The following is a 54,163-nucleotide window of genomic DNA, read 5'->3' as shown; positions in this document are numbered from 1 at the left end:
CGCCCTCGCGGCCGTCCTCGCGCACCAGGGTGGCGGTCAGGCCGAGCCGGCGGCGGGCCTGCAGGTCGGCGGTGAACTTGAACACCGGGGCCGGCAGCAGGTGGACCTCGTCGTAGACGACCAGGCCCCAGTTGCGGGCGTCGAAGAGCTCCAGGTGGGCGTAGACGCCCTTCCGCTTGGTGGTCATCACCTGGTAGGTGGCGATGGTGACCGGGCGGATCTCCTTCCTGGTGCCGCTGTACTCGCCGATCTCGTCCTCGGTGAGCGTGGTCCGCTTGACCAGCTCGTGCTTCCACTGGCGGGCCGAGACGGTGTTGGTGACCAGGATCAGGGTGGTCGACTTGGCGTGCGCCATCGCCGCCGCGCCGACCAGCGTCTTGCCGGCGCCGCAGGGCAGCACCACGACGCCCGAGCCGCCGTGCCAGAAGCCCTCCACCGCCTGCGCCTGGTAGGGGCGCAGGCTCCAGCCGTCCTCGGCCAGGTCGATCGGGTGCGCCTCGCCGTCCACGTAGCCGGCGAAGTCCTCGGCGGGCCAGCCGAGTTTCAGCAGCACCTGCTTGATCTGGCCGCGCTCGGAGGGGTGCACCACCACGGTGTCCGGGTCGACCCGGGCGCCCACCAGCGGCACGATCTTCCTGGACCGCAGCACCTCCTCCAGCACCGGCCGGTCGGTGGTGGTGAGCACCAGTCCGTGGGTCGGGTGCTTGAGCAGCCGCAGCCGCCCGTACCGGGCCATCGTGTCGGCCACGTCGACCAGCAGCGCGTGCGGCACCGGGTAGCGCGAGTACGTCACCAGGGCGTCCACGACCTGTTCGGCGTCGTGGCCCGCGGCCCGCGCGTTCCACAGCCCGAGCGGCGTCACCCGGTACGTGTGCACGTGCTCGGGCGCCCGCTCCAGCTCCGCGAACGGCGCGATGGCCCGGCGGCAGTCGGCGGCCTTGGGGTGGTCGATCTCCAGGAGAAGAGTTTTGTCGCTCTGGACGATGAGCGGTCCGTCGTTCACGCGGGGGTGCCCTCCACTGGCTGACAGGTCTGTCGGGTCTGCGGGTCCTTCGGGACGCCGACCCTCCAGTGTCGCCCATCCGGCCGGGTGGACGGGACCGCTCGGGGCGGCCGGGCTACTTCCACTCGTGGAAGCTGCCGGTGGACTTGCCGTCCGGGGCGACCTCGTACTCGAAGAGGCCGACGACGTGGTTGAGGCGGTCGAGCCGCGGTGAGGCGGTGTGGAAGAAGAGGGAGCCGCGCCAGCTGGTGCCGCCGCCCTCGGTGAAGTGGCCGATGCCGGTGCCGTGCCAGACGACGCTCTGGCCGTCGGCCGTCATGTCGACGCCCTGGCCCTCGCCGCGCAGGGTGCCGTCGGCCCGCAATTCGGACTCGTAGGTGCCGAAGCCGGTGACGGCGGTGCCGTAGTAGCTGCCGCTGCCCTCGAACGAGACCTCGACGACGACGTGGCCGTCCCCGGCGTCGAGGACGCGCCGGCCGGTGTCCTGGCCCTGGGTGTCGCCTATGAGATCGCCGAGCATGATGACTCCTTTCGTCACCCCCCGCATTCCGGACTAAGCCGGTGTGGGCGGGTCGTCAACTGCCGGTACGCGCGGTGCGGACGGGGTGGCGGGGGGTGACCGGGGGAGGGCCGGCTCGTTGGGCAGGGCATGAACAAGTCGAAGCGCGTCCTCACCGCCCTCGCCCTCGCCGGTACGGCCTTCGCCGCGACCGCCACCACCGCCACCTCCGCGCACGCGATCGCGGGCATCGGGGAGGGACCGGGCGGGCTGCTGGCGTCGCCCGGGTTCCTGCTCGCCGACCTGGCCGGGGCCAACAGTGTGATGCCGGTCGGGCAGGGCGACCTCGCCGCCATGGCGGATAAGGCGATCAAGGAGAAGCAGGCCGAGCAGGCGGCCCAGCAGCAGGGCCACTGAGGCGCTACTCGTCCAGTTCGGCGACGCCGGTGATCCGGTGCAGCGCGAAGGTGCGCAGTTCGCCGTCGTGGTGGTCGAAGGCGGTGACGTAGCCGCCTTCGACCTTGACCGGGTCGATGATCCGCTGGCTGGCGAGGCCCTCCGCGTTGAGGTAGCCGATCCACATCCGCTCGCCGAGCAGCACCGCCGTCTGCAGCGCGGCGAGGGTCTCGGCGGCGGCGGTGCGCGGGAGTTGACGCCCGGTCGGGGCGGCCGGCTCGCGGCGGGCGGCGGTGGCGGCCCGGTCGCCGGCCCGGATCGCCTTGACGGCGGCGGCGAGCAGGGTGTCGTCCGGCGCGGGCGGGCCGTCCGGGACGGGCACCGGGGCCGCCCGCGGCGGGGTGCGGTGGCTGTCCGGGCGGGTGATCAGCACGTCGCCCTCGGCGGACTCGGCGGCCGGCGCGTAGCCCATGGCGCGCAGGCTCGCGAGCAGGACGTCGGGTGCGGCCTGGGCGGCCAGCACGGTGGGCGCGAGCAGCCGCAGCCGCAGGTCCACGGAGCGGCGGTCGGCCAGGATCTCGTTCAGCAGGGACGGGTCGTCGCAGCGCAGGTAGGACGAGGCGGCGCCGACCCGCAGCAGGCCGTGCCGGCGGGCGACGTCGTCGATCAGGTAGGCGAGCGGCTGCGGGACCGGCGTGCGGGAGTGCTGCTCCAGGAAGGCCCGCAGGTCGGCGGCGGTGCGTCCGGCGTCCAGGGCGCGGCGCACCGACCCGGGGGTGAACCGGTAGACGGTCGCGCCGCCCTTGGACTCGATGTCGGCGCAGAGCGCGAGCGCCTGGGCGAGCGGGGTGAGCAGCGGGCCGGGGGCGATCGCGGTGAGGTCCGGCTGCAGGATGACGTGGTCCAGCGGCTGCGGCAGCAGCGGGGCGAGCACGGCGGCCGGGTCGTGCTCGGCGGTGAGCAGGGCGCGGGCGGGGGCGGCGAGCGCGCCGCGGCCGGTGATGCCGAGGAGTTCGGCCTCGGCCAGGGTCCAGGCGACCAACTGGTCGCGCAGGTCGCCGGCGCCGTCGGGGGCGGCCGGTCCGCCGCGCAGCGGGCGCTGCCAGCGCAGCGTGGGCAGCAGTTCCCCGGCGGTGGCCGGCGTGCCGGGCGGGAGTTCGGCGAGCAGCGCGAGGGCGGCGCGGCGCACGGACGGGGCGAGGGTGCGGTCCAGCTCCGGGCCGAGTACGGCGCGCGGCTTGCCCTTGCCGTCGGGGGAGCCGGCGAGGGCCGGGACGCGGGTGGCGGCGAGCCAGCCGCGGGCCAGCACGGTCCACCGCTCGGCGGTGTCCAGCCGCAGCCACTCGTCGTAGCCAGGGGTCGGCGCCCAGTGTTCGTCGACCTCGCCGTCCGGGGCCAGCAGCCCGGCGGTGTAGGCGAGTTCGAGCCAGAAGGCGGCGACTGTCTCGGTGCTCTCCAGCGCCTGGGCGGTGCGCTTGAGGTCACGCACGCCGAGGCCGCCGGCGCGCAGGGTGGGCGGCGGGGTGAGGCCCCAGAGGTCGAGGAGTTCCTCGACGGTCCGCACGGCGGTGTGCGCCTGCCCGGCGGCGGCGCCGTCCACCACCTGCGGGTCGCGCGGGGCGGCGGCCGGCGCGGGCTCGGGCGGGAGCGGTTCGACGGTGCGGTGCGAGCGGCCGCCGCGCAGGTGCAGGGCGAGTTCGCGGGGCAGCACGACGCTGCCGGGGCTGCTGGGCAGCAGCAGGCCGCGGGCCAGCAGCCACTCGACCGGGCTCTGCGCGTCCTCGGCGGTGACCGGGCGGGTGGCGTCCGGGACGGTGCCGGTGGGCGGGCCCCAGACCAGTCGTTCGAGCAGCCGCAGGGCGGGTTCGGGGGCGGTGGCGAGCAGTTCCTCGCAGCGGGCGCGGTCGGAGAGCAGCGTGGTGAACGCGGCGACGGCGGTGACCGGGTCGGGCGTCGCGGGCTGTCCGGCGGAGGCGAGCAGCTGCTGCAGGCGGGCCGGGGACATGCCGGTGCTGGCCTCGGCGAAGGTCGGGCCGAGGCCGGTGCGGCCGGGGTTCGTGGCGGTCGGGGCGAGCGCCTCGCGGGCGGCGATGACCAGGCGCATCCGGTTGTCCGGGCCCCAGAGCAGGGCGCGGTCGCGCAGGGTGGCCAGGGCGCGGGGGAGCGCGGCGGCGACGGCGGAGCGGTCGGCGGCGCTCAGCGGGGTGGCGCCGGGGTGCGGCTTCACCCTGGCCGGGCCGGCCAGCAGGGTGCGGACGGCGGTGGGCGGGGAGCCGTCGGGGAGCGCGGCGAGGGCCTCGGCGGCCTGCAGGGTGAAGCGGTCCAGCCGCTCCAGCGCGCGCAGCGCCGAGGCGCGGGAGGAGAGCCGGGCGGTGAGCTGGGTGAGGTCGCCGGGCACGGGGTTGAGCAGGTCGGGGCGGGAGCGGAGCAGGGCGGCGAGGTCGTCGTCGGGCCGGGCGCGGAGTTCCTCGGCGAGGGTGCGGGGGCCGGCGGCGGACTTGGCCTGGCGTTGGGGGCCCTGCTGTGCGGTCATTCGACCTAGGTTAGTCGGGCGGCGGCGGGACGGGAGGGCCGCGGCGTCGGCGCAACGGCCGGTGCGGCGGGGCGCGCCCGGGGGCGCTCGGGCTCGCGTGGCGGGGCGGCGGGTGGGTACCGTCACGGTCGGCGGGGATGACGCCGCGTCCGGACGCGTGGCGGATCCGGTTCGGTACGGGCAAGGCGGGGTGTGCGGGATGTCGGACGGCGAGTGGTGGCGCAAGCAGGGGCCCTGGAGCGAGCCGCCGGGTGCCCAGGGGTCCGCGGGTCAGGGCGGGGGTGGCGACGGGGACAGCGTGTACGCGCAGGAGCCGGCGCCCGCCGATCCGCCGCGCCCCCCGGTGCCGCCGCGCCCCGCCGGACCGCCGTCCGCGCCGTCGTCCGCGCCTGACGGCGGGCCGGACGCCGCCCCGCCCGCCGGGTTCCTGCCGCGCCCCGCGCGCTCCGCGCCGTCCGCGCCGTCCGGACAGGACGGCGGCTCGCCGTGGATCGCGAAGCCGGCCGAGGGCGCCCCCGTCGACCCCGAGGCGCTGCCGCCCGCGTACCGCGCCGTGAACGCGGGCGACTGGGACTACGTGAGCATCGACTTCGGGGACGGCCCGGCCGCCTCCAACCGGCCGATCCCCGAGCAGCGGACCGCCCCCGAGGACGAGACCGTGCCCGACGCGGGCGAGGAGGCCGCGAAGGGCGGCCGGGCGGGGCCCGCGACCGCCGAACCGCCCGGCGCCGCCACCCGGAAGGAGAAGCGCCGGGCGAGGAAGGTCATGGCGCGCAAGGGCCGGCCGGCCACGGACGGCGCCGCCCCGGCCGACGGCACCGCCGACGCCCCCGCGGCCCCCGGTGCCGCGGGCAAGGCCGCGAAGTCCGGGCCCGCTCCGCGCCGGCCCTCGCCGCTGCTGCTGCTCTCCGCCGCCGTGCTGATCGGCGGCGCCGTCACCGGGCAGCTGATCGCCATGCTGATCGGCTGGGCGCTCGGCTACCTCTCGCGCCACCTGTCCGACCTCACCCGCAAGGTGGCCGTCTTCGGGATCCCGCTGATGACGATCAGCGGCAGTTCGCTCTGGGTCTGGGGCCGCGCCCAGGGCCGCTGGGGCACGGCCCTGAACCCGGGCGAGCAGGCCAACCAGGTGGTGTGGGAGTCCGCGCCGGGCGTGCTGCGGGTGGCGGCCGCGGGGTCGGCCGTCTTCCTGCTGCTGATGTCGCTGCGCCGGCGCGGTGGCGGGGCGGCCGGCGCCGACGGATAACTCACCTGCGGCGCAGGGGAGAAGAGCGAAGAAGTCGCCTGCTGTTCATCGTCCGCCGTGCGGGCTCTGACGGTGCGGACCTCCGCCTCCTGGGCGGTGGTGGCCGGCGAGCCGGGCCTGGTCCCGGCGTAGTCGCCGGTGGTCCGCCGGTCCGGTCCGGCACAATCGGCGGCATGCTGAGAATCGGTTCGGTGGTGCTCGGAGTGGCGGACGTCCGCCGCGCGGCGGCGTTCTGGGGCGAGGCCCTCGGCTACGCCCCCCGCGACGGGGCGGCCGAGGAGGACTGGGTGGTGCTCGTCCCGGCGGACGGTGCGGCCGGCGTGCAGGTGGCGCTCGGCCGCAGCGTCACGCCGCCGCAGCGGCACCCACGCGTCCACCTGGACCTCTACGCGGCGGACCAGGAGGCCGAGGTGGAGCGGCTGACCGGCCTCGGCGCGCGGCGGGTCGACTGGGACCTCTATCCGCCGGACCCGGACTTCGTGGTCGTCGAGGACCCCGACGGGAACCGCTTCTGCGTGATCGACAGCAGCCGCTCCTAGCCGTCCTCGTGGTGGGGCTTGTGGCGGTGGCGGCGGCCGCGGCGGTGCTCGCGCCCGAGGTCCTCGCGGTGGGCGCGGGTCTCCATGTTGGTGCGGATGGTCCGGCTCAGGGCACCGGCGGCGGCCGCCAGGAAGACGAAGTTGTAGGTGATCTGCAGCAGCACCACCAGCCGCGGACCCTGACCGGCCGGGGTGATGTCGCCGTAGCCGATGGTCGCCATGGTGACGACCGTGAAGTACAGCGAGTCCAGCCGGGTCTCCAGCCCGACGAACTCACCCGGCCGGTCGGCCAGCACGTAGTAGGTGGCGGCGAAGACGGTCAGCGAGAGGCAGATCAGGAAGGCCAGCCAGACCACGTGGTGACGGCCCGTGCCGCGGAAGGTGTCGACGATCCGGGCCACCAGCAGCCCGGTCAGCCCGGTCAGCACCGCCCCGAACAGCACCCAGCTCAGCCCCGGGCGGTCGTCGCCCAGGGTGCGCAGCGGCAGGCTGAAGTAGCCGAGCATCAACAGGGTGAACGAGCCGATCAGCAGGCCCCAGGCCCGCAGGTCAGGTCGGCCCCCGGGCGGGACGGGCGGCGGGGGAGCCGAGGGGGGCGTCGGCGGGGACGGCTGGTGCGCGGCCACGCCGGTCAGCCCGCCCCGGCCGGGCCGGCGCCGGGCCGGTGAGGGAAGTCCGGCTCCCCGGGCGCGGCCACCACCCGGACCGCCGGCCGCAGGCGGCGCACCAGCGTGTCGGACACCGCCTGCGCCGCCGTCTCGCGGGCCGCCATCCGTCACCTCCGTTCCACCCGTCGTGCACACCAGGAGACAACGGATCAAAACGGACGGCCAGTCGAGTGCGGGAGCGGGGCGGCCGAACAGCCGGACACGACGAAGCCCCCGCCGCGGGGCGGGGGCTTCGGCCGGACTCGCGCCGCCTGCTCTCAGGCGGTGGTGGTGGTCCGCGGCTGCTCGGTGGCCTTGGTCACATTGGTCGGGGTGACGGCCTGGCGGGGCTGCTCGGCGGCCGGCTGCGCCGGGGCGGCGGTGCTCTGAGCGGTACCCTGGGCGGCGGCGTCGGCGGCGGCGGGGGTGTCGTCCTCGCGCATCGCCTTCGTCTCCGCCTTGAGGATCCGCATCGACTTGCCGAGGCCGCGGGCCATCTCCGGCAGCTTCTTCGACCCGAACAGCAGGATCACGACAGCCAGCACCACGAGCACGTGCCAGGGCTCAAGACCGTTACGCAGCATCCCTGGCCACCGGTCCCTTCTCGTCTAGAGTCATACGTCACAGTCGGGCAAAGCGCCCGTCCTGGCCAGTATGCCTGCCCGTGACGGCGAACGTATACACCGGCCGGGAAACGCTGGTCAAAAACCAGATGTTGCCCGGGCGGCCGGCGCGCACGGCCGCGGGCCCCGCCCGGCACGCCCCCATCACCCGAGGTCGGACCGCCCGGCACCGCTCCGGCCCCCCGGCCGCCCCCGGTGCGAGCGGGCCCCGGAGGCCCGGGGACCGCACCTCCCACGGCCCTTTTCCGCCGCCGTTTTGGCCGGTTCCGGCCGCCGCGCGGGCCCCGGTTCCCCGGCCGTCCGGTCGCGGTCAGTCCCGGCGGGCGAGCAGGTAGCCGCGGCGGGTCTGCGCCTCCTGCGGGTACGCGTCGCGCTCCAGCCGGGCCGTCACGGTGAACCCGGCCGAGGCCAGCGGGCCGGCGACGGCCCCGGCCTCCCGGAAGTGGAAGTCCACGTCCACCCGGTGGCCCCACCACTCCTCCAGCCGCCGCACCTCGGTGCCGAGGTGGAACGCCACCAGCAGCACCCCGGACGGCCGCAGCACCCGCCGCATCTCCTCGAAGGCCGGGCGCAGTTCCTCCGGTTCGAGGTGGATCACCGAGTAGAGCGCCACCGCGGCGGCGAACTCACCGTCCGGGGCCGGCAGCTCCAGCAGGTCGCCGACCCGGAACTCCGCTCCCGGGTGGTCCTGCCGGGCGACCGCCACCATCGCGGGCGAGAGGTCCACCCCGACCGCCGCCACCCCCTGCCCGGCCAGCCATCCCGCCACGTGCCCCGGCCCGCACCCCAGGTCCGCCACCGTCCCCCCGGCCGCCTCCTCGGCCACCACCCCCAGCAGCGCCCGGTCCATCACCTTGTACGCCAACTCACCCCCCACCCGCTCCCGGTAGTCCTGCGCCACCGCGTCGTAGCTGCCCCGAACCCGCCCGTGCCGATCGTCGTTGGTCATCCGGGAAGCCTGGCACGGGCCTTCCCCCGGTGCGGCCCCGTGTACGTGGGCCGGCCGGCCGGGTCGGCCGGCGCGCCGCCGTTCGAGGTGCGAGGTGGGGGGAAGCCGCCGGGGCGGTGGGGGCCCTGACCCCTCGGCGGTAACGGCGCGGCAGCCCCCGCCCGGGGGTGGGCGGGGGCTGCGATGACGCGCGTGCGGGGGGATCGGCGGTGGGGGTCAGGCGGCGGCCGGCTCGGGGGCGGGGGCCGGTGCGGCGGCCGGGAGGTGACGCATGAGGCGGTAGGCGAGGAGGGAGGCGCCGACCGTCAGGACGAGGCCGACGACGGCGGCGACGTGCAGGCCGTCGGTGAACGCGGTGCGGGCGGTGGCGAGGAGGTCGCCGCCGAGCCGGGCGGGCAGCTGGGCCGCGACGGTGACCGCGCCGCCGAGGGTGTCCTGCGCGGTGCGGGCGGCCTCGCCCTCCAGGCCGGCCGGGAGGGCGCCGTCCAGGTGGGAGCGGTAGACCGCGGCGCCGGCCGCGCCGAGCAGCGCGATGCCGAGGGAACTGCCGAGCTCGACGGCGGTCTCCGAGGTGGCGGAGGCGGCGCCGGCCCGCTCGACGGGGGCGGCGGAGACCACCATCTCGGCGGTGAGGGTCATGGTGCCGACGGTGCCGGCGGCCAGGACGCCCGCCGCGGTGAGGATGAACGCCAGCGGGGAGTCCGCGCCGACCCGGGTCATCATCGCGAAGCCGGCCGCGCCGACCAGGAAGCCGCCGGCCATCATCGCCGCCGGACGGACCCTGCCGGCGAGCGCCGAGCTCAGGCCGACGGCGGCGCCCACGCCGACGCTGGGGACCAGCGACCAGAGCGAGGCGGTGAGCGGGCTCATGCCCTTGACCAGCTGCAGGTACTGCGAGGTGAAGAGGGTGAAGCCCATCATCGCGAACATCGCCACGGTGTTGACGCTGATCGCCCCGCTGAAGGCGCGGATCCGGAACAGGCCGAGGTCGAGCAGCGGGTTGGCGGCGGTGCGCTGGCGCAGGTAGAACGCGCCGCCGAGCAGCAGGCCGGCCGGGACGGCGAGCGCGGCGAGCGGGTCCCAGCCGTCCACCGCGAGCGTCTTGACGCCGTAGACCAGCGGCAGGACGGCGGCCAGCGAGAGCGCGGCGCCGAGCAGGTCGAAGCTGCCGTGCTGCGGGGAGCGGTACTCGGGGAGCAGCACCGGGGCGGTGAGCAGGACCAGGGCCATCACCGGGACGGCGAGCAGGAAGGCCGAGCCCCACCAGAAGTGGTCGAGCAGCAGGCCGCCGGCGACGGGACCGAGGGTGGCGCCGGCGGTGAGGATGCCGCCCCAGGCGCCGAGCGCGACCTGGCGCTGCTTGGGGTCGTGGAACATGTTGCGGATCAGCGCGAGGGTCGAGGGCATCACGGTGGCCCCGGCGGCGCCCAGCAGGGCGCGGGCCGCGATCAGCTGGCCGGCGCTGTCCGCCGAGGCGGCGAGCAGCGAGGCACCGGCGAAGCCGGCGGCGCCGATCATCAGCAGCCGGCGGCGGCCGATCCGGTCGCCCAGCGCGCCCATGGTGATCAGCAGGCCGGCCAGCAGGAACGAGTACATGTCCATGATCCACAGCTGCTCGGTGCCGCTCGGCGCCAGCGTGGTGGAGATGTAGGGGACGGCGAAGAAGAGCACGCCCATGTCCATGGTGAGGACGAGGGTCGGGAGCAGCAGAACGGCCAGGCCGATCCATTCGCGACGGCCTGCGCGGCCGGTGGTTGCGGTCATGGGGGAGACAGTACGGACGTGTCAGACGCTTGTCTAGTACGAGCGTCTGAATCTATCGTGCAAGACATTCGTGCAAGACATCCGTCTTGATCGGACGTAGCATGCGGGCATGGGAAATCGTGAGGACCTCATGGCCGGCGCCAAGCGCTGCCTGATCGAGAAGGGCTACGGGCGCACCACCGCCCGGGACATCGCCACCGCCTCGGGCGTCAGCCTGGCGGCCATCGGCTACCACTTCGGCTCCAAGGAGGCGCTGCTCAACGCTGCGCTGATCGAGGCGACGGGGGAGTGGGGCCTCATGGTGGGGGCCGTGGTGGCGCGGGCCAACGAGGCGTCCGACGACCCGGAGGAGCGGTTCGTCGCCGTCTGGGACGGCGTGCGGCGGACCATCGCCGAGAACCGCGGCCTCTGGGCCTCGCAGTTCGAGGCGATGGTGCAGGTGGAGCGGGCACCGGAGCTGCGGGAGGCGCTGGCCGGGATCCAGAAGGACGGGCGGCTCGGGCTGGCGGCCCTGTTCCAGGGCCTCCCCGAGGTGCCGGACACCGAGGAGGAGCTGGCCCGCGGCACCTTCTACCAGGCGCTGCTGGTGGGCCTGGCCGGGCAGTGGCTGGCCACGCCCGAACTGGCGCCGGGCGGGCGGGACCTGCTGCGCGGGCTGGAGCTGGTCGGCGGCTCGGTGCTGAAGCCGAAGCCGGCGGCGGACTGGCACGGCCCGGCGGCCTGAACCCGGCCCGTACCCGTACCCGGCCGGGACTCAGGCGGTGACGGCCGTCAGCAGCACCACCGAGTCGACGTGGGCGAGCAGGCCGTGCCGCTCCTGCGGGACGGCCTGCAGCTCCCCCGCGGAGAGCTCCTCGCGCCGCCCGGCGATGGTGAGCGAGACCCGCCCGCGCAGCACCTGGACGCTGGCGGCCGCCGGGGCGTTGTGCTCGTCGAGCGAGGTGCCCGCGGTCAGCGCGATCACCGTCTGCCGCAGCACCCCGTCGTGCAGCACCAGATGGGCGCTGCGGCCGTGCGGGCTCTCGGCCGCCAGGGCCGCGTGCTCCGCGACGAGCTGTTCGAGATCGACCATCGCGCGTCCTCCTGCCGTCCGGGTGCCGTCCTGCTGCGCGGGCGCTCCTGCGGCCCAGCGTCCCGGACGCGCCCCGTGCCCGCACGCCGAGCCGCCCCGCACCCGCACGCCCGGCCGCGCGCGGATGCGCTCGGCGTGCGGCGGCGGCCGACTGCCTCCATCGTGGAGGCATGGCGACCAACGAGCGTTTTCTCAGCGGATTCCAGGTCAACCGCTCGCTGCTGGCCGGCGGCGCGTTGCTGACCGGCATCGGCGCGCTGTTCGGGACGGCGGGCGCGGTGATGGTGTGCGCGGCGCTGGCCACGGCCGGCCGCAAGTGGGTGCGCGGGCTGGACCGCCCGCCGTCCGCCATGGCCCAGCGGGCCCTGCACGAGGCCAAGGTGGCGTCGTCGGCCGGCTGGGACGCGTGGCGCGCCGAGCACCACTCGCCCAACTGACCGCGCGGGTGAACGGCGTACGGGCCGGCCCGTACGCCGCCTGCGGCAGCCCGCCGCGGCCCGTTACAGCCCGAGCGACTTGGCGACGATGCTGCGCATGACCTCGCTCGTACCACCGTAGATCCGGAACACCCGGTTGTCGGTGTAGAGCCGGGCGATCGGGTACTCCAGGATGTAGCCGTAACCGCCGTGCAGCTGCAGGCACTTGTCGATCACGCCGGACGCCGACTCGGTGCAGAACAGCTTGGCCGCGGCGGCGTCCGCCACCGTCAACCCGCCGTGCTGGTAGAGCTCCAGCGCGCGGTCGACCATCGACTGCTGCGCCACCACCTGGGCCTCGCAGTCGGCCAGCGTGAACTTGGTGTTCTGGAACTCGGCGACCGCCTTGCCGAACACCGTGCGGTCCTTCACGTACCGCACCGTGAACCGCACCGCCGCCGCGGAGGCCGCGTACGCGCCGACCGCGATCGCCAGCCGCTCCTGCACCAGGTTGTGGGTCAGGTACGCGAACGCCCGCCCCTCCTCGCCGAGCAGGTTCTCCACCGGCACCTTGACGTCCGAGAACGCCAGTTCGGCGGTGTCCGAGGTGCGCAGGCCGATCTTCTGCAGCTTGCGGCCGACGCTGTAGCCGGGGGAGGCGGTGTCCACGCAGAGGATGGAGAGCCCGGCCCGGCGGTTCTCCGGGTCGTACGGCGAGGTGCGGCAGACCACCAGGACGAGGTCGGCGAGGACGCCGCCGGTGATGAAGGTCTTGGCACCGTTGAGGACGTAGTGGGTGCCGTCCTCGGAGAGCCGCGCGGTGGTGGTGATGCCGGCGAGGTCGGAGCCGGCGCCCGGCTCGGTCATCGCGATCGCGGTCATCAGGTCGCCGGAGACGAAGCCGGGCAGCCAGCGCCGCTTCTGCTCCTCGGTCGCGTACTCCAGCAGATAGGGCAGCACCAGGCCGGTGTGCACCCCGGAGGAGCCGAAGCTGACGCCGGCCCGCGCCGTCTCCTCGGCGATCACCGCCTGGTACTTGAAACCGCTCTCGCCCGCGCCGTCGTACTCCTCGGGCACCTCGATGCCGAAGACCCCGAGCGCGCCGAGCCGGCGGTAGAAGTCCCGCGGCGGGTGGCCCTCGGCCTCCCAGCTCTCGTAGACGGGGACGACCTCGTTGGCGATGAAGTCCCGGATGGTCTCCCGGAAGGCCTCGTGGTCCTCGGTGAACACGGTGCGGCGCACGCTGGCGCCTCCCTTCGACGGTGCCTGACGTTCGGTGGAGCCCGACCGGGCGGGCCCGGGCGGCCCCGCCGATCGCCTCACCAGTCAATCCCGGGCGGCTGCGGCTGTCCAGGGTGGGGCCGGGCCGGACGCGACGCGGCCGGGTGCCGCCCCACCGGCGTGGGGCGGCACCCGGCCGGGACCGGAGGGGGTGCTCGGGGGCGGAGGGGGCGGGCCGTTCAGCCGCCGGCGGGCGGGACGATCGGGGGGGCGAGGTTGCCGTTGCCCCGCAGCGCGCCGATGCCGCCCGCGTTGCCGGTCACGGCGAGGGTGTTGGTCTGGTTGCCCGCACCGGAGCCGGTGGCGGTCTGCTGGGTGCCGGTCACGTTGCCGAGGACGTTGCCGATCACGTTGCCGGAGCCGGTGCTGCTCACCACGCCGCTGCTGGAGTGATGGTCCGCGCCGGCGCCGTTGTCGGCGTGCGCGGTGCCGATGCCCGCGAGGAGGAGGGCCCCGAGGGCGGTGACGGCGGCGGCTGCGCGGATACGGGACACGGTGGTCTCCCAGGAGTGGAGTGCGAATGGTGGCGTCCGGCGGAGTGGCCGCTCCGCGGCGCCGTGGCCTGACGTCGCCCGGCCAGCATTCACCGGTGCCCCGGACGAACTCCACCGAAGGGGTGGGGATTCGCCCGATGGTGGGATCCGGATGATGGTCCGACTACTGCCTGGAGCAGGGGTGTTCGATGACTCCTTGGTGAATGCTTTACTGTTTCATTGCCAAGAGTCGACCTTCCTACAGGCCCTCAGGAGTTCCGCCCCGTGACCAGCCTCGCCCTCGGCCCGTCCTGGCTCGATCCGACCCATCTGATCTCCACCTTCGGGCCGATCGGCATCCTGGCCATCGTCTTCGCCGAGTCCGGCCTGCTGATCGGCTTCTTCCTCCCCGGTGACTCGCTGCTCTTCACCACCGGCCTGCTGGTGGCCGGCGGCACCTACCTGCACCAGCCGCTCTGGCTGATCTGCGTGCTGATCGTGCTCGCGGCGGTGGCCGGCGACCAGGTCGGCTACCTGTTCGGACGGAAGGTCGGCCCCAGCCTGTTCCGGCGCCCCGACTCCCGGCTGTTCAAGCAGGAGAACGTGGAGAAGGCGGCGGCCTTCTTCGACCGGCACGGGCCGAAGGCGATCGTGCTGGCCCGCTTCGTGCCGATCGTCCGCACCTTCACCCCGATCGTCGCCGGGGTGAGCGGGATGAACTACCGCGTCTTCGTCCTCTTCAACGTGATCGGCGGCGTGCTGTGGGGCGCCGGTGTCACGGTGCTCGGCTACTTCCTCGGGCAGATCCCGTTCGTCCGGGACAACATCGAGGCGATCCTGGTCGGCATCGTGCTGGTCTCGGTGATCCCGGTCGCCGTCGAACTGCTCCGCGCCCGCCGCTCCGGCAGGGCCGTCCCCTCCGGTGCCGACGCCGCCGCGGGTCGGGCCGGCGACCGGCCGGCCGCCCCGGTCGCCGGAACCGGCGGCCGCCACCGCGCCGGGTAGGCGTCCGGAGGCGGCCGCGCCCGCCGCCGCGTACATGTGCGTCCGGCAGTTCGATCAGGCAAGGTGTATCCGGAGATCGAACGGCGGCCCGGGGGACCGGCACCGCCAGGGGCGGCAAGGAGCGGAAGTGCCGAAGCGGGGCCGACCGGGCGGCGGCAAGAGGGCCAGGGGCGGCCGGGGCGGCCGTCCGCAGCGGCAGGCCCGCCCGGCCGCCGGCGCGCGACCGGTCCACCCCTCCGAGGCGCCGCCCACCGAGGGGCTGCTCGGGCACCCCGCCCCGGTCTCCGAGCAGACCGTGGAGATCCCGCTCGCCCTGCCCGCCCCCGAGACCAAGGGCCTGCTGGCCCCGGAGCCCGAACCCGAGCCCGCGCCCGTGCCCGAGCCGGAACCCGCGCCCGCCGGGGAACCGCTCGCCCCGGTGTACCGCCGCCGCTCCGCGGCCGAGGACACCCTCACCCCCGAGGAGTGGCGGGCCGCCGGTTACACCCCGCCGACCGGCATCCCCCTCGGCGCCCTCAGCCCCGGCGCCCCCGGCGAGGCACCCTGGCCGGACCGGATGCGCACCCTGCTGCGCACCCCGATGTCCGAGCGCCCCGCCTTCGAGCGCAGCGCCCGCGAGCTGCATCCGGCCACCGCCTCCGCCGCCGCCCGCAACGTCCCGCGCATCCTCGACCTGACGCTGCGCATCGGCGAGCTGCTGCTGGCCAGCGGCGAGGCCGCCGAGGACGTCGAGGCGGCCATGCTCGGCATCGCGCACGCCTACCGGCTGGACCGCTGCGAACCGCAGGTCACCTTCACCCTGATCGGCATCTCGCACCAGCCCTCGCTGGTCGAACCGCCGATCACCGCCGACCGCGTGGTGCGCCGCCGCACCTCCGACTACACCCGGCTGAACGCCGTGTACGAGCTGGTCGCGGACATCACCGCGGAGAAGGTGAGCGTCAACGACGCCTACCGCCGGCTCGCGGTGATCCGCCGCAACCGGCACCCGTACGCGGCCTGGCTGCTCGCGCTGAACACCGGCCTGCTGGCCGGCGCGGCGACCTTCCTGGTCGGCGGGAAGATCGACGACAAGGCCTGGCTGGTCTTCCTCAGCGCCTTCGTCGCCGCCGTGCTCGGCGACCGGCTGGCCTCGCTGGTCGCCCGTCGCGGGCTGCCGGAGTTCTACCAGTTCGTGCTGGCCGCGATGCCGGCCGCCGCCTCCGGCATCGTGCTCTCCTTCAACGACCTTGGCCTGCGCGGCTCCGTGGTGATCACCGGTGGGCTGTTCGCGCTGCTGCCCGGACGCGCCCTGGTCGCCGCCGTGCAGGACGGCCTGACCGGCTTCTACATCACCGCCGCGGCCCGCCTGCTGGAGGTGATCTACCTGGTGGCGGGCATCGTCATCGGCGTGATGCTGATCCTCTACCTGGGCGTCGGCTTCGAGGCGAAGCTGCGCCCGGACGAGTCACTGGCCGGGATCAGCTACCCGCCGGTCCAGATGGTCGCCGCGATGGTGCTCACCCTCGCCTTCGCGATGCTGCTGCAGACCGACCGCCGCTCGCTCGCCCTGGTCACCCTGAACAGCGGCATCGGCTGGGCCAGCTACGGCGTGCTGGCCTACAACGCCGGGATCTCGCCGATCGTCGCGACCGGGGTGGCGGCCGGCCTGGTCGGCCTCTTCGGGCAGCTGATGGCGCGCTACCGCAACGGGTCCGCGCTGCCGTACGTCACCGCCGCGATCGGTCCGCTGATGCCCGGTTCGGCGCTCTACCTCGGCATGCTCTCGTTCGCCCAGGGCCACCCCAGCGGGGGCCTGGTGCAGATCACCCGGGCCGCCGCGATCGCGATGGCGCTGGCCATCGGCGTGAACCTGGGAGGCGAGATCGCCCGGCTCTTCATGAAGCTCCCGGTCGGGGTCGAGCGGCCCTCGCTCGCCCCGGTGATCCCCCGCCGGGCCGCCAAGCGCACCCGCGGCTTCTGACGCCGGGCGTTGGCCCGCGGGCCATGTCGCGGTAGGCCGCACGCAGCACCAGGAACGAAGGTAAGACCCATGACCACCTTGCTGGACGGCTACCGCGAGCACATCGTGGCCACGCACAAGCAACCGCTGTTCCTGCTGCTGGTCGGGTTCATCACCTCCTTCGTCTTCATCCGGTTCAGCGTGCGGATGATCAGGGCCCAGGTGCGCTGGTGGCCCGGCAACGTGACGCCCGGCGGGCTGCACATCCACCACATGGTCTTCGGCCTGGGGTTCCTGCTGGCCGGCGGCATCGGGGTGTTCGCGACCTACGGCGGGCACCCGTGGATCGACGTCTTCGGGCTGCTCTTCGGCATCGGCTGCGGCCTGGTGCTGGACGAGTTCGCGCTGATCCTGCACCTGGACGACGTCTACTGGAGCGAGCAGGGCCGCAAGTCGGTGGACGCGGTGATCTTCGGCATCCTCTTCACCGGCCTGCTGCTCGTCGGCTACGTCCCGCTCGGCGCCGAGCCCACCGGGGAGACCAGGTGGGGGCTGGTCACGGTGATCTCGGTGAACGCGCTGGCGATGGTCGTCACCCTGCTCAAGGGCAAGGTGTGGACCGGGCTGCTCGGCATCATGGTGCCCGGCCTCTCCTGGATCGGCGCGGTCCGGCTGGCCCGCCCGAGCAGCCCCTGGGCGCGCTGGCGGTACGCCGCGAGCCCGCGCCTGCGGGCCCGGGCGCTCCGGCGCGAGCGCCTTCTGCACCGGCGCGCGGACCGGGCCAGGACCTGGCTCTTCGACCTGATCGCCGGGGCGCCCGACAAGGTGCCGGCCCACCACCCGGCGGCCCACCGGGTGGCCGAGCGGATGGCCGCCCGGGCCACCGCCCACCTCGACGTGCACACCGCCCGGGCGCTGGCCCGGCGCTCCGCCCGGCTGGCCGACCGCCGCTCCGCGGCGGGCAGCGCGGAGCACCCGTCCGGGAGCCACCGGAGCACCGGTGGGGCCGGTGCGGCCGGGGGCGCGGCGGCGGACGGCGGGCCGGGCGACCGGGCGGGGCGGCAGGGCCGGGCCCAGCAGCGGCGCGGGGCGGTCCGGGCCGGCCGCAGCCGGACGTACGCGCTCGGCCGGGTCGGCCGCACGCCCCGGCCGGACCGGCACCGCTGGCTGCGGCCGCGCACCCGCCGGATGAGCCGCTAGACCGCCGCCGTCGGGGGCGCGGCCGGGGGCGGGCTTCGGTCGGATCATCCGATGGTCACCCGGTCGGAGGTGCGGGCTTGAGGTGTGAAGACGGCCCGGCTTGAGAACATGGCGGACAGTGACCGTCTTGTCATGGAATGGGGTGTTCCGTCGGGCCGCCGGCGGCGGGCACCGGACGCTCCCCTCCCTCGTGACCGTCCGAAGGGATGAATCATGGCGCGCAGACTCCTGCCGACCCTCCTGTTGTCCCTCACCGTCCTGCTCGGACTGCTCCCCGCCGCGGCGGCGGCCCCGGGGGAGCCGGGCCCGGCCGGCCCGCCCGCGGCCGATCCGTCCGCCGATCCCTCCGCGGATCCGTCCGCCGACCCGGCCGGGGCCGCCGGACCGGGGGAGCAGGCCTATCCGTCCACCGAGGAGATCGACCGGGCCCGGGCCGAGGCCGACCGCCGGGCCGGCACCGTCGCCGCCATCGAGGCCGGGCTCACCGCCGCCCGGGCCGAGGCCGACCGGGCCGCCCGGACCGCCGAACAGGCCGTCGAGGCCTACAACGGCGCCCAACTGGCCCTCACCCGGGCCCGCGCCGAGGAGTCCGCCGAGGCCGGCCGGGCGGCGGCGGCCGAGGCCGAGCGGTCCGCGGCCGCCGAGGACGCCGCCGCGCTGGCCGCCGAGACGTACCGGCAGGGCGCCGGCGCCGAACTCTCCGCGCTCAACGCCCTGCTCGGCGCGCACGGCCCGCGCGAGGCCGGGGACCGGGCCGCGGTGGTCGGGGTCGCCAGCGACCGCACCCGGCAGATCCTCGACGCGGCGGTCTCCACAGCCGCCCAGGCGGCCCGGGCCGCCGCCGCCGCGCGCGCCGCCACCGGGACCGCCGAACGCGCCGCCACCGAGGTCGGCGCAGCCCGGCAGCGCGCCGAGGCGCGGCTGACGGACCAGCAGAACCAGGTCACGGCCACCGGTCTGCGGCGCGAGCAGCTGCTCGCCGAGCTGGCCGCCGCCCGGAACACGACCGTCGAGCTGGAACGCCAGCGGCGCGAGGCGCTGGAGGCGATCGCCGCCCGGGAGGCCGAGGCCGCCGCCCGCGCGGCCGCCGAGAAGGCGGCGGCCGAGCGCGAGGCGGCGGAGCGGGCCGCGGCGGAACAGGCCGCCCGGGAGGCCGAGGCCAGGGCCGCCGCCGAACGGGCCGCCACCGAGGCCGCCCGGCGGGCCGGCGCAGAAGCCGCCGAAGCCGCCGTGGCCGTCCAGCGTGCGGCCGCCCCCGTCCCCGCCGCCGCACCCCCGCCGCCGGAGCGCCCCTGGTCGGCCGAGGGCGCGGCGGCGGCGATGGCCTTCGCCCGCTCCACCATCGGCCTGCCCTACGTCTGGGGCGGAGAGGGCCCGGGCGGCTACGACTGCTCGGGGCTGACCATGATGGCGTGGCGTCAGGGCGGCAAGCGGCTCTACCACTTCGCGGCCGACCAGTACGCCCAGTCCACCCCGGTCACCTACCGCCAGCTCCGCCCCGGTGACCTGGTCTTCTGGAGCACCACCGGCCGCGCCGCCGACATCCACCACGTCGGCCTCTACATCGGCGACGACCAGATGATCGAGGCGCCCCGGGCCGGCATGCCGATCAAGCAGGCCAGCCTCTGGATCATGGGCACCCCGAGCTTCTACGCCCGCCCCTGACCCCGCGTCCCCGACCCCCGCCCGGGTGGCGCCCGCTCACCGCGTCACGGGCACGCACTCGTCGAGCAGGGCGAGGACGTCGCGCCAGGCCCGCTCGGCCTGCCGCGGGTGGTGGCCGACGCCGGGGAGCACGGCGTGGTCGACCGGCGGGTGGTGGAAGGCGTGCTGCGCCCCGCCGTAGACCACCAGGCGCCAGTCGACGCCCGCGTCCTGCATCTCGGCCGCGAACGCGTCCCGGCGCTCGGGCGGCATGATCGGATCCTCCGACCCGACCCCGGCCCACACCGGGCAGCGGATCCGCGCGGCCTCGCCCGGCCGGCCCGTGGTCAGGGCGTTGACCGTCGCGATCGCCCGCAGGTCGGCCCCGTCGCGGCCGAGTTCCAGCGCGATCGCGCCCCCGGTGCCGTAGCCGACGGCGGCGATCCGGTCGGGGTCGGTCCGCGGCTCGCCGCGCAGCACGTCGAGCGCCGCGTGACCGATGTCCCGCAGCCGGTCGGGGTCGGCGAGCAGCGGCAGCGCCCGGGCCAGCATCTCCTGCGGGTCGGTGAACCAGCGCCCGCCGTGGAGGTCGAAGGCCAGGGCCACGTAGCCCAGTTCGGCGAGGGCTTCGGCCCGCCCGCGGTGGACGTCGTTGATGCCCGGCCCCTCGGGTCCGAGCAGGACCGCGGGCCGGCGGCCGGTGCCGGCGGGGAGGGCGAGGTGTCCGATCATTGTCAGTCCGTCGGCCGGGTACTCGACCGTGCGTGTGGTGACCGTCGTCATAGAGCGGACCGTAGCGCGGTCCGGGCCCGCCCGGACCGGACTTCACCGACGGCGGAACAGCCCGGGGCCGGGGCCTCCTCCGCACCCGGAATAAATCGGGTGACCGCGCCGATATCCGCCGTACGGTGAGCGAATGGGCAATGAGACGAACGGCGGACCGCGTGATCCGGGCGGCGACCGCGTGAAGGAGCAGGGCGACGTCGCCGGTGGGATCGAGATCCGCGCGGTCGGCGAGGACGAGGTCGAGGAGTGGGACCGGGCGCTGGCCGTCGGCTTCCTGCGCTCGCGCGTCGAGCGGGCGACGGAGTTCCGCCGCCGTCAGTGGGAGCCGGGCCGGATGATCGGGGCGTTCGACGACGGCCGGATCGTCGCCACCTTCCGCAGTTTCGACGCCGAACTGACCGTGCCCGGCGGCGCCGTGGTGAAGGCCGACGCGATCACCGCCGTCACCGTGACCGCCACCCACCGGCGGCGCGGTCTGCTCCGCCGGATGATGACCGGGGACCTCGCGGCCGCCCGGGAGCGCGGCGCCGCCGTCGCGATCCTGATCGCCGCCGAGTACAACATCTACGGCCGGTACGGCTTCGGCCCGGCCACCCGCGGCCACGGCTGGAACATCGACCTGCTCCGGGCCGGCGGCCTGCGGGCCGGCCTGCCCACCGTGCCCGGCGGGCGGATCGACCTGGTCTCCATGGAGGAGCTGCGCAAGACCGGCCCCGAGCTGTTCGACCGCTGGCGGGTCACCCAGCCCGGCGTGATCGACCGCGACGAGCTGACCTGGCAGCGCCACACCGGTGCGATCGAGGTCCCCGGCTTCGACTGGAAGGAGCCCTTCGCCGTCGTCCACCGGGACGCCGGGGGCACCCCCACCGGCCTGGCCGTCTACAAGGTCGACGACACCTGGGACGGCTCCTACCCGAACTGCACGCTCACCGTCCTCGACTTCTTCGCCCTCGACCGGCCGACGGCCACCGCGCTGTGGCGCTACCTCTGTTCGGTCGACTGGGTGCGCAAGGTCGTGGTGGACAACGTCGGCCCGGACGACCCGCTGCCGATGCTGCTGAACGAGCCGCGCGCCGCCACCCCGCACGCCGACAACGCCGACTTCATGTGGCTGCGGGTGCTGGACGTCGAGGCCGCCTTCAACGCCCGGACGTACGGCGCGCCCGGCCGCGTGGTGCTGGACGTCGAGGACCGCGACGGCTACGCCGCCGGCCGCTGGGCCATCGAGGTCGCCGCGGACGGCACCGGCCGCGCCGTGCGGACCACCGACGAGGCCGACCTGGCGCTGGACGCCTCGGCGCTCGGCGCGCTCTACCTGGCCGGCGAGACGCTGCCCCGGCTCGCGGTGGCGGGCCTGGTCACCGAGCTGCGTCCGGGCGCGGTGGCCGCCGCGGACCTGCTGCTGCGCACGCCGCTGCTGTCCTGGAACATCGACGGCTTCTGACCGGCGCTCACCCCCCCGGCCCGCCCGGCCGGGGGCGTCACTTCACGGCGGTCTTGCCGATGGTGGGCAGGATGAAGTCCTGGATGAGGCCCTTGGCGTCGCGGACGATCGGCCGGAACACCCGGTAGCGCGACAGGTTGATCACCCGCGCCGCCATGGGGGTCGAGCGCCGGACGAACTCCCTGGTCCGCTCGGTGTCCTCGGTCCGGTCGAAGACCCAGTAGAGCACCACGACCATCAGGTGCAGCCACAGCACGTCGGGCAGCAGTTCGACCAGTTCGGCGTCCAGCTTCGGTGCCAGCTCGGAGCCCTGCAGCACCTCGCGGAACAGCTCGACCGCCGTCGCCCGGGCCGGGTGGGACTCGTTCGAGAACGGGCTCAGCGAGCTGTTCGGGTCGGCGGCGGTGCGGAAGAACTGCGCCGCGAACTCGTGGTACGGCGCCGCCGTGTCGAGCCAGGAGGTCAGCGCGATCTCCAGGCGCTCGGCGAAGTCCCGGGTGTGCGCCATCCGGGCCCTGGCGTCGGCCGCGTGGTCGTACGTCATGCGGTCGTAGAAGCCCTGGATCAGGAACTCCTTGGCCGAGAAATAGTAGTAGGCGTTCCCGACCGAGACGCCGGCTTCGGTGGCGATGGCGCGCATGGTGGTCTTCTCGTAGCCGCGCTCCTGGAAGAGCCGCATCGCGGTCTCCAGGATCAGGGCCCGGGTCTGCTCGCTCTTGTCGGTCTTGGGCTGCGCGCGGCTGCCGCGCGCCTCGGCGGGGCCCGCGGCGCCCCCGTCCGTTCCGGTGCCGTCGTTCGCCGCGCTCGTGCCGTTCGTCGCTGCCAGGTCGTCCACGACCCCGAGCCTAGCCCGATCGGGTCAGTCCCAGGCGGTGTCGCTGCGTGCGGCACCGGATGGCCCCTGCGCATCCGGTACCGACTCGGCCCGCCCGCATTTTTCGAACACGTTCAAAGGCATGGGCTGACTCTAGGTCATGACTTGAACGCGTTCAAGTGAGGGTGGGATGCTGGACCCGTGAGCACCGTGATCCGTCCGGGCGGTACCCGGGACGCCGAGGCCGTGGCCGAACTGCATGCCGCCAGCTGGCGCACCGCGTACGCCGGGATCGTCCCCGACGACGCCCTCGGCGACGGGCTGGCCGCCGAGCGGCGCGAGATCTGGGAGCTGCGGCTGGCCGTCGACTACGGCGGCCCGGAGACCACCCCCGAGCTGCTGATCGCCGAACGGGACGGTGAGGTCGTCGGGTTCGCCTACCTCGTCCCGCACTGGGACGGCCGGGTGCTGCTCGACAACCTGCACGTCCGCCCCGGACTGACCGGCGGCGGCATCGGCCGGGACCTGCTGGCCGCCGCCCGCGCCCACACGGCCCACCGCCACCCCGGGACCGACCTCTACCTGGAGGTGCTGCAGGCCAACACCCGGGCGGTCGCCTTCTACGAGCGGGAGGGTGCCCACCGCACCGCCGTGCGCGAGGGCGTCTTCCCCGGCGGCCACACGCTGCCCGAGTACGAGTACACCTGGCCGGCTTCCGAACTCGCCCGTCAGTCGAAGTCGTAGACCGTCACCGGCACGCCCCGGCCGGTCAGCCGGGCCGTCACCAGCGGCTCGACCGACTCCCAGCGTCCGCCCGCCAGTCCGCACCCGATCCGCGGCATGTGCACGGACGCGCCCAGGCCGAGCGCGTGCCCGCCCAGCGTCGCCAGCGCGGTGTCGATCGCCTCGTAGCGCACCGGCGGTCCGGACGAGCGGTGGTGCGGATGCCCCGCTGGCCGACCATGTTGGCCACCCAGAGGTCCTCCCCGACCCGCACCATCTGCACGGCGCCGAGCCCGAAGTCGTTCGACGCCCGCTCCCGGTGCCACCGCCGGTAGGCCGCCTCCGGCTCGGGCCGGCGCCGCGAGAGGGCCAGCACGAACCCCTTCCCCCATCCGCCGAGGTCGTTGCAGATGTGCGCGATCACCTTCACCCCCCCTTGCCCGGGGGGGGCCGTGGCATCGCCGCGGACGTAGCCGATGGTGTCCGATTCAGCCATGCCCCGAACGCTAGTGCGCGGCACCGACAACGCGTTCGGGCTCCTGCGCCGGCGGGCCCAGGTGGCGGCGGCCCGCGAGGGCGAGCAGCAGGGCGAGCACCGCCGCCCCCGCCGGGATCCCGTAGCCGGCGCCCGGCCCCGCGTGTTCGGCGACCGTGCCGGCCAGCGCCGAACCGCCCGAGATGCCGACCAGGATGCCGGACACCGCGATCGCCATGCCCTCGTTCAACTGCCGCTGCGGCAGCAGGTCCTGGAGCAGCGACATCCCGGTGACCATGGTGGGCGCGGTCCCCGTGCCGGCCGCGAACAGTGCCGCCCCGAGCAGCGCGAGCCCCGCGCCGCCCACCCCGGCGGCCAGTGGCATGAGCAGCAGCCCCGACATCGCCGCGACGCCCCACAGGAAGCGGGCCCGCGCCGTCCCGCGGGGCCGCAGCGCCCCGAACACCAGCCCGGCCACGCAGGATCCGGCCGCCACCAGGCCCAGCAGCGGGCCCGCGACCGGCCGGTGCCCCAGCGCCTGCGCGTAGGCGACGGTGGTCAGGTCGAGCGCGCCGAAGATCATGCCGGTGCTGAGGAAGGTCAGCGTCAGCACCCGCAGCCCCGGCACCCGCAGCGGCGAGCCGTGCCGTCCGGTGGCGGGGTGGTCGTCGAGCGGCGGCTCGGTGCGGCGCTGGGCCGCGAACAGCAGCGCGCCGGCCGCGCCGAGCCCGCCGGCGGTGAGCAGGCCGGCCTCCGGCGCGATCGTCGTGCACAGCACCATGCCGAGCACCGGTCCGGTCATGAAGCAGACCTCGTCCAGGGCCTGTTCGAAGGAGTTGGCGAGGTGCCGGTCCTCCGGCCGGTCCCGCAGCAGGTGCGCCCAGCGGGCCCGGGCCATGCCGCCGAGGTTCGGCGCCGCCGCGCAGGCCGCCCAGCAGAGGTAGAGCGTCCAGTCGGGCGCCCCGGTGCGGACGCAGAGCAGCAGGCCGATGAGCGGCACCACGTTGTAGAGCGCCGCCGGGACGGTGACCCGTGCCTGCCCGAACCGGTCGACCAGGCGCCCGATCACCGGCATGCCGACCGCCCCGGTGACCAGGCCGGCCGCCGCGACGGTGCCCGCCAGCGCGTACGAGCCGCGCCGTTCGGCGAGCAGGACCACCAGCGAGACGCCGGTCATCGACATCGAGAGCCGGCCGAGCAGCCCGGCCAGGGTGAAGGCGGTGGTGCCGGGGCGGGCGAACAGGCGGCGGTAGGGCGCGAGCATGGGACTCCGCGGGGAGGAGAAGGGGAGGAAGGCCCCCAGCCTCGGGCCGTCGGCGGTGCGCGGTCCAACACCTGTTCTGCCGCATTGACAACGGTCTGTTGTCGATCATCGCGGCAGGCCGCCCGGCCCGCGCGCGTTGCTAGCCTGCCGCCATGCCCCGTGACCTGCATCCCCGCCTGCTCCGCGGCTTCGTCGCGACCGCCGAGACGCTGCACTTCGGGCGGGCCGCCGAGCGCCTGCACGTGGCCCAGCAGGCGCTCAGCCGGGACGTCCGGACGCTGGAGCGGCTGCTCGGCGACGCGCTGTTCACCCGCACCACGCGCAGCGTCGAACTCACCGCCGTCGGCCACGGGTTGCTGCCCAGGGCACGCCGGCTGCTGGCGCTGCACGACGAGATCCTGGCCGGCGCCGCGCACCGTCCGTTGCTGCTCGACCTCAACAGCGACGTCACCGGACCGGACCTGGCGGGTGACCGGGTGTTCCGGCGGGCCCGCGCCGCCTGGCCGGAGGGTGAACTGCTGGCCCGCTTCCACGGCGGTCTGGCGGCCGCGGCCGGTGAACTGATCGCCCACCGGCTGGACGTCTCGTTCGGCCGCTTCGCCGGTCTGCCCTCCGGCGTGCGCGCCCAACTCGCGCAGCGACCCGTCCGGTTGGAGCCGGTGTCGGTGATGATGGCGGCCGGCCATCCGCTCGCCGGGCGGCCGGTCCTGCGGCTGGCCGAACTGGCCGGACATCCGGTGGACGTCTGCGCGGGCAACCCGGCCACCACCGAGTGGGCCGACCTCGGCCTGCGGCTGCTGAGGGAACACGGTCTGGCGCCGGCGCCGCCGCGCGTCCCGCCGGTGGGGGTGGACGAGACGGCCCGCTACCTCGTCCGGCACGGCGATCCGATGCTGACCACCGCCGGCGGCCCGACGCTGCCGGGCGCGGTGAACGTGCCGCTGGTCGAGCCGGTGCCGCTCAGTCTGGTGAGCCTGGTGCACCGCCCGGACCTGCGGCATCCCGGGCTGACCGCGCTGCTGTCGGCCGCTGCCGAACTCGGCGCGCGCGAGGCGTGGTTGCGGCGTCCGGCGGGCAGTTGGCTGCCGGAAGCGGACGCCGCGCTGCTGGTGCCCTGAGCGCTCCGCCGGGCGTGCCGGGCCCCGGGCGGAGGTGGTGCACGAACCTGTCCCGGATCAGGAATCCCCGGGCGCCGCACGGTTGTTGCGCCCATGGACGACCCCACCCCTGCCGCTCGGGGGTCGGCAGGGGTGGGGCGGGTGCGGGCGCGCGGTCGGTGGGGGAACCGACGGGTGCGCGCCCGCGGTCGGGGCGGGCCCGCAGGGCCCGGTTCCGTGGTCGGCCGGGTCAGGCCGCCTTCACGGCGGAGATGTCGAAGGTGAGCTTGACCTTCTCGCCGATCAGCACGCCGCCGGTCTCCAGCGCCGCGTTGTAGGTCAGGCCCCAGTCGGTGCGGTCCAGGACGGCCTTGCCCTCGAAGCCGACCCGGTCCACGCCGTAGGCGTCGACGGCGGTGCCGGTGAAGTCGAGGTCCAGGACGATCGGACGGGTGACGTCCTTGATGGTCAGGTTGCCGGTCATCCGGTAGGAGTCGTCGCGCACGCGCTCGGCGGAGGTGCTGCGGAAGCTCATCTCGGGGAAGGTCTCCGCGGCGAAGAAGTCGCCGGTGCGCAGGTGCTCGTCGCGCTGGGCCTGGTTGGTGTCGATGCTGCCGACCTTGATCACCAGCTCGGCGCTGGAGTTGGTCGGCGTGGTGCCGTCGAGGTGCAGCTTGCCGTCGTACTCGGTGAAGCGGCCCTTGACGTTGGTGACCATCGCGTGGCGGACGGAGAAGCCGATCTCGCTGTGGGTGGCGTCGATGGTCCAGTCGCCGGAGAGGTGGCCGAGGTCCGGGCCCTCGGCGACGGCGACGGCGGTGGTGGTCGCGGCGGCGGTGTTCTTGGTGCGGTTGAAAAGGCCCATGGCTCCTCCTCGGGTTCGAAGCCATTTGTTTAGGCTTCAACTTGTTGGCTCCACTGTAGACCGGTTTCGTTCAAAGTTCAACCATGCTGGTCGGAGGCCCGCCGGTATCGTCGGAGCCGGTCCGGCCGCCCGGCTTGACCCTCGACCCGGTCGAGGCCCCAGAGTCCCCGGCATGGAGAGCGACCTGCGCAGCATCGGAGAGCTGGCCCGCGACAGCGGTCTGAGCGTGAGCGCCCTGCGCTTCTACGACGGCGCCGACGTGCTCGCCCCCGCGCGGGTCGACCCGCGCACCGGCTATCGCTGGTACGCGCCCGAACAGCTCGCCGACGCCCGGCTGCTCGCCCGGCTGCGCCGGGTGGGCCTGCCCCTGGCCGGCATCCGGGCCGTGCTCGGCGCGGCCCCCGGCAGCGGCGCCGCCCGGCGGGTGCTCGACGCGCACCAGTGCCGGCTGGAGGACGGCCTCGCCGACGCGCGCCGGGAGCTCTCCCTGATCCGACGGCTGATCGACCAGAGGGAGAACCCGATGACCACCGCCCCCGCCGAGCACCGCTTCACCGTTCCCGCCCGCGCGCTGGCCGAGGCCCTGGACGCGGTGCGGTTCGCCGTCGGCAGCGACCCCGGGATGCCGGTCCTGTCCGGCGTGCTGTTCGACCTGGACGGCGGCCTGCTGCGGCTGGTCGCCACCGACCGCTACCGGATGGCCCTCGCCGAGGTGCCCGCCGACGCCATCTCCTCCGACGCTGGCGCCTTCGACGCTGGCGCCTTCGACGCTTCCGACGCCGGTGCCTCCGCCGCCGCGATCGTGCCCACCGCGCTGGCCGACGCCCTGCGCGCGCTGCTCGGCTCCGCCGCCGGGGAGGTGGAACTGGTGCTCGGCGGCCCGGCGGTGCGCGCCGCGGTGGACGGCCACCGGATCGAGGGCGCCCCGCTCGACCACGACTACCCCGACTACCGCGCGCTCGTCCGGCTGGAGCCCGTCCAGCGGGTCGGCCTGCCCGCCGCCGACCTGCGCGCGGCACTCGCCTCCGCCCCGACCCGCAGCCTGCCGTCCGGCCCGGACGGCGCCGCCTGCGAGGTCGCCGTCCTGATCGTCGACGAGTCCGGCCGCCTCACCGTCGCCGCCCCCGGCGACGGCGCCCCGGCCCCGGATCCGGACGCCCTGCGCGTCGCGGTCAACCGCGACTTCCTGCTGGAGGCCCTCCCGGCCGGCGTGCCGGGCCAGCTCGTCCTCGAACTCGGCGGTCCCGTCGCCCCGCTCGCCGTCCGCACCCCCGGCCGGCCCGGTACCTTCACCGTCCTCATGCCGGTGCGCCTGCCGGCCTGACCCGGGCACGGCACGGCCGGCACCCGGGTGTTTGCTGCTGCTAGCGCCGCGCTTGCATCTGCAAGCGGCGTGGGGCAGGGTGGTCGCATGGCCTCACTGAACGTCGGCTCGCTCGGCGAGTACATCCGCGAACAGCGGCGCAACGCGCAGTACTCGCTGCGTCAGCTGGCGGAGGCCGCCGGCGTGTCCAACCCCTACCTCAGCCAGATCGAGCGAGGGTTGCGCAAGCCGAGCGCGGAGATCCTGCAGCAGATCGCCAAGGCGCTGCGGATCTCGGCGGAGACGCTCTACGTCCAGGCCGGGATCCTGGAGGAACGGCGCGGTGAGGGCCTGGAACTGCGGGCCTCGATCCTGGCCGATCCGCTGATCAACGAGCAGCAGAAGCAGGCGCTGCTCGCGGTCTACGACGCCTTCCTCAAGGAGAACGCCGCCGGGAAGCCGGCCGGCGCGGACGAGGGTGCGGGCGGGAGCGCGGACGCGCACGAGAGCAAGGCACCCTAGACCCCACGGGAGGACCGGCCGTGCCGATCACGGACGAGATCAAGAAGACCCTGACCGACCCGACCCCGCTGTACGCCCTCGCCGGCGCCGGGGAACTCGCCTACGAGAAGCTGCGGGAGGTGCCGGGCCGGGTCGAGGCGCTCGCGGCCGACCGCAAGGGCACCCAGGAGAAGGCCGCCGCCCGGCTGGCCGAGGCACAGTCCAGGGTCGCCGGCACGGTCACCGCGCTGCCGGCCGACCTCAAGGTCCTGCAGGAGAAGGCCCAGACCTTCGCGCTCCAGCAGGTCGGCCGGGCCGTCGAGCTGGCGGTGAAGGCCAAGGAGACCTACGACGGGCTGGCCGAGCGCGGCAAGGTCGCGGTCGAGCGCGGGCGCGGCGCCGAGGACGGTGCCGGCGAGGCGGTCGCCGAGCGGGTCGACGCCGAGGCGGCCGAGGGCGAGCTGGTCGAGGGCGAGCTGGTCGAGGACGAGGCGCCCGCCGCCCCGAAGCGCGGCCGGTCCCGCAAGACCGCGCAGTAGCCGGGAAGGACCCCGGGGCGCATCCGGCGCCGCCGGGCCGTTGACCCCTTGGCGGACGCCCCGCCGTGCCAGGATGGGCGGACGGGGTGCCGCAGCGAGACGAGGAGGCCGTGATGGGCGGAGTGGCCCAGATCCTGTTCCTGGACTACCTGAATCCGTTCTGGTGGCTGGCCGTCGCCATCCTGGGCTACAAGCTGTTCGCGCTGATCGACGCCGCCACCAGGCCGGAGGACGCCTACCGGGCGGCCGACAAGAAGACCAAGGGCTTCTGGCTCGCGATCCTCGGCATCGCGTTCGGGCTGGACCTGCTGTTCGGCGCGAACTTCATGACCAGCTTCCTGACCCTGGCGGGCCTGGTCGCCGCGATCGTCTACGTGGTCGACGTCCGCCCGGCGATCCGGGCGCTGACCAACCGGGGCGGCGGCCGCGACCAGCGGAACATGGGGCCGTACGGGCCCTGGTGACGGCGGGACCAGCGAGCCCCGGCACCCGGCGGTTTCCACCGCACGGGCGCCGGGGCTCCGCCGTACCAGGGCGTGTCCGACCAGTCCCGCCGGGCGTGCGGCGATCCGCCGCGGACGGTCGGACGCGCCCTAGCCCAGCAGGTGCTGCGCCGGGTTGCGCTCCAGCAGCAGCACCGCGACGTCGTCCGTCAGGGCGCCGCCGTTCAGCTCCTCGACCTCGGCGATCGCGCTGTCGACCAGCCGGCCCCGGGTGAGCCCGGCGGACTGGTGGTCGCCGATGAGGTCGGCCAGGCCGTCCTGGCCGAGGCGGCGGGAGCCGGCGCCGATCCGGCCCTCGATCAGCCCGTCGGTGTAGAGCAGCAGCCGCCAGCCGGGGAGCAGCTCGAACCGGTGGGCCGGCCAGACGGCCAGGCCGTCGTCGCAGGGCAGCAGGCCGAGCGCGGGGCCGGCGTGCTCGGCGGGCAGACCGATCGGGCTGTGGTCCTCGCCGAGCAGCAGCGGCGGCGGGTGGCCGGCCAGGTGGAGCCGGGCCCGTTCGGGGGTCTGCGGGGCGTCGGGGTCGCCCGGCTCGATGCTCAGCATGCAGAGCGTCGCGAAGATCTCGTCGCTGCGCCGTTCGTGTTCCAGCACGTGCTGCAGGGTGGTCAGCAGGGTCTCGCCGGTGAGGCCGGCGAAGACCAGGGTGCGCCACGCTATCCGCAGGGCCACGCCGAGCGCGGCCTCGTCGGGGCCGTGGCCGCAGACGTCGCCGATCACCACGTGGACGGTGCCGTCCTCGGTGCGGACCGCGTCGTAGAAGTCGCCGCCGAGCAGGGCGCGGCGCCGGCCCGGGCGGTAGCGGCGGGTGAAGGAGAGGTTGGCGCCGTCGAGCAGCGGGGTGGGCAGCAGATGGCGCTGCAGGCGGGCGTTCTCCTGGCCGCGCAGCTCGGCCTCGACCAGCCGGCGCTGCGACTCGTCGGCGCGCTTGCGCTCGACGGCGTAGCGCAGGGCGCGGGCCAGCAGCGGGCCGTCCGTCTCGTTCTTGACCAGGAAGTCCTGGGCGCCGGCGGCCACGGCGGCGGCGCCGAGTTCGGCGCCGGCGGCGTCGGTGAGGACCACGACGGCGGTGTGCGGGGCCCGGCGGAGCAGTTCGTGCAGGCCCTCCAGGCCGTCCGAGGGGTCCGAGGGGTGCGGCAGGTCGGCGGGGGCGGCGAGGTCGAGCAGGACGCAGCTGAAGTCGCCGCGGGCGGCGTCGGGGGTGCGCGGTCGGCCGCGCCGGGAGCCGGACGCGGCGGGGGCGAGCAGGGCGAAGGCCTGGTCGAGGCCGCGGGTCCAGTGGATCTCGATCGGGGCGCCGCTGTCGGCGACCGCGGCCTTGAGCAGCTGGGCGTCGGTGGCGTCGTCCTCGATCACCAGCAGCTTGAGCGGGGCGGCCGGCGCGGGGGACGGGCCCGCGGGGGCGGTGTTCGACCGGGGATGGGGTATCGGCGCGGGGGCCGTGGCCGGGCCGGCCGGGTGCCGGGCCGGTGCGGGGGAGCGGTCACGGGCGGACCGTTCGTGGCCGGACCGTTCGCGGGCCGTCCCGGAGCGGGCACCGTGCTGGGCGCCCGGCGGGTCCGCGGCAGCAGGTACCCGCCCGTCTCCCGTTGCGGGCATCGGCTGATCCTCCCTTTCCCCGCATGCGTAACGGCCGGCGTCCGTCCGCAGTGCCCGCGTGGCACCCTGCGTCGGGGAACTTCTCGCGACCATAACGTGATCTCCGGGGATTTCTCTGACCGACCGGCTCCGTTGTGGCTGGCGCCACGCCGGTGGCGGTGTGTTGGATGGGTGGGGCGGGTACGAGCGGGGGCCCGGTCCGACGCCGTCGGGGCGGGCATGGAGAGAGGTGTGCGGTGGTGACGCGGATCACTCTGGTCGAGGGTGACATCACGGCGCAGCAGGTGGACGTCGTGGTGAACGCGGCCAATTCCTCCCTGCTGGGCGGTGGTGGGGTGGACGGTGCGATCCACCGCCGGGGCGGGCCGCGGATCCTGGAGGAGTGCCGCGGGCTGCGGGCCTCGCGGTACGGGCGGGGGCTGCCCACCGGACAGGCGGTGGCGACCACGGCCGGCGACCTGCCGGCCCACTGGGTGGTGCACACCGTGGGGCCGGTCTACCTGGCGGACGAGTACGAGGGGCGGGCGGAGCTGCTGGCCTCCTGCTATCGCGAGTCGCTCCGGGTGGCGGCGGAGCTGGGTGCGCGCACGGTGGCCTTCCCGGCCGTGTCGGCCGGGATCTTCGGGTGGCCGCCGGCGGATGCGGCCAGGATCGCGCTGGGCACCGTCGCGGCGGTGACGGCGGAGCCGGGCGGCGGACCGGAGGAGGTGCGGTTCGTGCTGTTCGGGCCGGAGATGTTCGAGGTGTTCGCGGGCGTCGGGCGGGAGCTGGGGCTGACCGGGCGGGAGTGAGTCCGCGGTCGGGTCCCATGGTGGCGTGACGAGGCGTCAACACGCCAGAGATATTCGATAACTCGTTCGAGTGAAACCAGGGACCCGGGCACGGACGCCCGGGCGGGCTACGGGGCCAGCGCCGTCCACGGCAGGGTGACCTCGCCCTGCCGCCACCGCCCCCGCGCGTCCACCAGCGGCCACGCCCCGGCCAGCGAGGTGCACGCCGCCACCCAGCGCTGCCGGGCGCCGAACGCCCCGTACGGCGCGGCCGCCGCCCAGGCGCGGTCGAAGTCGCGCAGGAACGCGTGCACCGGCCGCCCCGGCACGTTGTGGTGGATCAGCGCCTTCGGCAGCCGTTCGGCCAGGTCGGACGGCTGGCCGAGGCCGCCCAGCCGGGCCGCGAAGGTCACCGTCCGCGGCCCCTCCGGGCCGAGCGCCACCCAGACGTGCCGGCGGCCGATCTCGTCGCAGGTGCCCTCGACCAGCAGCCCGTCCGGGGCCAGCCGGTCGCACAGCCGCTCCCAGACCCCGGCCACCGCCGACTCGTCGTACTGCCGCAGCACGTTGGCGGCCCGGATCAGCTGGGCGGGCGCGCCGCCGTCCAGCGGCACCTCGAAGCCGCCGCGCCGGAAGGTCAGCAGCGGCGGCACCGCGTAGGGCAGCGCCGCGGCGACCCGGGCCGGCTCGATCTCGATCCCGACCACCCGGACGTCCGGGCGCACCGCCCGCAGCCGCCCGGACAGCTCGACGGCCGTCCACGGCGCGGCGCCGTACCCGAGGTCGACGGCGACCGGCGGGTGCCCGGCGGAGCGCAGCGCGGGCCCGAGCGTGTGGGCGATCCAGCGGTCCATCCGGCGCAGCCGGTTGGTGTTGGTGGTGCCGCGGGTGACGGTGCCCACCGGCCGCCCGGCCCGTCCGCGGGCGGGCGCGCTCGCGGTGTCGGGAGGGGAGGCGGCCATGGACCACAGGGTACGGGGCCCGGGCCGGGGGCCGGCGGCGCGGCCCATCTCATCCGGAGCCCCGGGAATGCCGGTCGGCGATCGCGTGGTTGGCAGACTGGTGGTGATGTGTGCCCGGACGGGCAGCCGGCCGGCGTGCCGCCACGGGCGCCGTGGCCGTGCGGCGTGCGGGCGAGCGGCGCACACACCGGACAGCAGGCAGAACAGCAGGCGGCAGGCAAGCAGGGCTGCCGAGGCGGGCAGTACACGAGGAGGCTCCAGCCAGGTGATCCAGCACCCCGTCCGTTCGGTACGCCGTGCCCAGCCGGCCGCGCCCGCGCGCGGCCGGCTCCAGTCGCTGGTCCAGGGCGGCCGGCGCCGCCCGCGCCGGATAGCCATGCTCAGCGTCCACACCTCCCCGCTGCACCAGCCGGGGACGGGCGACGCGGGCGGTATGAACGTCTACATCGTGGAGCTGGCCAAGCGGCTGGCCGAGCTCAACATCGAGGTCGAGGTGTTCACCCGGGCGATCTGCTCCGACGACGCGCCCACCGTGGAGCTGGCCCCGGGCGTGCTGGTCCGGCACGTCACGGCGGGCCCGTACGAGGGGCTGGTGAAGGAGGACCTGCCGGCCCAGCTGTGCGCCTTCACCCACGGCGTGCTCCGCACCGAGGCCGGCCACCGCCCCGGCCACTACGACCTGGTCCACTCGCACTACTGGCTCTCCGGCCAGGTCGGCTGGCTGGCCGCCCAGCGCTGGGGCGTGCCGCTGGTGCACACCATGCACACCATGGCCAAGGTGAAGAACGCGGCGCTGGCCGAGGGCGACACCCCCGAGCCGCCGGCCCGGGTGATCGGCGAGACCCAGGTGGTGGAGGCGGCCGACCGGCTGATCGCCAACACCACCGAGGAGGCCGCCGAGCTCGCCCGCTTCTACGCGGCGCGCCCGGAGCAGCTGGCCGTCGTCCACCCGGGCGTCAACCTGGACGTGTTCCGTCCCTCGGCGCCGGCCGGCGCGGGCACCGCGGAGGCCCGCCGGGCCGCCCGGGCCCGGCTGGGGCTGCCCGCCGACGCCGCGGTGCTGCTCTTCGCCGGCCGCATCCAGCCGCTGAAGGCCCCGGACGTGCTGCTGCGCGCCGTCGCCGAGCTGCTGGAGCGGCGCCCGGAGCTGCGCGAGCGGCTGGTGGTGCCGGTGGTCGGCGGCCCGTCCGGCACCGGGCTGGCCCGGCCGGAGAGCCTGCACAAGCTGGCCGCCCAGCTGGGCATCGGCGACGTGGTGCGGTTCCACCCGCCGGTGGGCCAGGCGCGGCTCGCCGAGTGGTACCGGGCCGCGACGGCGCTGGTGATGCCCTCGTACAGCGAGTCGTTCGGACTGGTCGCGCTGGAGGCGCAGGCCTGCGGCACCCCGGTGGTGGCGGCCGCGGTGGGCGGGCTGCCGGTCGCCGTCCGGGACGGCGAGACCGGCACCCTGGTGGGCGGCCACGACCCGGTGGCCTGGTCGCACGCGCTGGAGCCGTACGTCACCGACCCTGAGCTGGTGGCCCGGCGGGGCGCCGCGGCGGCCCGGCACGCGGCCGGGTTCGGCTGGGACACCGCCGCCGCGACCACCGCCGAGGTGTACGCCGGCAGCCTGGTCCGGGCGCTCGGCCGACTGGCCGGGGCGCGTCAGCGGCGCGTCTGAGCCGGTCGCCGCGGATCCGCTACTGCGCGGGGGGCGTACCGCCGAGTAACGTCACCCCCATGGCAATCCGCACCAAGGACGAGGCCCTGACCCTCCTGCGCACCGCCCTGGACGAGGCCGGGGTGGCCTGGGAGCCGGCCCCCACCGATCCGTACACCCTGGTGGCGGCCCTCCCGGGCACCCGGAAGCTGAGCACCACCTGTGCCCTGCGGGTCGGCGACCACACCCTCTCGGTGAACGCCTTCGTGGTCCGCCGCCCGGACGAGAACCACGAGGCGGTCTACCGCTGGCTGCTGGAGCGCAACACCCGGCTCTACGGCGTGGCGTACGCGGTCGACGGGCTCGGGGACGTCTACCTGGCGGGCCGGCTGCCGCTGGAGGCGCTGACCCCGGACACCGTGGACCGGCTGCTGGGCACGGTGCTGGAGAACGCCGACGAGCCCTTCAACACCCTGCTGGAGCTGGGCTTCGCGACCGCGATCCGGCGGGAGTGGGAGTGGCGGACCAAGCGCGGCGAGTCGACCCGCAACCTGGCGGCCTTCGCCCACCTCGCCGCCCCGGCCCCGGACGCGGCGCCGGAGGCCCCGGCGGCCGAGTACCCGGCCGGGGCCGCTTCCGGTTCAGCCGCCGGCCGGGGCCCGCTGCGGCTCGGCGGCCCGCGCGGTGTCCGGTGCCGCCGGCGCGGGCCGGGCGTCCGCCGGGGCCGCCGCGTCCGCCGAGGTGGCCACCGCCGCCGGCTTCGCCAGCGCCGCCCCCGGCCGCCGGCCGAGCAGGACGTACCCGCCGGCGGCGAGCGTGCCGAGCACCGCGCACGCCCCCCACATCACCCCGCTGCCGGCCCGCTCCAGCAGCACGCCGCCCGCAGCCGGGCCGAGGAACGAGGCGAGCGACCAGGACAGCGAGTAGACGCCCTGGTAGCGGCCGCGCGCCTCGGCCGGGGACAGCTCGGCGACCAGGCCCATCATGGTCGGCGCGTTCAGGATCTCGCCGAGCGTCCAGACCGCCACGGTGAACGCGTAGAACCAGGCCGAGGAGCCGGCCAGCGCGGTCAGCCCGAAGCCCCAGCCGATGAGCAGCGCGCTGGCGACCAGCAGGGCCGTCCGGTCCCGCCCCTCCATCCACCGGGTGACCGGGATCTGGAGCACCACGATGAGCAGGCCGTTGAGACCGATCACCAGGCCGTACTGGCTGGAGGTGATGCCGGCCCGGCCCATGTCCACGGCCAGCGTGGTCGAGCCCTGCTGGGCGACCAGGGCGAGCAGCAGGTTGAGCACCACCACCGCCATGAAGCGGCCGTCCCGGAACACCTCGGCCAGGCCGATCGCCGGCCGGGCCTTCGGTCCGCCCTGGGCCGCGGCGGGCGCCTGGGGCCGGGTCTCGGGGATGCGCACGAAGATGACCACCGCGCAGATCACCGTGGACAGCGCGTCCAGCAGGAAGAGCGTGAGGTAGCCGTGGGTGGCGATCAGTCCGGCGACCGCCGCGGAGAGGCCGAAGCCGATGTTGATCGCCCAGTAGTTCAGCGAGAAGGCGCGCACCCGGTCCTCGGCCGGCACGATGTCCGCGATGATCGCCGAGGTCGCGGGGCGGGTGGCGTTGTTGCAGAAGCCGACCAGGAAGGCGACCACCGCGATGGCCACCTGCCCGTCGCTGAAGCCGAGCAGCGCGGTGAACAGGGCGGTGCCGAGCTGGGCGGCGACCAGCGTCGGCCGCCGCCCGATCCGGTCCGCCAGCACGCCGGCGACGACGGAGGCGATCGCCGAGCCGAGGCCGAACAGCGAGGCGACCAGGCCCGCGTACGAGGCCGAGTAGCCCCGGTCGGTGGTCAAGTAGAGTGCGAGAAAAGTGACCACGAACGCGCCGAGCTTGTTGATCAGCGTGCTGGTCCACAGCCACCAGAACTGGCGCGGAAGCCCGCTCACCGCCTCGGCGACGGCTCTGGTGGCACGGGTGGGCAGGGGCGAGTCGGGCATGTGGGGGCTCCCGGGCAGGCGGATGTCCGCTGAGCCGTACGGGCAGGACCGCTCAGCAGGAGGGTAAGAGTCTCTGGCGCGGAGCACACCTTACCTGCCGGGCGAGGCCCCGACCAGGGGTTTTCCGGGCTCCACTAAGCTGGGGGCCATGGCTGACACGACGTACCGACTCATCCTGCTCCGCCACGGTGAGAGCGAGTGGAACCAGAAGAACCTGTTCACCGGTTGGGTCGACGTCGACCTCAACGAGAAGGGCGAGAAGGAGGCCGCGCGCGGTGGCGAGCTGCTCGCCGCCGAGGGCTTCCTCCCGGACGTGCTGCACACCTCGCTGCTGCGCCGGGCCATCCGCACCTCGCAGATCGCCCTGGACAAGGCCGACCGCCACTGGATCCCGGTCAGCCGCAGCTGGCGCCTGAACGAGCGGCACTACGGCGCGCTCCAGGGCAAGGACAAGGCCCAGACCCTGGCCGAGTTCGGCGAGGAGCAGTTCCAGCTCTGGCGCCGCTCCTACGACACCCCGCCGCCGGTGCTGGCCGACGACTCCGAGTACTCGCAGGCCGGTGACGCCCGCTACGCCGGGATCCCGAGCGAGCTGCGTCCGCGCACCGAGTGCCTCAAGGACGTCGTCGAGCGGATGCTCCCGTACTGGTACGACGCCATCGTCCCGGACCTCGCCGCCGGCCGGACCGTCCTGGTGACCGCCCACGGCAACAGCCTGCGCGCGCTGGTCAAGCACCTCGACGGCATCTCCGACGCCGAGATCGCCGGCCTCAACATCCCGACCGGCATCCCGCTGGTCTACGAGCTGGACGCCGACTTCAAGCCGACCGTCCCGGGCGGCCGCTACCTCGACCCGGAGGCCGCCGCCGCCGCGATCGAGGCGGTCAGGAACCAGGGCAAGAAGTAAGCCACTTGCCGAAACGGCCCCCCACCTGCGCGTTCGGCGCCGGGTGAGGGGCCGTTGTCATTCCCGGGCCGTCTGTGGGCCGTCAGCCTTCGTGATCTTGAATCCCGAAGACGCCTTCGATCGCCTTCCGGGCCCGGTCCCGACTGTCCGGCAGCAGGTGCGCGTACACCCGCAGCGTCAGCCCCGGATCGGCGTGCCCCAGGTACTCGCTGACGACCTTGATGCTCTCCCCGGCGTCCAGCAGCACCGAGGCGTAGAAGTGCCGCAGCGCGTGCATGCCGTGCTCCCGAGCGGCGGCGTGGGACTCCCCCTTGACCCGGGGCGGGATCACCCCGGCGGAGGCCAGCGCGGGCTTCCAGTAGTCCTCGTTGAGCATGCCGCGCCAGACGATCGAGTCCGACAGGCTGGTGAAGATCAGCTGCTTGGTGACTGGCGGCCCTCCGGTCTTCATCCACGGCAGGGTGATCTCCACCGGCGGGAAGCGCTCGATGTGGGCCCGGAGCACGTCCGCCACCGGCCCGGGGAGCGGCACGCTCCGCAGCGTCCCGCCCTTCGGCGGGGCGAACACCGGCTTGCTGAGGCTGAGCTTCAGCTGCTGGGTGACGTGCACCGTGCCCGCGTCGAAGTCGAGCGCGTCCACGGCCAGGCCGAGGATCTCGCCCTGCCGCAGCCCGCAGCCGGCGCCCACGTCGACCGTCGCCCGGTACCGCTCGGCCATCGCGGCCCGAACGGCGAACACCCGGTCCGGCTGCCACGGGACGACCCGCTTCGACCCGACGACCGGCGGCTTGACCGTCTGCGCCGCGCACGGGTTCCTGGGCAGGTGACCGTCGTCCACGGCCGCGCTCAGCACGGCACGGACGTTGGAGAAGATGACGCGGGCGTACGAGCCGGAGATGCCCGACGTCTCCAACTGCGCCACGAACTCCCGGATGTGGCCCGGCTGGAACGACCCGAGCGGCCGGGCGCCGATCCGCGGGAAGGCGTGCAGCCGGAGCTGCGAGCGCATCGACGCCTGCGTGTTGGGGTCGCTGGTCTGGCTCTGCAGCCAGTGTTCGGCGAACTCCTGGAACGTGGTCTTCGCCGCTGCCGGGTCGAGGTACTGCCCGCGCGACATGTCGGCTTCGATCCGGGCCAGCCAGTCCTCTGCCAGCCGCTTCTGGCGGTCGGGGAAGCTCTTGCTCTTCTCGGTGCCGTCGGGCGCGACGTAGCGGGCGCGGTACCGCTTGCCGGTGCCGTAGCGGTCGGTGCGGACGCGGTGGGGCTTGCCGTCGGGGCCGGTCTCGGTCTTGTACCAGCGGTCTTGGATGTGGCCGGCCATGGGCCGCTCCTCGGGTTCGAAGGGTGGGTGTGGGCGGGCAGGGAGGGAGGCACCCGGGGCGGTGTTGGGCGGTGGATCCGGGGTGTTCGGGAGGGCGCGTGGGCGCCTCCCTGCCTCCCTGTGGCGGTGTCGCTGCTGATCAGGGGCTATGTGGTGGTCAGGGAGGCGGGGAGGGAGTTCTCCCTGCCTCCCTGGCGGGTCCCTGGTGGTTCAGGCGGCGTCGCGGGTCTGTTCGGTGACCCATTGGGCGACGGCGTCGGGGTGGTAGCGGAGGTGGCGGCCGACGCGGAAGGCGGGCGGGCCGGTGCGCTTGCGGCGCCACTGGTAGAGCGTTTCGAGCGGGACAGCGAAGAGGGAGGCGACGTCCTCGGGGGTGAGGAAGCGGGCGGGGAGGGCGGTCACGGCGGGTGGGGCGGCGGCGGGGGTGCTGCGGTTGGTCACGGGCCTCTCCTCGGGGCGGTTGCGGCGGGTGTCAGGCCGGGTGTCAGGGGGCGGTGTCAGGTGCCGTCAGCGGTGGTCTGACACCGCGTCTGCCTAGGGGTTCGGGTGTCAGCGGGTGTCAGGCGTCAGGGGGTGTCAGAGCGGCTGGCGGCGGCCGGAGCGGGGCCGAGCGCGGTGCCTGGTGCCTAGCGACCGGGAGCGGGGTGCCGGGCCGGGCTGCGGGCGTTTCCGGGGGTTCGGCCGACGGGGGCGCTAGACGCTAGGCGGCTGGTCAGGGGCGGCTTTGCTCGCTAGCGGGCTTGCTAGGTCTAGCGAGGGTGGACGCTAGGCCCGGTAGCGGTTCCGGGGCCCGGCCGGTGCGCGGCGGGGAGGGGCAGGGCTTCGAGCGGCGGCTGTGCTGTCCTAGGCGCGGATTTCTGCGTCACCGCGACACCAGCGTCACGCAGGGCCTCTGACCTGCTGTTTTGCGGTGACGCAGCGAATTCGGGGATCGGCCCCTGCGTCACCGGGTGACGCGGGCTGCGTCCACGCCCATGACGTGCGACGGCTCCCGTTGGCGTGGGTTGTCCGAGGTGCGGATTTCTGCGTCATTGCGACATCAGCGTCATGCGGGCCTGTGACCTGGGGTTTTGGATGACGCAGTGGCCGGGCTCTGCGTCATCGGTGCGTCATGGGCTGCGTCATGGCATGTCGCACATGTCGCAGGATGACGCAGTGGTTGCCGTCTGCGTCATGGTCGTTGGTGCAGGTCAGGTGCTGTTTTCCGGCTCGCATGACGTACATGTCGCAGCGTTCTCCTACTTAGGAAAAGAGGAGGGCGCTGTTGTAGGTGGGGGCGGGTCGTGCGACGCGATGCCGGGGGTGACGCAGACCGCGTTGGCGGGTGACGCGGTGACGCAGAGGTGACGCAGGAACGGCCGTCTGCGTCACCCTTGTTGTCGCAGGTCAGAGGCCGTCTTTGGGCCCGGGGTGACGCGGTGACGCAGAGCTTCCCTTCTTAGGAAAAGAAGAAGGGGCTGTTCTGGTACTGGCGCGTGCCTCAGGGCGTAATGAGGAGCCGCTGCGCGGCACGACCTTCGGCGGCTTCGCCGAACAGCAAGAGGAGCACCCGTCTGCGGGGAGCCCGGTGCTCTTCTTGCTTGTCCGGCCGCGCCGGGCGTCCAGTTCGCTGGGCACCCGGCGGCCGCTTCCGGGCGGGCGGTGGGGCGGTCAGCTGCGGGGCGTGGTCCAGGGGGACCGCTCCCGGCTGCTGGACGGAGCTGCGGCGGCGACGGCGGACAGGCCGGCGGGCAGTCCGGTGGCGTCCAGGTAGGCGCGGAAGGCGTCGCGGGGGACGCGGACCTGGCCCCGGCCGTTGCCGACCCGGTAGGTGGCCAGTCGCCCACTGCGGGCCATGCGCCACACGGTCTCCTGCGACAGCCTCAGGGCGAACGCGACCTGGGGCACCGTCAGGTAGTCCGTCGGGTCCGGGTTCGCGAGGGGGGTCGGGTCGGTGGTCGGCGACGGGGTGTTCATGCGGGTCTCCTCGGTCGGTCGGTGGGGCGGGAATGGGGTCTGGCTGGATGCTCACCGACGCTCACGGGCGCTCACGACGACGCGTTCGCCGCCCACGTGGGCGCCGGTTTCGGGAAGCAGGAGTCCGCGCCGCTCATGGGTCGGGAGGCGGGCGGGAAGTCGGGGTGTTCACCGGTGAGCGGGTCGGCTGTCGGTCGGCTCGTTGCCGCTGGTCAGTGGGCGACCGATGCAGTTCCGTAAAGGGCGGGAAGTGCTTCCGGGAACGCGGGAACGGTCGGAGGGAACGCCGGGAACGGCTGCCGGGGAGTCGGGTGAACGGTCGGCTGTTCACCGCACCGGTCGGGTACGCGTATCCGGGGCGTACTCGCGTACCCGGGTACGTACTTCGCGCTGGTGAACGGCGGTGAACGGTGGTGAACTCCGCGTCGGCCAGCGGGCGGTGTACCCGCCGGACGGACCGGTCGGGTACGCCTCCGGGTACACCGGGTACGCCGTACCCGGCCGGGCCGGTGAGCGCCTGGTGAGCGCTCGCCGGTGGCGGGGTGCTCACCCGACGCGCGCAGCCTCCGGGGCGGCGACGCCGAAGATGTGGGTGATGACCGTGCCGAGGCTCACCGCGAACGCGTGAAGGTTGGACGAGCGGCGGCCGGTGTACACGTCCATGGCCATGTCGGCGAAATCCTCAGCCACGTCCAGGCCGGTCTGCGCCATGGTGAACCACAGGCACTCCATGATCTTGGACTCGTTGCCGGACTCCAGGTCCTCCCGCATCAGCGTCGAGCCGGGGGTGAACAGCAGACGGCCGAGGATCTCCGCGAACGACAGGTGCAGGGTCATCTGCACCGCCACGCGCGGGGCGCTCTCGCCGTCGTCCGGGTCGCCGAAGACGCTCACCTGGGAGCGGACGGGGCCGACGGTCAGTGGCTGGGTGGCGAGCGAAGCGTGCATGATGGAACTCCCTTCACTGGGGCATGGAGCGGCGTGCTGACTTGGCGGTTTGAGCGCCGCTCCATGGCAAGTCCTGGCATCGTCTGCATTGTCCGAACAATGCTGCCGGTGAAGAGATTGGCACGCTCGGCGACCAGTGGTCAAGCACATCGTTCGCATTGACTAGACAATGCGCCGTGAGCTGCTGTTTCATGGTCTGCATGTCAGCGATGCGATCTGGGCGAGCGCCCATGTACCAGCAGATCTCCGACGCGCTGAGGCAGAAGATCGCGGATGGGACGCTCCTGGCTGGCGCGCAGTTGCCGACCGAAGCGGACCTGATCGCGCAGTTCGGCGTCGGGCGTGGAACCGTGCGGCAGGCACTCGGCGCGCTGGTCAACGAAGGCTTGGTCGTGCCGATGAGGCCCCGGGGCTACTTCGTGAAGGAGCGCCAGCCCATGGTGTTCCGGCCGCAGGCCGAGTTCCGCAAGCGCCCCTACTCGGCCGAGATGGACGCCTTCGTCACGGAGCACTCGGCGGACGGGCGAAAGCCGCGCCAGCTCATCGAGGTGGCCATCGTGGAGCCTGCGCCGGACATTGCGAAGCGCCTGCACCTCGAGGCCGGAGAGCTTGCCGCGGTGCGTCGGCGGATCCGCTGGCTCGACGGCGAGCCGTTCAACGTCAACGACAGCTACTTCCCACTGGACATCGTCCGGGACTCCGAGATCATGCGGCCGGAGGACATTACGCGCGGCGCCAACGAGGTGCTGGCGGAGCTGGGCTATCGGCAGGTGCGGGCGCTCGACGAGCTGTACGTGCGAATGCCGACTCCCGACGAAGCGCATCGCCTTGAGCTGGGGCCGGGAAGTCCCGTCGCCTACCACGTCTGCACCGGCTTCACGGCGAACGGCCGGCCGGTGCGCGTTGCGGTAACCGTTCTGCCGGGCGACCGGCACGTCATCTCGTATGAGCGGCACTGGGAGCAGCCGCAGGACGGTGCCGAATGACCGGGGTGGAGATGCGAGCGGCCACGTTGGACGAACTTCCCCTGGTTGAGGAGCTGCTGACCGGCGCGGGCGCGTGGCTGGCGTCGCTCGGGAGTGACCAGTGGCAGTTCCCGCCGCGTCGGGAACGGCTGCTCGACTCGATGGGCCGGGGGGAGTGCTTCATAGCCTTCCGTGACGGCGAGCCGGTTGGAACACTGACCGTGGACGAGCAGGCGGATCCGGAGTTCTGGGAGGCTGCCGACGAACCGGAGGCGGCACTGTATGTGCACCGGATGGCCATTGCCCGCGCGGTGGCTGGCCAGGCCGTAGGCGCTCAGATGCTGGGCTGGGCAGCGGCCCGCGCGGCGGCTGCGGGCAAGTCCTCCCTTCGGCTCGATGCGTGGAAGACGAACCCTGGGTTGCACCGGTACTACCTGGCGCAGGGCTTCGCGCTGGTGCGGACTGTGGACCTGCCCCACCGGCAGTCGGGTGCGCTCTTCGAGAAGACGGTCGACGGCCTGGCGGCTCATTGGCAGGGGTTCTCTGGTTGATCCGCGATGCGGACGCTTGTTTCCGTACTCCGGGTTCCCAACGATTCGATTTCGGCCTGTTGCCTGCCTACTCACGGAGACGGCCTGGGCTGACACGATGTGCCCGTGACTTTGACTCCTGCGGTTGCGGCCCTCTTGGGGGCGCTCATTGGCGGTATGGGAACGTTGGCGAGCGCTGTGTTGACACAGAAGGCTACGAAGAGTCGAGAGCATGAGCTTCGGCTATGGGAGCGGCAGGCGGCCGTCTACGAGGACGTGCTAATAGCAGTTCGCGGGTTCGCGGTATCTCGACGGGAAATGGTTCGGACGGGAGCGCCTGGCGAGTTCAACGCCCATGAGCACCTGTCTGAAGCCTCGGCTCGGGTGTTCTCGAAGCTGGAGATCTATGGCTCAAGGCAGGCCGTTGAGGCGTTCGGAGTGACGTTTGAACGGGAGAAGGCGTTCTTTATTGCCATCCTTGACTGGATGGGGCAACGCGAACCAGTTCCTGAGGGGCAGACGCCCTCCCGGCCGCCAGTCGAAGGGGCCGACCCGCTCTGGGATCGCGTCCTGGGGGCCGAGAAGGCTTGCCTGTTGGCGGATGACGCGCTCAGCAACGTGCTGAGGGGCGAGATGAGGCGGCAGCGGCCGGGACGCTGAGGCGTATGCGCTGGGCCGTCTGTGGGCCGTTCGGCGCCGATCAAGGGTGGCCAACGATGACAACTACCGACGGCTCGATCCCAGGTCAGGGGCCCTTGGTCAGCCCCGAAGAATCGACAGGCCAAACCCAGGGCAAGAAGTAACCCGCACCGGCCGTCGAGGGCCCCGCTCCCCGTTCGGGGGCGGGGCCCTTCGCGTTCAACTCACCTGTGCATGGGGTGAGTTCGCCGTGTCGCAGAAATGGTTCAGACCATTGACGGCCCCGGTGGCGGCTCCTACGGTGTGAGCGCCGACCCGGCGCGGGCATGCCGGCCCCCACGCACGCGTGTCCGTGCCCGGCGCACTCTCCATCCACCCCCACGGAGGAGCATCATGCGCACACGTCATGTCGTCGGAGCCGTCGTGGCCGCCCTCGCGGTGCCGGTCGCGGTCGCCCTTCCGGCGCAGTCGCACGGCTACATCACCACCCCGCCCAGCCGGGCCGCGCTCTGCGGCGCGGGCACGGTGACCAACTGCGGCGCGATCCGCTGGGAGCCGCAGAGCGTCGAGGGGCCGAAGGGCTTCCCGGCCTCGGGACCGGCCGACGGCCTCATCTGTGCCGGAGGCAACAGCCGCTTCGCCGAGCTGGACGACCCGCGCGGCGGCGCCTGGCCGGCCACCGCCGTCTCCGCGGGCCAGCGGCTGACCTTCACCTGGCGGTTCACCGCCCGGCACGCCACCTCGGGCTTCCGGTACTACCTGACCAAGCCCGGCTACAGCGCCTCGCAGAAGGTCACCCGGGCCAACCTGGAGCTGACCCCGTTCCTGAACGTCCCCTACAACGGCACCCAGGTGCCCAGCACACTCAGCCACACCGCGACCCTGCCCTCCGGCCGGACCGGCCACCAGGTGGTCGTCGCGGTCTGGGACGTCGCGGACACCGGCAACGCCTTCTACTCCTGCACGGACGTCACGTTCTGAGACCCGCCCCGCTGACCCCGCCGGCGCCCCGGCGGTGAGGAGACCGGGGTGCACGGCCGTCTCCCACGGCAGCCGTGCACCCCGGAGCTCCACGGTGGCACCGGGGGAGGGACGAACGGGTGGTCCCCGGCGGCCCCTCAGTGGCCGCAGCAGCCGCCGTCGACCCCGCCGCACTGGCAGGGGGCGCCGGACTGGCAGCCACAGCCGCAGCCCGGACCGCAGCCGCAGCCGGCCGCGAGGACGGGCAGCAGCTTCGGGGCGGGCGTTTCGATGGTCTCGGGAGCCGATGCCGGGCCGGTCGGGTGTGCCTTCATCGTGCTGACCCCTCCTTCTGGCGGGCACACCACGGTGCCCTACGGATTCGAGTGAAACCGCCGACCGGAGGGAGCGTCAACGGGCGCGCAGTGGTGGGGAGTACGGCTTCCCGTGCTCCTCCACCACCCCGGCCCGGGGTTTACCCACCCCCGGGAAGAAGGGCCGTCCCGGGGACGGCGGGCCGCCCGGAGGTCACTCCGCCTCGGCGGCGGCCTCGGTCGCCGCGACGAACTCCTCCACGTGCTCGCCGGTCACCAGGTACACCACGCGCTTGGCCACCGAGACCGCGTGGTCGGCGAAGCGCTCGTAGTAGCGGCCGACCAGGGTGACGTCCACCGCGGTCTCGATGCCGTGGTGCCAGCGCTCGTCGATGAGGTGCGCGAACAGCTCGCGGTGCAGCGCGTCGATCGCGTCGTCGTCCTGCTCCAGCTCCAGCGCCTTGTCGACGTCCTTGGTGGCGATCACCAGGCCGGCCTTGGCCACCAGCCGCTGGGCGAGCTGACCCATCTCCAGGACGGTCGCGTGCAGGTCGCCGGGGACGGCCGACGCCGGGTAGCGGAGCCGCGCCACCTTGGCGACGTGCCGGGCGAGGTCGCCGCAGCGCTCCAGGTCGGAGCTCATCCGCAGCGAGGTGACGACGATGCGCAGGTCGGTGGCGACCGGCTGCTGACGGGCGAGCAGGTCGATCGCCCGGTTCTCCAGCTCGTGGTGCAGGTCGTTGATCTTCTCGTCGGCGGCGATCACGCTCTCCGCCAGCGCCAGGTCCGCGTCGAGGAGTGCGGTGGTGGCCCGCCCGAGGGCCGAACCGACGAGCCGGGCCATCTCGACCAGGCTGTCGCCGATCGAGTCGAGTTCCTCGTGGTACGCGTCGCGCATGCTCTCTCCTCAGTAGCTGTGTCGGTGGCGGTGCCGACCGGTCATCCGGTACGACGGTCAGTAGGACGTACGGATGGCCGCTGCTGGTGGCGCGCATCGTACGCGCACACCCGGGGCGACGGGCGGCCGTTTGGCCGGGCCGCCCCTCCCACACGGGCTCCGGCGCCCACTGTGGGCCGTCCGGGCGACCACGCACGACCCGTTCGGTGAACCGACAGCTACCTGAAGGTGAATTCTCGGCAACGTGCGGCCGATCCCTTGATCGAGCCCGTGGGGAGCGCCCTCACCGTGCGCTTAGGCTGGCGGTATGGACGTGAACGTGGCCGCCGCCGCTGCCTGCGCCATAGCCGGGCTCGGCGTCGGCCTCACGGCCTCGATCGCCTTCCGTTGGAGCGAGCGCGAGCAGGCCAGGGGCAGGTACGGCGGAACCAACCGGAACCAGGGCCGTCACCAGGGCCTCCCGGCGCAGGAACCCCCGCTGCCCCCGGGGGTCGACACCGTTCTCTCCGTGCTGCGCTCCTGCGCGATCGTCCTCGGCGAGAGCGACGACGTGGTCAAGGCCAGCTCGGCGGCGTACGCGATGGGCCTGGTGCGCGGCGGCGCGGTCGCCGTCGACCAGCTGCTCGCGCTGGCCCGCTCCACCCGCCGGGACGGCGAGATCCGCCAGCTCGATCTGGAGCTGCCCCGCCCGGGCGCGGCGCGCGCCGCCGAACCGCTCGCGGTCTCGGCCCGGGTCGCCCCGCTGGGCTCCCGGCTGGTCCTGGTGCTGGTCGAGGACCAGACCGAGCGCCGCCGGGTGGAGGCCGTCCGCCGCGACTTCGTGGCCAACGTCAGCCACGAGCTCAAGACCCCGGTCGGCGCGCTCTCGCTGCTCTCCGAGGCGGTCGCGGACGCGGCCGACGACCCGGAGGCGGTGCAGCGCTTCGCGGGCCGGATGCAGATCGAGGCGACCAGGCTGGCCAGCCTGGTCCAGGAGATCATCGACCTCTCCCGGGTCCAGGACGACCGGCTGATGGTCGACCCGGAGCCGGTCGCGGTGGACGAGCTGATCGCCGAGGCGATCGACCGCTGCCGCCAGCAGGCCGCCGCCAAGCAGATCCTCATCGCGGCCGGCGGCATCGCCGGCCTCTACCTGCACGGCAACCGCGGCCAGCTCGCCGCCGCGCTCGGCAACCTCGTCGAGAACGCCGTCAACTACAGCCCGCCGCGGACCAGGGTCGCGATCGCCACCCGCCGGATCTCCAGCGCCGCCGCGCTGGGCGAGGCCGACGGCGAGCTCATCGAGATCTCGGTGACCGACCAGGGCATCGGCATCTCCGAGAAGGACCGCGAGCGGGTCTTCGAACGGTTCTACCGGGTCGACCCCGCACGCTCCCGGCAGACCGGCGGCACCGGCCTCGGCCTGTCCATCGTCAAGCACGTGGCCGCCTCGCACGGCGGCACCGTGTCGGTGTGGAGCGTCGAGGGCCAGGGCTCCACCTTCACCCTCCGCCTGCCCGCCGGGCAGGCCCCCGTGGACCGCCCCCGTGCGGGGGAGTCCGCGCATTCCCTGTCAGAAACAACCCCCCAGCTTGCCCCGGAGGCCTGATCGTGACCCGAGTACTGGTGGTCGAGGACGAGGAGTCGTTCAGCGACGCCCTCTCGTACATGCTCCGCAAGGAGGGCTTCGAGGTGGCCATCGCCGCCACCGGCCCGGACGCGCTGGAGCAGTTCGAACGCAACGGCGCCGACCTCGTCCTGCTCGACCTGATGCTGCCGGGGCTGCCCGGCACCGAGGTCTGCCGCCAGCTGCGGGTGCGCTCCAACGTGCCGGTGATCATGGTCACCGCCAAGGACAGCGAGATCGACAAGGTGGTCGGTCTGGAGATAGGCGCGGACGACTACGTCACCAAGCCCTACTCCACCCGTGAGCTGGTCGCCCGGATCCGCGCGGTGCTGCGCCGCCGCGGCGAGAACGAGGGCCCCGGCGACGGCGGCGGCCCCGGCGCGCTGGAGGCGGGCCCGGTCCGGATGGACGTCGACCGGCACGTGGTGACCGTGGACGGCGCCAAGGTCGACCTGCCGCTCAAGGAGTTCGACCTGCTGGAGATGCTGCTGCGCAACGCCGGCCGGGTGCTCACCCGGATGCAGCTGATCGACCGGGTCTGGGGCGCCGACTACGTCGGCGACACCAAGACGCTGGACGTCCACGTCAAGCGGCTGCGGGCGAAGATCGAGCCGGACCCGGGCGCCCCGCGCTACCTGGTCACGGTGCGCGGCCTCGGCTACAAGTTCGAGCCGTAAACCCGGGCTCCCGGCCCCACCGACGCGAACGCCCCTCCGGCACCGGCCGGAGGGGCGTTCGCGTCTCTGCGGTGCGACGGCGCCGGGCCTCAGTGGGCGGCCGGGACCGCCGGGGCCGAGGAGGTGGTGCCGGCGGCCGGGGCGTGGGCGCCCGCGGCCGGAGTGGTGGCACCCGCGGCCGGGGTGGCGGCCTTGGTCGGCGCGGCCGCCGGGGCGGTCGGGCCGAAGCCCTTGTACAGGTCCTTGTTCGGGCTGACCTGGGCCTGGGCGTCCAGCTTCTCGTGGTTCTTGAACGTGAAGGAGGTCGCCACGTAGCCGCCCACGGTCACGGTGGTGGAGGCGACCTTGGCGGTCGGGTTGCCCGGACCGCCGAGCAGCACCGCGCCGCCGGCCGGGACGGAGATGCTGGTCAGCGGGGCGCCCGTGGCGTCGGTGAAGGCGGCGGGGGCACCACCGGCGACGGTGACGGCCTGCAGCTCGAGCACCTCGGACCCGGTGTTGCTGATGTTCACCGTCACGTTGGCGGGGCCGGTGTGCTCGCCGGAGGACTCGTCCCCGGTGACCACGACGATGTTGTTCAGCAGGACGTCGGTGCCCAGGGTGGCGGACACGTTGTCCGGCTTGATCTGCAGGGTCTCCGGGGTGTTCCCGGCGGCGCAGGAGGACAACGAGGCGATGGCCAGGGCGGCGAGGGCGGCGATGCTGCCGCGTCGAAGGCTGCGGCTCACGGCGGCGGCTTCTCCTAAGTCACGTGTCGGAAGGTCAGGTCTCAGATTATCGACCTCGCTTATGCCGTCCTCACGGGGTGGTCCCTTCGTGTCGCGCGCCAGGTGCGGACGGGGCGCCCGGACGGCGGCACGTCCGCGTGTTCAGGTCAAGGGCCGACCAAGATCGGATCACGATCCGGAAACGACCCGATAAACGGTGAAAGCTCAAGATCAAATCACGGTTTCGGGAGTGTTGCCAGGGGTTTCGGCGAGCGGCGGAACCGCCTCCGACCTGCGGGAAGCCCTCCTCGAACACCGGTCGCAGCACGTCATGGGGGTCCTTGTCAAGCCCCGAGACCGGCCCTGACCTGCGAAAACGCCCTTCGGGTGCGCCGAAAAGCGTGTTATTCTGGAAAGCCACGGAAGGGGTCCTGTCACATGACGTTCAAGGTTGGCGACACGGTGGTCTACCCCCATCACGGGGCCGCGCTGATCGAGGCCATCGAAATTCGCCAGATCAAAGGTGTGGACAAGACCTACCTGGTGCTCAAGGTGCAGCAGGGAGACCTGACGCTCCGCGTGCCCGCCGAGAACGCGGAGTTCGTCGGCGTGCGCGATGTGGTCGGCCAGGAGGGTCTGGACCGGGTCTTCGAGGTGCTCCGCGCACCGTACACCGAAGAGCCGACCAACTGGTCCCGTCGCTACAAGGCGAACCTGGAGAAGCTCGCCTCGGGCGACGTCATCAAGGTCGCCGAGGTCGTGCGCGACCTGTGGCGCCGCGAGCGCGAGCGCGGTCTCTCCGCCGGCGAGAAGCGCATGCTCGCCAAGGCGCGCCAGATCCTCGTCAGCGAGCTCGCGCTGGCGGAGAACACCAACGAGGACAAGGCGGAGACGCTGCTCGACGAGGTGCTCGCCTCGTAGCGGCCGTCCGCTCCACAACGCTCACAGCGCCCGATGCCGGCGCGCCGCCCACCGGACCGACGGTCCGCGGGTGGTGCAGTGGCACTTCGGGCGCTGAGGCGTGTCCGGACGACGCCCCCGCACCCGAGCGGCCCGGTCGGCCTCGGGTCTGCATGACCGTTTCTGCTCATGTCGCGGGCGGAAGACGGTGGTGCTTCGGAAGGGGTCCGCGCCCGTCGTGCACGCCATGGCCATACCCACTTCGCCGAAGGAGTGAAACCTGAACGCCACAGCAGCAGTCGCAGCAGCAGTGGTGCCCGCCGCCGGCCGCGGTGAGCGCCTGGGGCCGGGGGCCCCCAAGGCCCTGCGTGAACTGGGCGGCGTGCCGCTCCTGGTGCACGCCGTCCGGGCGCTGACCCGCAGCCGCGCGGTCGGCCTGGTCGTGGTCGCCGCCCCCGCCGACGGGGTGGCCGAGGTGGTCGCCCTGCTCGACAGCCACGGCCTTGAGGGCAAGGACATCCGGGTGGTGGCCGGCGGGGCGACCCGCCAGGAGTCGGTCCGGCTGGGCCTGGCCGCCATCCCGGCCGAGGTCGGCATCGTGCTGGTGCACGACGCGGCCCGCCCGCTGGTCCCGGTCGAGGTGGTGGACGCGGTGGCCTCCGCCGTCCGGGCCGGGGCCGAGGCGGTGGTGCCGGCGGTGCCGCTGGCCGACACCATCAAGCGGGTCGAGCCGGTGCCGGGCGGGCCCGAGCCGGTGCTCGACACGCCCGACCGGGCCACCCTGCGCGCGGTGCAGACCCCGCAGGGCTTCCGCCGGGAGACGCTGGCCGGGGTGCACGCCAAGGCGCTGGCCGAGGAGGGCGCGGCGGACGGGACCGGCCTGCCGCCGGTCACCGACGACGCGGGCCTGGTCGAGCGGTTCGGCGGCCGGGTGGTCGTGGTGCCCGGGCACGAGGAGGCGTTCAAGGTGACCCGTCCGCTGGACCTCGTTCTCGCCGAGGCCGTACTCGCCCGCCGGAGGGCCGCCGATGCCTACTGACCCGCACACCCCCGTCGTCCCCCGGATCGGGATCGGCACCGACGTGCACGCCTTCGAGGCCGGTCGCCCGCTGTGGGTGGCCGGGCTGGAGTGGCCGGGCGCCGAGGCCGGCCTGGCCGGGCACTCGGACGCCGACGTGGCCGCCCACGCCGCCTGCGACGCGCTGTTCTCGGCCGCCGGGATCGGCGACCTGGGCGCGCACTTCGGCACCGACCGGCCGGAGTGGGCCGGGGCGTCCGGGGTGACGCTGCTCGGCGAGGCGGCCCGGCTGGTGCGCGCGGCGGGCTTCGAGATCGGCAACGTCGCGATCCAGGTGATCGGGGTCCGGCCGAAGATCGGCAAGCGCCGGGCGGAGGCGCAGGCCGCGCTCGGCGCCGCGGTCGGCGCCCCGGTCTCGGTCTCCGGCACCACCACCGACGGGCTCGGGCTGACCGGGCGCGCCGAGGGGCTCGCGGCGATCGCCACCGCGCTGGTGTACGAGCGGCCCTGACCTCCGCGGAGGGCGGCCGGGAACAATCCCCGGCTGACGGGTGTTCACCGGGCGTTGCGCGGGCCCGAGTCGATAGTGTTCGGGTCGGGCCCGCGCGGGCTTCCCCCTCGGGCCGTACCAGCTGCCGACGAGATGAGGTTTCCGATGAGCGCCCAACTCTCCGACCAGGCCAAGGCCCTGCTCGACGCCAAGAGCTTCGCCGTGGTCTCCACGATCCAGCCCGACGGCAGCCCCCAGTCCTCCGTGGTCTGGGTGAAGCGCGACGGCGAGGACATCCTGTTCTCCACCGTCGAGGGGCGCCGCAAGCACCTCAACCTGGTGAAGGACCCGCGGGTCTCGCTGGTGGTCAACCCGCCGGAGAGCCCGTACACCTACCTGGAGGTGCGCGGCGAGGTCACCCTGACCCGCGAGGGCGGCCGGGAGCTGATCGACGAGCTGGCCCGCAAGTACCAGGACGCGGAGTCGTACGGCTACGACGGCCCGGACGACGTGCGGGTGGTCGTCCGGATCACCCCGCGGAAGGTGGTCGGCTCGATCTGAGCCACCGGCGCGGCGGGGGAGGCCCCGGGGCATCACCCGGCGGAAAAGGTTCCGTCGGGGGCCTTGACATTCCGGAATGTCGCGGGGCACCCCCTGCTGCCCACTACGCTTGACGCTGTGAGCATTCGACTGTACGACACCAGCACCCGACAGGTACGCGACTTCGTCCCGCTTGTCCCGGGTTGTGTCTCGATCTACCTGTGCGGCGCTACCGTCCAGTCGGCGCCACACATCGGGCACATCCGCTCCTATCTCAACTTCGACGTGATGCAGCGGTGGTTCGCCTACCGCGGCTACCAGGTGACCTTCGCCCGGAACGTCACCGACATCGACGACAAGATCATCGCCAAGGAGCGCGAGCTCGGCACGCCGTGGTGGCAGATCGCCTACGAGAACGAGCGCGCCTTCAACGACGGCTACAACGCGCTCGGCTGCCTGCCGCCGACCGTCGAACCGCGCGCGACCGGGCACATCCCCGAGATGGTCGAGATGATGCGCGGGCTCATCGAGAAGGGCCACGCCTACGCGGCCGACGGCAACGTCTACTTCGACGTGAAGTCGTACCCCGACTACCTCGCGCTCTCCAACCAGAAGCTGGAGAACCTCCAGCAGCCCTCCGGCGAGAACGAGACCGGCAAGCGCGACCCGCGCGACTTCGCGATGTGGAAGGCCGCCAAGCCGGGCGAGCCGAGCTGGGAGACCCCGTGGGGCCGCGGCCGTCCGGGCTGGCACCTGGAGTGCTCGGCGATGGCCCACAAGTACCTGGGCCCGGCCTTCGACGTCCACGGCGGCGGGCTCGACCTGATCTTTCCGCACCACGAGAACGAGATCGCCCAGTCCAAGGCCTACGGCGACGGCTTCGCCAACTTCTGGGTGCACAACGCCTGGGTCACCATGGCCGGCGAGAAGATGAGCAAGTCGCTGGGCAACTCGGTGCTGGTCTCCGAGATGGTCCGGCGCTGGCGGCCGATCGTGCTCCGCTACTACCTGGCGGCCCCGCACTACCGCTCGATGATCGAGTACAGCGAGGAGTCGCTGCGCGAGGCCGAGGCCGGTTTCGGCCGGATCGAGGGCTTCATCCAGCGCGCCGTGGAGCGCTGCGGGAAGGTCGACGCGGCGCCCGAGGTGCCGCCGGCCTTCGCCGAGGCGATGGACGACGACCTGGGCGTGCCGCAGGCGCTGGCCATCGTGCACACCGCCGTCCGCCAGGGCAACAGCGCCCTCACCGCGGACGACAAGGAGAGCGCGGTGGCGCGCTTGGCCGAGGTCCGTGCGATGCTCGGAGTACTGGGTCTGGACCCGCTCGACCCGCAGTGGACCGGGACGGAGCGCGGCGAGGACCTGCACGGCGTGGTCGACTCGCTGGTCCGCCTCGTCCTGGACCAGCGCCAGGCGGCACGGGCCCGCAAGGACTTCGCGACCGCGGACGCCATCCGCGACCAGCTCGGCCTGGCCGGGCTGGCGATCGAGGACACCCCGTCCGGCCCGCGCTGGACGATCAACAGCCAGTAACCCCCGGGCGACCGAGGGGTGAGGTGGGCCGTACCGGACCGGTGCGGCCCTCCCGCATGACGGAGCGCATGCCGTCGGGCGCCACCGGCACGGGCCGGTGCGGCCGGCCATGCCGCACAGACAGACAGGAAGTACAGCCATGGCCGGCAACAGCCAGCGCAGGAACCGCCGCAACCCCGGGTCGAAGAAGGGCGCGAGTGTCGGTACCGGCGGCCACAGCCGGAAGGCGCTCCAGGGCAAGGGCCCGACCCCGCCCGGCGAGGAGCGCAAGGGCCACCCGAAGCAGCGGGCCGCCAACGCCGCGCTCAAGCGCGAGCGGGACGCCAAGGCCCGGGCCGGCATGCGCCGGGCCGGTGGCGGCGGCCGGGGCGGCCGCGGCGGCGCCGGCTCCGCCGAGCTGGTCTTCGGCCGCAACTCGGTGGTCGAGGCCCTGCAGGGCGACGTGCCGGCCAACGCGCTGTACGTCCAGCAGTTCATCGACACCGACGACCGGGTCCGCGACGCCTTCCAGGCCGCCAACGACCGCGGCATCCCGCTGATGGAGGCCCCGCGCCCGCAGCTGGACCAGATGACCGGCGGGATGAACCACCAGGGCCTGGTGCTGCAGGTCCCGCCGTACGAGTACGCGCACCCCGAGGACCTGCTGGACGAGGCCGCGGACAGCGGCCGCGACGCGCTGATCGTCGCGCTGGACGGCGTCACCGACTCCCGCAACCTGGGCGCCGTGGTCCGTTCCGCCGCCGCCTT

The 54,163-nt window shown here is 74.0% G+C and carries 56 protein-coding genes and 2 pseudogenes (2 of these 58 only partly in view); 32 read left to right on the top strand and 26 right to left on the bottom strand.

All coding sequences use genetic code 11. The annotated features are described in order from the left end of the window. Together ABT093_RS16105 and ABT093_RS16100 are read right to left on the bottom strand one after the other, a co-directional pair. On the bottom strand, positions 1–1,003 hold the 5' portion of the coding sequence (locus tag ABT093_RS16105) for a DNA repair helicase XPB (RefSeq protein WP_350564606.1). The gene continues 635 nt to the left of window position 1, outside the view; only the first 1,003 of its 1,638 coding nucleotides appear in the window; its start codon is at positions 1,001–1,003; its stop codon lies off the left edge, out of view. Positions 1,004–1,118: 115 nt separating this feature from the next. Then, complete coding sequence (locus ABT093_RS16100) at positions 1,119–1,523, bottom strand: hypothetical protein (RefSeq protein ID WP_350564604.1); 405 nt, start codon at positions 1,521–1,523, stop codon at positions 1,119–1,121. 129 nt (positions 1,524–1,652) lie between these two features. Here ABT093_RS16100 and ABT093_RS16095 point away from each other — a divergent pair, with 129 nt between their 5' ends. Further along, entirely contained in the window at positions 1,653–1,919 is a 267-nt protein-coding gene (locus tag ABT093_RS16095; protein WP_350564602.1) for a hypothetical protein, read from the top strand. Positions 1,920–1,923: 4 nt separating this feature from the next. Here ABT093_RS16095 and ABT093_RS16090 read toward each other — a convergent pair whose 3' ends face one another. Further along, positions 1,924–4,431 (bottom strand): helicase-associated domain-containing protein, encoded by a 2,508-nt coding sequence (locus tag ABT093_RS16090; RefSeq protein ID WP_350564600.1) that lies wholly within the window; start codon positions 4,429–4,431, stop codon positions 1,924–1,926. Positions 4,432–4,630: 199 nt separating this feature from the next. On the opposite strand from ABT093_RS16090, the gene ABT093_RS16085 reads away from it, so the two are divergent. Both ABT093_RS16085 and ABT093_RS16080 read left to right on the top strand, forming a co-directional pair. Next, positions 4,631–5,677 carry a hypothetical protein gene (locus ABT093_RS16085; RefSeq protein ID WP_350564598.1) on the top strand — a complete coding sequence of 349 codons (1,047 nt, stop codon included), beginning with the start codon at positions 4,631–4,633 and terminating at the stop codon, positions 5,675–5,677. Between the two features lie 173 nt (positions 5,678–5,850). After that, on the top strand, positions 5,851–6,216 hold the full coding sequence (locus ABT093_RS16080; protein WP_350564597.1) for a VOC family protein: 366 nt from the start codon (positions 5,851–5,853) through the stop codon (positions 6,214–6,216). Here the strand turns inward: ABT093_RS16080 and ABT093_RS16075 are convergent. The 5 genes from ABT093_RS16075 to ABT093_RS16055 all read right to left on the bottom strand — a co-directional run bounded on the left by ABT093_RS16075 (position 6,213) and on the right by ABT093_RS16055 (position 10,199). After that, positions 6,213–6,842 carry a potassium channel family protein gene (locus tag ABT093_RS16075; RefSeq protein WP_350564595.1) on the bottom strand — a complete coding sequence of 210 codons (630 nt, stop codon included), beginning with the start codon at positions 6,840–6,842 and terminating at the stop codon, positions 6,213–6,215. The genes ABT093_RS16080 and ABT093_RS16075 overlap by 4 nt on opposite strands. Before the next feature lie 5 nt (positions 6,843–6,847). Next, the gene (locus tag ABT093_RS16070) at positions 6,848–6,988 is read right to left on the bottom strand and encodes a hypothetical protein (RefSeq protein WP_350564593.1); all 141 of its coding nucleotides are present in this window, start codon (positions 6,986–6,988) and stop codon (positions 6,848–6,850) included. 153 nt (positions 6,989–7,141) lie between these two features. Further along, positions 7,142–7,447, bottom strand: a complete 306-nt coding sequence (gene tatA / locus ABT093_RS16065; protein ID WP_350564591.1) for a Sec-independent protein translocase subunit TatA — start codon at positions 7,445–7,447, stop codon at positions 7,142–7,144. 349 nt (positions 7,448–7,796) lie between these two features. Continuing rightward, a complete protein-coding gene (locus ABT093_RS16060; RefSeq protein WP_350564589.1) occupies positions 7,797–8,435 on the bottom strand; it encodes a class I SAM-dependent methyltransferase in 639 nt (212 codons plus the stop codon). A gap of 216 nt (positions 8,436–8,651) precedes the next feature. Continuing rightward, positions 8,652–10,199: an MFS transporter gene (locus tag ABT093_RS16055; protein ID WP_350564587.1), complete on the bottom strand. Its 1,548-nt coding sequence runs from the start codon at positions 10,197–10,199 to the stop codon at positions 8,652–8,654. Between the two features lie 109 nt (positions 10,200–10,308). On the opposite strand from ABT093_RS16055, the gene ABT093_RS16050 reads away from it, so the two are divergent. Continuing rightward, complete coding sequence (locus ABT093_RS16050; RefSeq protein WP_350564586.1) at positions 10,309–10,923, top strand: TetR/AcrR family transcriptional regulator; 615 nt, start codon at positions 10,309–10,311, stop codon at positions 10,921–10,923. Positions 10,924–10,953: 30 nt separating this feature from the next. Here the strand turns inward: ABT093_RS16050 and ABT093_RS16045 are convergent, their stop codons facing one another. Beyond that, positions 10,954–11,271: a cupin domain-containing protein gene (locus tag ABT093_RS16045; protein WP_350564584.1), complete on the bottom strand. Its 318-nt coding sequence runs from the start codon at positions 11,269–11,271 to the stop codon at positions 10,954–10,956. A gap of 170 nt (positions 11,272–11,441) precedes the next feature. On the opposite strand from ABT093_RS16045, the gene ABT093_RS16040 reads away from it, so the two are divergent. Next, positions 11,442–11,708, top strand: coding sequence for a hypothetical protein (locus ABT093_RS16040; protein WP_350564582.1), 267 nt, complete (start codon positions 11,442–11,444; stop codon positions 11,706–11,708). Positions 11,709–11,771: 63 nt separating this feature from the next. Here ABT093_RS16040 and ABT093_RS16035 read toward each other — a convergent pair whose 3' ends face one another. Together ABT093_RS16035 and ABT093_RS16030 are read right to left on the bottom strand one after the other, a co-directional pair. Further along, on the bottom strand, positions 11,772–12,929 hold the full coding sequence (locus ABT093_RS16035; protein ID WP_350564580.1) for an acyl-CoA dehydrogenase family protein: 1,158 nt from the start codon (positions 12,927–12,929) through the stop codon (positions 11,772–11,774). Positions 12,930–13,147: 218 nt separating this feature from the next. After that, on the bottom strand, positions 13,148–13,462 hold the full coding sequence (locus tag ABT093_RS16030; RefSeq protein ID WP_350564578.1) for a hypothetical protein: 315 nt from the start codon (positions 13,460–13,462) through the stop codon (positions 13,148–13,150). A 264-nt stretch (positions 13,463–13,726) separates the two neighbouring features. On the opposite strand from ABT093_RS16030, the gene ABT093_RS16025 reads away from it, so the two are divergent. From ABT093_RS16025 to ABT093_RS16010, 4 genes are all read left to right on the top strand, one after another. Beyond that, positions 13,727–14,446: a DedA family protein gene (locus ABT093_RS16025; protein WP_350564576.1), complete on the top strand. Its 720-nt coding sequence runs from the start codon at positions 13,727–13,729 to the stop codon at positions 14,444–14,446. Between the two features lie 127 nt (positions 14,447–14,573). Next, positions 14,574–16,409 (top strand): threonine/serine exporter family protein, encoded by a 1,836-nt coding sequence (locus ABT093_RS16020; protein ID WP_350564574.1) that lies wholly within the window; start codon positions 14,574–14,576, stop codon positions 16,407–16,409. A gap of 69 nt (positions 16,410–16,478) precedes the next feature. Continuing rightward, the gene (locus tag ABT093_RS16015) at positions 16,479–17,588 is read left to right on the top strand and encodes a hypothetical protein (RefSeq protein ID WP_350564573.1); all 1,110 of its coding nucleotides are present in this window, start codon (positions 16,479–16,481) and stop codon (positions 17,586–17,588) included. Between the two features lie 213 nt (positions 17,589–17,801). Further along, positions 17,802–19,253 carry a C40 family peptidase gene (locus tag ABT093_RS16010; RefSeq protein ID WP_350564571.1) on the top strand — a complete coding sequence of 484 codons (1,452 nt, stop codon included), beginning with the start codon at positions 17,802–17,804 and terminating at the stop codon, positions 19,251–19,253. A 36-nt stretch (positions 19,254–19,289) separates the two neighbouring features. Here ABT093_RS16010 and ABT093_RS16005 read toward each other — a convergent pair whose 3' ends face one another. Further along, positions 19,290–20,015, bottom strand: a complete 726-nt coding sequence (locus ABT093_RS16005; protein ID WP_350564569.1) for a dienelactone hydrolase family protein — start codon at positions 20,013–20,015, stop codon at positions 19,290–19,292. 133 nt (positions 20,016–20,148) lie between these two features. On the opposite strand from ABT093_RS16005, the gene ABT093_RS16000 reads away from it, so the two are divergent. Next, on the top strand, positions 20,149–21,462 hold the full coding sequence (locus ABT093_RS16000) for a GNAT family N-acetyltransferase (RefSeq protein WP_350564567.1): 1,314 nt from the start codon (positions 20,149–20,151) through the stop codon (positions 21,460–21,462). A 37-nt stretch (positions 21,463–21,499) separates the two neighbouring features. On the opposite strand, the gene ABT093_RS15995 is transcribed toward ABT093_RS16000, so the two are convergent. Next, the gene (locus ABT093_RS15995) at positions 21,500–22,297 is read right to left on the bottom strand and encodes a TetR/AcrR family transcriptional regulator (RefSeq protein ID WP_350564566.1); all 798 of its coding nucleotides are present in this window, start codon (positions 22,295–22,297) and stop codon (positions 21,500–21,502) included. A gap of 180 nt (positions 22,298–22,477) precedes the next feature. On the opposite strand from ABT093_RS15995, the gene ABT093_RS15990 reads away from it, so the two are divergent. After that, a complete protein-coding gene (locus tag ABT093_RS15990; protein ID WP_350564565.1) occupies positions 22,478–23,020 on the top strand; it encodes a GNAT family N-acetyltransferase in 543 nt (180 codons plus the stop codon). Here ABT093_RS15990 and ABT093_RS15985 read toward each other — a convergent pair. Further along, a pseudogene (locus tag ABT093_RS15985) lies at positions 23,005–23,495 on the bottom strand (macro domain-containing protein). The gene ABT093_RS15990 and the pseudogene ABT093_RS15985 sit on opposite strands and share 16 nt — an antisense overlap. A 10-nt stretch (positions 23,496–23,505) precedes the next feature. Continuing rightward, complete coding sequence (locus tag ABT093_RS15980; protein ID WP_350564563.1) at positions 23,506–24,738, bottom strand: MFS transporter; 1,233 nt, start codon at positions 24,736–24,738, stop codon at positions 23,506–23,508. A 152-nt stretch (positions 24,739–24,890) separates the two neighbouring features. On the opposite strand from ABT093_RS15980, the gene ABT093_RS15975 reads away from it, so the two are divergent. Further along, positions 24,891–25,856, top strand: a complete 966-nt coding sequence (locus ABT093_RS15975; RefSeq protein WP_350564561.1) for a LysR family transcriptional regulator — start codon at positions 24,891–24,893, stop codon at positions 25,854–25,856. A 229-nt stretch (positions 25,857–26,085) separates the two neighbouring features. Here ABT093_RS15975 and ABT093_RS15970 read toward each other — a convergent pair whose 3' ends face one another. Further along, on the bottom strand, positions 26,086–26,700 hold the full coding sequence (locus ABT093_RS15970; RefSeq protein WP_350564559.1) for a YceI family protein: 615 nt from the start codon (positions 26,698–26,700) through the stop codon (positions 26,086–26,088). 172 nt (positions 26,701–26,872) lie between these two features. On the opposite strand from ABT093_RS15970, the gene ABT093_RS15965 reads away from it, so the two are divergent. The 4 genes from ABT093_RS15965 (at position 26,873) to ABT093_RS15950 (ending at position 29,507) form a co-directional block, all read left to right on the top strand. After that, a complete protein-coding gene (locus ABT093_RS15965) occupies positions 26,873–28,024 on the top strand; it encodes a DNA polymerase III subunit beta family protein (protein WP_350564558.1) in 1,152 nt (383 codons plus the stop codon). 87 nt (positions 28,025–28,111) lie between these two features. Continuing rightward, positions 28,112–28,525: a helix-turn-helix domain-containing protein gene (locus ABT093_RS15960; RefSeq protein WP_350564556.1), complete on the top strand. Its 414-nt coding sequence runs from the start codon at positions 28,112–28,114 to the stop codon at positions 28,523–28,525. Between the two features lie 20 nt (positions 28,526–28,545). Then, positions 28,546–29,043, top strand: coding sequence for a hypothetical protein (locus tag ABT093_RS15955; protein ID WP_350564554.1), 498 nt, complete (start codon positions 28,546–28,548; stop codon positions 29,041–29,043). Positions 29,044–29,156: 113 nt separating this feature from the next. Further along, positions 29,157–29,507, top strand: a complete 351-nt coding sequence (locus ABT093_RS15950) for a DUF2516 family protein (protein ID WP_350564661.1) — start codon at positions 29,157–29,159, stop codon at positions 29,505–29,507. A gap of 129 nt (positions 29,508–29,636) precedes the next feature. Here ABT093_RS15950 and ABT093_RS15945 read toward each other — a convergent pair whose 3' ends face one another. Then, positions 29,637–31,142, bottom strand: a complete 1,506-nt coding sequence (locus ABT093_RS15945; RefSeq protein WP_350564552.1) for a PP2C family protein-serine/threonine phosphatase — start codon at positions 31,140–31,142, stop codon at positions 29,637–29,639. A gap of 239 nt (positions 31,143–31,381) precedes the next feature. Between ABT093_RS15945 and ABT093_RS15940 the strand changes: the two genes are divergently transcribed. Continuing rightward, positions 31,382–31,933: an O-acetyl-ADP-ribose deacetylase gene (locus ABT093_RS15940; RefSeq protein WP_350564550.1), complete on the top strand. Its 552-nt coding sequence runs from the start codon at positions 31,382–31,384 to the stop codon at positions 31,931–31,933. 107 nt (positions 31,934–32,040) lie between these two features. On the opposite strand, the gene ABT093_RS15935 is transcribed toward ABT093_RS15940, so the two are convergent. Then, positions 32,041–32,874, bottom strand: a complete 834-nt coding sequence (locus tag ABT093_RS15935) for a class I SAM-dependent methyltransferase (protein WP_350564548.1) — start codon at positions 32,872–32,874, stop codon at positions 32,041–32,043. Positions 32,875–33,142: 268 nt separating this feature from the next. On the opposite strand from ABT093_RS15935, the gene mshA reads away from it, so the two are divergent. Then, a complete protein-coding gene (mshA, locus tag ABT093_RS15930) occupies positions 33,143–34,534 on the top strand; it encodes a D-inositol-3-phosphate glycosyltransferase (protein WP_502884235.1) in 1,392 nt (463 codons plus the stop codon). Positions 34,535–34,593: 59 nt separating this feature from the next. Then, a pseudogene (locus ABT093_RS15925) lies at positions 34,594–35,097 on the top strand (type III secretion system chaperone family protein); the annotation flags it as partial. A gap of 57 nt (positions 35,098–35,154) precedes the next feature. Here ABT093_RS15925 and ABT093_RS15920 read toward each other — a convergent pair. Further along, positions 35,155–36,507 carry an MDR family MFS transporter gene (locus ABT093_RS15920; protein WP_350564547.1) on the bottom strand — a complete coding sequence of 451 codons (1,353 nt, stop codon included), beginning with the start codon at positions 36,505–36,507 and terminating at the stop codon, positions 35,155–35,157. Positions 36,508–36,655: 148 nt separating this feature from the next. On the opposite strand from ABT093_RS15920, the gene ABT093_RS15915 reads away from it, so the two are divergent. Then, a complete protein-coding gene (locus tag ABT093_RS15915) occupies positions 36,656–37,414 on the top strand; it encodes a phosphoglyceromutase (RefSeq protein WP_350564545.1) in 759 nt (252 codons plus the stop codon). A gap of 82 nt (positions 37,415–37,496) precedes the next feature. Here ABT093_RS15915 and ABT093_RS15910 read toward each other — a convergent pair whose 3' ends face one another. The 4 genes from ABT093_RS15910 to ABT093_RS15895 form a co-directional block, all read right to left on the bottom strand. Next, positions 37,497–38,735, bottom strand: coding sequence for a tyrosine-type recombinase/integrase (locus ABT093_RS15910; RefSeq protein WP_350564543.1), 1,239 nt, complete (start codon positions 38,733–38,735; stop codon positions 37,497–37,499). 210 nt (positions 38,736–38,945) lie between these two features. Next, on the bottom strand, positions 38,946–39,176 hold the full coding sequence (locus tag ABT093_RS15905) for a helix-turn-helix domain-containing protein (protein WP_350564541.1): 231 nt from the start codon (positions 39,174–39,176) through the stop codon (positions 38,946–38,948). Between the two features lie 1,209 nt (positions 39,177–40,385). Further along, complete coding sequence (locus ABT093_RS15900) at positions 40,386–40,691, bottom strand: helix-turn-helix domain-containing protein (RefSeq protein ID WP_350564540.1); 306 nt, start codon at positions 40,689–40,691, stop codon at positions 40,386–40,388. A 546-nt stretch (positions 40,692–41,237) separates the two neighbouring features. Then, entirely contained in the window at positions 41,238–41,639 is a 402-nt protein-coding gene (locus ABT093_RS15895) for a hypothetical protein (protein ID WP_350564538.1), read from the bottom strand. Positions 41,640–41,869: 230 nt separating this feature from the next. Here ABT093_RS15895 and ABT093_RS15890 point away from each other — a divergent pair, with 230 nt between their 5' ends. The 4 genes from ABT093_RS15890 to ABT093_RS15875 all read left to right on the top strand — a co-directional run bounded on the left by ABT093_RS15890 (position 41,870) and on the right by ABT093_RS15875 (position 44,754). Next, on the top strand, positions 41,870–42,625 hold the full coding sequence (locus ABT093_RS15890) for a GntR family transcriptional regulator (protein WP_350564536.1): 756 nt from the start codon (positions 41,870–41,872) through the stop codon (positions 42,623–42,625). After that, the gene (locus ABT093_RS15885; protein ID WP_350564534.1) at positions 42,622–43,155 is read left to right on the top strand and encodes a GNAT family N-acetyltransferase; all 534 of its coding nucleotides are present in this window, start codon (positions 42,622–42,624) and stop codon (positions 43,153–43,155) included. Before ABT093_RS15890 ends, ABT093_RS15885 begins: the two co-directional genes overlap by 4 nt. A gap of 105 nt (positions 43,156–43,260) precedes the next feature. Continuing rightward, positions 43,261–43,794, top strand: a complete 534-nt coding sequence (locus tag ABT093_RS15880; protein ID WP_350564532.1) for a hypothetical protein — start codon at positions 43,261–43,263, stop codon at positions 43,792–43,794. A 372-nt stretch (positions 43,795–44,166) separates the two neighbouring features. Next, positions 44,167–44,754: a lytic polysaccharide monooxygenase gene (locus ABT093_RS15875; protein WP_350564530.1), complete on the top strand. Its 588-nt coding sequence runs from the start codon at positions 44,167–44,169 to the stop codon at positions 44,752–44,754. Between the two features lie 137 nt (positions 44,755–44,891). Here the strand turns inward: ABT093_RS15875 and ABT093_RS15870 are convergent, their stop codons facing one another. Both ABT093_RS15870 and phoU read right to left on the bottom strand, forming a co-directional pair. Further along, a complete protein-coding gene (locus ABT093_RS15870; protein WP_350564528.1) occupies positions 44,892–45,068 on the bottom strand; it encodes a hypothetical protein in 177 nt (58 codons plus the stop codon). Between the two features lie 193 nt (positions 45,069–45,261). Then, positions 45,262–45,945, bottom strand: a complete 684-nt coding sequence (gene phoU, locus ABT093_RS15865) for a phosphate signaling complex protein PhoU (RefSeq protein ID WP_350564527.1) — start codon at positions 45,943–45,945, stop codon at positions 45,262–45,264. Between the two features lie 307 nt (positions 45,946–46,252). Between phoU and phoR the strand changes: the two genes are divergently transcribed. Together phoR and phoP are read left to right on the top strand one after the other, a co-directional pair. Next, positions 46,253–47,533, top strand: a complete 1,281-nt coding sequence (gene phoR, locus ABT093_RS15860) for a two-component system sensor histidine kinase PhoR (protein ID WP_350564525.1) — start codon at positions 46,253–46,255, stop codon at positions 47,531–47,533. A gap of 2 nt (positions 47,534–47,535) precedes the next feature. Beyond that, entirely contained in the window at positions 47,536–48,228 is a 693-nt protein-coding gene (phoP, locus tag ABT093_RS15855) for a two-component system response regulator PhoP (RefSeq protein ID WP_030305055.1), read from the top strand. Positions 48,229–48,317: 89 nt separating this feature from the next. On the opposite strand, the gene ABT093_RS15850 is transcribed toward phoP, so the two are convergent. Then, complete coding sequence (locus tag ABT093_RS15850) at positions 48,318–48,956, bottom strand: DUF461 domain-containing protein (protein ID WP_350564522.1); 639 nt, start codon at positions 48,954–48,956, stop codon at positions 48,318–48,320. A gap of 417 nt (positions 48,957–49,373) precedes the next feature. Between ABT093_RS15850 and ABT093_RS15845 the strand changes: the two genes are divergently transcribed. The 6 genes from ABT093_RS15845 to rlmB all read left to right on the top strand — a co-directional run. After that, positions 49,374–49,856 carry a CarD family transcriptional regulator gene (locus ABT093_RS15845; protein ID WP_030244332.1) on the top strand — a complete coding sequence of 161 codons (483 nt, stop codon included), beginning with the start codon at positions 49,374–49,376 and terminating at the stop codon, positions 49,854–49,856. A 259-nt stretch (positions 49,857–50,115) separates the two neighbouring features. Continuing rightward, positions 50,116–50,874 (top strand): 2-C-methyl-D-erythritol 4-phosphate cytidylyltransferase, encoded by a 759-nt coding sequence (gene ispD, locus ABT093_RS15840; protein ID WP_350564657.1) that lies wholly within the window; start codon positions 50,116–50,118, stop codon positions 50,872–50,874. Beyond that, positions 50,864–51,364, top strand: a complete 501-nt coding sequence (gene ispF, locus ABT093_RS15835; protein ID WP_350564520.1) for a 2-C-methyl-D-erythritol 2,4-cyclodiphosphate synthase — start codon at positions 50,864–50,866, stop codon at positions 51,362–51,364. The genes ispD and ispF overlap by 11 nt, the downstream gene beginning before the upstream one ends. A 144-nt stretch (positions 51,365–51,508) precedes the next feature. Beyond that, positions 51,509–51,904, top strand: coding sequence for a PPOX class F420-dependent oxidoreductase (locus tag ABT093_RS15830; protein WP_350564519.1), 396 nt, complete (start codon positions 51,509–51,511; stop codon positions 51,902–51,904). 117 nt (positions 51,905–52,021) lie between these two features. Further along, positions 52,022–53,416 carry a cysteine--tRNA ligase gene (cysS, locus tag ABT093_RS15825; protein ID WP_350564517.1) on the top strand — a complete coding sequence of 465 codons (1,395 nt, stop codon included), beginning with the start codon at positions 52,022–52,024 and terminating at the stop codon, positions 53,414–53,416. A gap of 139 nt (positions 53,417–53,555) precedes the next feature. Beyond that, positions 53,556–54,163 carry the 5' portion of a 23S rRNA (guanosine(2251)-2'-O)-methyltransferase RlmB gene (gene rlmB, locus ABT093_RS15820; RefSeq protein WP_350564515.1) on the top strand. The gene runs 388 nt beyond the window's last position, so 608 of the gene's 996 nt are visible here — the first part of the coding sequence; its start codon is at positions 53,556–53,558; the stop codon falls past the right edge of the window.

This window comes from Kitasatospora sp. NPDC002551, assembly GCF_040296005.1.
Lineage (GTDB): Bacteria > Actinomycetota > Actinomycetes > Streptomycetales > Streptomycetaceae > Kitasatospora.
Note: the sequence above shows the minus strand (reverse complement) of the source record. Positions and strands in the feature narration are given on the sequence as shown.

What these genes read in the sequence shown, in the direction of transcription:
- ABT093_RS15915 (WP_350564545.1), top strand. Translation starts at nt 36,656, where the DNA reads ATGGCTGACACGACGTACCGACTCATCCTGCTCCGCCACGGTGAGAGC.
- ABT093_RS15830 (WP_350564519.1), top strand. Translation starts at nt 51,509, where the DNA reads ATGAGCGCCCAACTCTCCGACCAGGCCAAGGCCCTGCTCGACGCCAAG.
- ABT093_RS15845 (WP_030244332.1), top strand. Translation starts at nt 49,374, where the DNA reads ATGACGTTCAAGGTTGGCGACACGGTGGTCTACCCCCATCACGGGGCC.
- ABT093_RS16015 (WP_350564573.1), top strand. Translation starts at nt 16,479, where the DNA reads ATGACCACCTTGCTGGACGGCTACCGCGAGCACATCGTGGCCACGCAC.
- ABT093_RS15950 (WP_350564661.1), top strand. Translation starts at nt 29,157, where the DNA reads ATGGGCGGAGTGGCCCAGATCCTGTTCCTGGACTACCTGAATCCGTTC.
- ABT093_RS16060 (WP_350564589.1), bottom strand. Translation starts at nt 8,435, where the DNA reads ATGACCAACGACGATCGGCACGGGCGGGTTCGGGGCAGCTACGACGCG.
- ABT093_RS16090 (WP_350564600.1), bottom strand. Translation starts at nt 4,431, where the DNA reads ATGACCGCACAGCAGGGCCCCCAACGCCAGGCCAAGTCCGCCGCCGGC.
- ABT093_RS16095 (WP_350564602.1), top strand. Translation starts at nt 1,653, where the DNA reads ATGAACAAGTCGAAGCGCGTCCTCACCGCCCTCGCCCTCGCCGGTACG.
- ABT093_RS15895 (WP_350564538.1), bottom strand. Translation starts at nt 41,639, where the DNA reads ATGCACGCTTCGCTCGCCACCCAGCCACTGACCGTCGGCCCCGTCCGC.
- ABT093_RS16085 (WP_350564598.1), top strand. Translation starts at nt 4,631, where the DNA reads ATGTCGGACGGCGAGTGGTGGCGCAAGCAGGGGCCCTGGAGCGAGCCG.
- phoU (WP_350564527.1), bottom strand. Translation starts at nt 45,945, where the DNA reads ATGCGCGACGCGTACCACGAGGAACTCGACTCGATCGGCGACAGCCTG.
- ABT093_RS15920 (WP_350564547.1), bottom strand. Translation starts at nt 36,507, where the DNA reads ATGCCCGACTCGCCCCTGCCCACCCGTGCCACCAGAGCCGTCGCCGAG.
- ABT093_RS15960 (WP_350564556.1), top strand. Translation starts at nt 28,112, where the DNA reads ATGGCCTCACTGAACGTCGGCTCGCTCGGCGAGTACATCCGCGAACAG.
- ABT093_RS16050 (WP_350564586.1), top strand. Translation starts at nt 10,309, where the DNA reads ATGGGAAATCGTGAGGACCTCATGGCCGGCGCCAAGCGCTGCCTGATC.
- ABT093_RS16070 (WP_350564593.1), bottom strand. Translation starts at nt 6,988, where the DNA reads ATGGCGGCCCGCGAGACGGCGGCGCAGGCGGTGTCCGACACGCTGGTG.
- ABT093_RS16040 (WP_350564582.1), top strand. Translation starts at nt 11,442, where the DNA reads ATGGCGACCAACGAGCGTTTTCTCAGCGGATTCCAGGTCAACCGCTCG.
- phoR (WP_350564525.1), top strand. Translation starts at nt 46,253, where the DNA reads ATGGACGTGAACGTGGCCGCCGCCGCTGCCTGCGCCATAGCCGGGCTC.
- ABT093_RS16010 (WP_350564571.1), top strand. Translation starts at nt 17,802, where the DNA reads ATGGCGCGCAGACTCCTGCCGACCCTCCTGTTGTCCCTCACCGTCCTG.
- ABT093_RS15890 (WP_350564536.1), top strand. Translation starts at nt 41,870, where the DNA reads ATGTACCAGCAGATCTCCGACGCGCTGAGGCAGAAGATCGCGGATGGG.
- ABT093_RS15885 (WP_350564534.1), top strand. Translation starts at nt 42,622, where the DNA reads ATGACCGGGGTGGAGATGCGAGCGGCCACGTTGGACGAACTTCCCCTG.
- ABT093_RS15980 (WP_350564563.1), bottom strand. Translation starts at nt 24,738, where the DNA reads ATGCTCGCGCCCTACCGCCGCCTGTTCGCCCGCCCCGGCACCACCGCC.
- ABT093_RS15970 (WP_350564559.1), bottom strand. Translation starts at nt 26,700, where the DNA reads ATGGGCCTTTTCAACCGCACCAAGAACACCGCCGCCGCGACCACCACC.
- ABT093_RS16005 (WP_350564569.1), bottom strand. Translation starts at nt 20,015, where the DNA reads ATGACGACGGTCACCACACGCACGGTCGAGTACCCGGCCGACGGACTG.
- ABT093_RS15910 (WP_350564543.1), bottom strand. Translation starts at nt 38,735, where the DNA reads ATGGCCGGCCACATCCAAGACCGCTGGTACAAGACCGAGACCGGCCCC.
- ABT093_RS15975 (WP_350564561.1), top strand. Translation starts at nt 24,891, where the DNA reads ATGCCCCGTGACCTGCATCCCCGCCTGCTCCGCGGCTTCGTCGCGACC.
- ABT093_RS15945 (WP_350564552.1), bottom strand. Translation starts at nt 31,142, where the DNA reads ATGCCCGCAACGGGAGACGGGCGGGTACCTGCTGCCGCGGACCCGCCG.
- ABT093_RS16055 (WP_350564587.1), bottom strand. Translation starts at nt 10,199, where the DNA reads ATGACCGCAACCACCGGCCGCGCAGGCCGTCGCGAATGGATCGGCCTG.
- ABT093_RS15870 (WP_350564528.1), bottom strand. Translation starts at nt 45,068, where the DNA reads ATGAAGGCACACCCGACCGGCCCGGCATCGGCTCCCGAGACCATCGAA.
- ABT093_RS15875 (WP_350564530.1), top strand. Translation starts at nt 44,167, where the DNA reads ATGCGCACACGTCATGTCGTCGGAGCCGTCGTGGCCGCCCTCGCGGTG.
- tatA (WP_350564591.1), bottom strand. Translation starts at nt 7,447, where the DNA reads ATGCTGCGTAACGGTCTTGAGCCCTGGCACGTGCTCGTGGTGCTGGCT.
- ABT093_RS16045 (WP_350564584.1), bottom strand. Translation starts at nt 11,271, where the DNA reads ATGGTCGATCTCGAACAGCTCGTCGCGGAGCACGCGGCCCTGGCGGCC.
- ABT093_RS15935 (WP_350564548.1), bottom strand. Translation starts at nt 32,874, where the DNA reads ATGGCCGCCTCCCCTCCCGACACCGCGAGCGCGCCCGCCCGCGGACGG.
- ABT093_RS16080 (WP_350564597.1), top strand. Translation starts at nt 5,851, where the DNA reads ATGCTGAGAATCGGTTCGGTGGTGCTCGGAGTGGCGGACGTCCGCCGC.
- ABT093_RS15900 (WP_350564540.1), bottom strand. Translation starts at nt 40,691, where the DNA reads ATGAACACCCCGTCGCCGACCACCGACCCGACCCCCCTCGCGAACCCG.
- ispF (WP_350564520.1), top strand. Translation starts at nt 50,864, where the DNA reads ATGCCTACTGACCCGCACACCCCCGTCGTCCCCCGGATCGGGATCGGC.
- ABT093_RS16100 (WP_350564604.1), bottom strand. Translation starts at nt 1,523, where the DNA reads ATGCTCGGCGATCTCATAGGCGACACCCAGGGCCAGGACACCGGCCGG.
- ABT093_RS15965 (WP_350564558.1), top strand. Translation starts at nt 26,873, where the DNA reads ATGGAGAGCGACCTGCGCAGCATCGGAGAGCTGGCCCGCGACAGCGGT.
- ABT093_RS16000 (WP_350564567.1), top strand. Translation starts at nt 20,149, where the DNA reads ATGGGCAATGAGACGAACGGCGGACCGCGTGATCCGGGCGGCGACCGC.